59 protein-coding genes, 2 tRNA genes and 3 pseudogenes are annotated in these 55,203 nt (G+C 58.1%); 22 read left to right on the plus strand and 42 right to left on the minus strand.

The window, feature by feature from the left end:
- Nucleotides 1–128 precede the first annotated feature (128 nt).
- Together FQ182_RS04560 and FQ182_RS04565 are read left to right on the plus strand one after the other, a co-directional pair.
- A pseudogene (locus FQ182_RS04560) lies at nt 129–665 on the plus strand (recombinase family protein); the annotation flags it as partial.
- 187 nt (nt 666–852) lie between these two features.
- Nucleotides 853–1,424: pseudogene (locus FQ182_RS04565) on the plus strand (IS3 family transposase); the annotation flags it as partial.
- A 132-nt stretch (nt 1,425–1,556) separates the two neighbouring features.
- Here FQ182_RS04565 and FQ182_RS04570 read toward each other — a convergent pair.
- Nucleotides 1,557–1,874 (minus strand): DUF2623 family protein, encoded by a 318-nt coding sequence (locus FQ182_RS04570; protein WP_149411361.1) that lies wholly within the window; start codon nt 1,872–1,874, stop codon nt 1,557–1,559.
- A gap of 48 nt (nt 1,875–1,922) precedes the next feature.
- The gene (locus tag FQ182_RS04575; protein WP_149411360.1) at nt 1,923–2,333 is read right to left on the minus strand and encodes a sigma factor-like helix-turn-helix DNA-binding protein; all 411 of its coding nucleotides are present in this window, start codon (nt 2,331–2,333) and stop codon (nt 1,923–1,925) included.
- Nucleotides 2,334–2,447: 114 nt separating this feature from the next.
- Between FQ182_RS04575 and FQ182_RS04580 the strand changes: the two genes are divergently transcribed.
- The 9 genes and pseudogenes from FQ182_RS04580 to FQ182_RS30150 all read left to right on the plus strand — a co-directional run bounded on the left by FQ182_RS04580 (nt 2,448) and on the right by FQ182_RS30150 (nt 13,473).
- The gene (locus tag FQ182_RS04580) at nt 2,448–3,200 is read left to right on the plus strand and encodes a hypothetical protein (protein WP_149411359.1); all 753 of its coding nucleotides are present in this window, start codon (nt 2,448–2,450) and stop codon (nt 3,198–3,200) included.
- Nucleotides 3,201–3,241: 41 nt separating this feature from the next.
- Nucleotides 3,242–3,745, plus strand: a pseudogene (locus tag FQ182_RS04585) (recombinase family protein); the annotation flags it as partial.
- 25 nt (nt 3,746–3,770) lie between these two features.
- Complete coding sequence (locus FQ182_RS04590; protein WP_149411358.1) at nt 3,771–4,544, plus strand: hypothetical protein; 774 nt, start codon at nt 3,771–3,773, stop codon at nt 4,542–4,544.
- Between the two features lie 443 nt (nt 4,545–4,987).
- A complete protein-coding gene (locus tag FQ182_RS04595; protein ID WP_149411357.1) occupies nt 4,988–5,218 on the plus strand; it encodes a helix-turn-helix domain-containing protein in 231 nt (76 codons plus the stop codon).
- Between the two features lie 7 nt (nt 5,219–5,225).
- Nucleotides 5,226–7,919, plus strand: a complete 2,694-nt coding sequence (locus FQ182_RS04600; protein WP_149411356.1) for a type I restriction-modification system subunit M — start codon at nt 5,226–5,228, stop codon at nt 7,917–7,919.
- On the plus strand, nt 7,916–9,136 hold the full coding sequence (locus tag FQ182_RS04605; protein WP_149411355.1) for a restriction endonuclease subunit S: 1,221 nt from the start codon (nt 7,916–7,918) through the stop codon (nt 9,134–9,136). Before FQ182_RS04600 ends, FQ182_RS04605 begins: the two co-directional genes overlap by 4 nt.
- 13 nt (nt 9,137–9,149) lie before the next feature.
- Nucleotides 9,150–12,302 carry a type I restriction endonuclease subunit R gene (locus FQ182_RS04610; RefSeq protein ID WP_149411354.1) on the plus strand — a complete coding sequence of 1,051 codons (3,153 nt, stop codon included), beginning with the start codon at nt 9,150–9,152 and terminating at the stop codon, nt 12,300–12,302.
- A gap of 1 nt (nt 12,303) precedes the next feature.
- Nucleotides 12,304–12,978: a M48 family metallopeptidase gene (locus FQ182_RS04615; protein ID WP_149411353.1), complete on the plus strand. Its 675-nt coding sequence runs from the start codon at nt 12,304–12,306 to the stop codon at nt 12,976–12,978.
- A 276-nt stretch (nt 12,979–13,254) separates the two neighbouring features.
- A complete protein-coding gene (locus FQ182_RS30150; RefSeq protein WP_149411352.1) occupies nt 13,255–13,473 on the plus strand; it encodes a hypothetical protein in 219 nt (72 codons plus the stop codon).
- A gap of 14 nt (nt 13,474–13,487) precedes the next feature.
- On the opposite strand, the gene FQ182_RS04625 is transcribed toward FQ182_RS30150, so the two are convergent.
- Complete coding sequence (locus FQ182_RS04625; protein WP_149411351.1) at nt 13,488–13,805, minus strand: hypothetical protein; 318 nt, start codon at nt 13,803–13,805, stop codon at nt 13,488–13,490.
- A 279-nt stretch (nt 13,806–14,084) separates the two neighbouring features.
- Nucleotides 14,085–14,160: transfer RNA gene (locus tag FQ182_RS04630), tRNA-Thr, on the minus strand.
- A gap of 636 nt (nt 14,161–14,796) precedes the next feature.
- Between FQ182_RS04630 and bcsQ the strand changes: the two genes are divergently transcribed.
- Nucleotides 14,797–15,756 (plus strand): cellulose biosynthesis protein BcsQ, encoded by a 960-nt coding sequence (gene bcsQ, locus FQ182_RS04635; RefSeq protein ID WP_149411350.1) that lies wholly within the window; start codon nt 14,797–14,799, stop codon nt 15,754–15,756.
- Between the two features lie 208 nt (nt 15,757–15,964).
- Here the strand turns inward: bcsQ and FQ182_RS04640 are convergent, their stop codons facing one another.
- From FQ182_RS04640 to FQ182_RS04660, 5 genes are all read right to left on the minus strand, one after another.
- A complete protein-coding gene (locus FQ182_RS04640) occupies nt 15,965–17,221 on the minus strand; it encodes a methyltransferase (RefSeq protein WP_149411349.1) in 1,257 nt (418 codons plus the stop codon).
- Entirely contained in the window at nt 17,202–17,891 is a 690-nt protein-coding gene (locus tag FQ182_RS04645) for an ABC transporter permease (protein ID WP_149411370.1), read from the minus strand. The genes FQ182_RS04640 and FQ182_RS04645 overlap by 20 nt, the downstream gene beginning before the upstream one ends.
- Nucleotides 17,892–17,929: 38 nt before the next feature.
- Nucleotides 17,930–18,625, minus strand: a complete 696-nt coding sequence (locus tag FQ182_RS04650; protein WP_149411348.1) for an ABC transporter permease — start codon at nt 18,623–18,625, stop codon at nt 17,930–17,932.
- A 78-nt stretch (nt 18,626–18,703) separates the two neighbouring features.
- Nucleotides 18,704–19,459 carry an ABC transporter substrate-binding protein gene (locus FQ182_RS04655; protein WP_133103118.1) on the minus strand — a complete coding sequence of 252 codons (756 nt, stop codon included), beginning with the start codon at nt 19,457–19,459 and terminating at the stop codon, nt 18,704–18,706.
- A gap of 13 nt (nt 19,460–19,472) precedes the next feature.
- Complete coding sequence (locus tag FQ182_RS04660; protein ID WP_149411347.1) at nt 19,473–20,246, minus strand: ABC transporter ATP-binding protein; 774 nt, start codon at nt 20,244–20,246, stop codon at nt 19,473–19,475.
- Between the two features lie 554 nt (nt 20,247–20,800).
- Here FQ182_RS04660 and gabP point away from each other — a divergent pair.
- Nucleotides 20,801–22,192: a GABA permease gene (gene gabP, locus FQ182_RS04665; RefSeq protein ID WP_149411346.1), complete on the plus strand. Its 1,392-nt coding sequence runs from the start codon at nt 20,801–20,803 to the stop codon at nt 22,190–22,192.
- 78 nt (nt 22,193–22,270) lie between these two features.
- On the opposite strand, the gene FQ182_RS04670 is transcribed toward gabP, so the two are convergent.
- Both FQ182_RS04670 and FQ182_RS04675 read right to left on the minus strand, forming a co-directional pair.
- Nucleotides 22,271–22,681, minus strand: a complete 411-nt coding sequence (locus tag FQ182_RS04670; RefSeq protein WP_149411345.1) for a hypothetical protein — start codon at nt 22,679–22,681, stop codon at nt 22,271–22,273.
- Nucleotides 22,682–22,751: 70 nt separating this feature from the next.
- Nucleotides 22,752–23,672 carry an alpha/beta fold hydrolase gene (locus FQ182_RS04675; RefSeq protein WP_149411344.1) on the minus strand — a complete coding sequence of 307 codons (921 nt, stop codon included), beginning with the start codon at nt 23,670–23,672 and terminating at the stop codon, nt 22,752–22,754.
- Between the two features lie 171 nt (nt 23,673–23,843).
- Here FQ182_RS04675 and FQ182_RS04680 point away from each other — a divergent pair, with 171 nt between their 5' ends.
- Together FQ182_RS04680 and FQ182_RS04685 are read left to right on the plus strand one after the other, a co-directional pair.
- A complete protein-coding gene (locus FQ182_RS04680) occupies nt 23,844–24,809 on the plus strand; it encodes an arsenic resistance protein (RefSeq protein ID WP_149411343.1) in 966 nt (321 codons plus the stop codon).
- Between the two features lie 472 nt (nt 24,810–25,281).
- Nucleotides 25,282–25,518: a hypothetical protein gene (locus tag FQ182_RS04685; RefSeq protein ID WP_149411342.1), complete on the plus strand. Its 237-nt coding sequence runs from the start codon at nt 25,282–25,284 to the stop codon at nt 25,516–25,518.
- Nucleotides 25,519–25,587: 69 nt separating this feature from the next.
- On the opposite strand, the gene FQ182_RS04690 is transcribed toward FQ182_RS04685, so the two are convergent.
- The 28 genes from FQ182_RS04690 to FQ182_RS04820 form a co-directional block, all read right to left on the minus strand.
- Nucleotides 25,588–25,788, minus strand: a complete 201-nt coding sequence (locus FQ182_RS04690) for a hypothetical protein (RefSeq protein WP_149411341.1) — start codon at nt 25,786–25,788, stop codon at nt 25,588–25,590.
- 746 nt (nt 25,789–26,534) lie between these two features.
- Entirely contained in the window at nt 26,535–26,759 is a 225-nt protein-coding gene (locus tag FQ182_RS04695) for a hypothetical protein (RefSeq protein WP_149411340.1), read from the minus strand.
- A gap of 955 nt (nt 26,760–27,714) precedes the next feature.
- Nucleotides 27,715–27,915, minus strand: a complete 201-nt coding sequence (locus FQ182_RS04700) for a DNA-binding protein (RefSeq protein WP_088424333.1) — start codon at nt 27,913–27,915, stop codon at nt 27,715–27,717.
- Between the two features lie 392 nt (nt 27,916–28,307).
- Nucleotides 28,308–29,432, minus strand: coding sequence for a sensor histidine kinase (locus FQ182_RS04705; RefSeq protein ID WP_149411339.1), 1,125 nt, complete (start codon nt 29,430–29,432; stop codon nt 28,308–28,310).
- A gap of 408 nt (nt 29,433–29,840) precedes the next feature.
- Nucleotides 29,841–30,263 carry a hypothetical protein gene (locus FQ182_RS04710; protein ID WP_149411338.1) on the minus strand — a complete coding sequence of 141 codons (423 nt, stop codon included), beginning with the start codon at nt 30,261–30,263 and terminating at the stop codon, nt 29,841–29,843.
- A gap of 39 nt (nt 30,264–30,302) precedes the next feature.
- Nucleotides 30,303–30,905 (minus strand): tail assembly protein, encoded by a 603-nt coding sequence (locus tag FQ182_RS04715; protein ID WP_149411337.1) that lies wholly within the window; start codon nt 30,903–30,905, stop codon nt 30,303–30,305.
- A gap of 12 nt (nt 30,906–30,917) precedes the next feature.
- Nucleotides 30,918–31,298 (minus strand): hypothetical protein, encoded by a 381-nt coding sequence (locus FQ182_RS04720; RefSeq protein WP_149411336.1) that lies wholly within the window; start codon nt 31,296–31,298, stop codon nt 30,918–30,920.
- 106 nt (nt 31,299–31,404) lie between these two features.
- Nucleotides 31,405–32,013, minus strand: a complete 609-nt coding sequence (locus FQ182_RS04725; protein WP_149411335.1) for a hypothetical protein — start codon at nt 32,011–32,013, stop codon at nt 31,405–31,407.
- A complete protein-coding gene (locus FQ182_RS04730) occupies nt 32,010–32,318 on the minus strand; it encodes a hypothetical protein (RefSeq protein ID WP_149411334.1) in 309 nt (102 codons plus the stop codon). Before FQ182_RS04730 ends, FQ182_RS04725 begins: the two co-directional genes overlap by 4 nt.
- Before the next feature lie 336 nt (nt 32,319–32,654).
- Entirely contained in the window at nt 32,655–34,457 is a 1,803-nt protein-coding gene (locus tag FQ182_RS04735; protein ID WP_149411333.1) for a DUF927 domain-containing protein, read from the minus strand.
- Nucleotides 34,444–35,325, minus strand: a complete 882-nt coding sequence (locus FQ182_RS04740) for a toprim domain-containing protein (protein ID WP_149411332.1) — start codon at nt 35,323–35,325, stop codon at nt 34,444–34,446. The genes FQ182_RS04735 and FQ182_RS04740 overlap by 14 nt, the downstream gene beginning before the upstream one ends.
- Nucleotides 35,322–35,549: a hypothetical protein gene (locus FQ182_RS04745; protein ID WP_149411331.1), complete on the minus strand. Its 228-nt coding sequence runs from the start codon at nt 35,547–35,549 to the stop codon at nt 35,322–35,324. Before FQ182_RS04745 ends, FQ182_RS04740 begins: the two co-directional genes overlap by 4 nt.
- On the minus strand, nt 35,542–36,003 hold the full coding sequence (locus FQ182_RS04750) for a hypothetical protein (RefSeq protein ID WP_149411330.1): 462 nt from the start codon (nt 36,001–36,003) through the stop codon (nt 35,542–35,544). The genes FQ182_RS04745 and FQ182_RS04750 overlap by 8 nt, the downstream gene beginning before the upstream one ends.
- The gene (locus FQ182_RS04755; protein WP_149411329.1) at nt 36,000–36,284 is read right to left on the minus strand and encodes a hypothetical protein; all 285 of its coding nucleotides are present in this window, start codon (nt 36,282–36,284) and stop codon (nt 36,000–36,002) included. Before FQ182_RS04755 ends, FQ182_RS04750 begins: the two co-directional genes overlap by 4 nt.
- A 10-nt stretch (nt 36,285–36,294) precedes the next feature.
- Complete coding sequence (locus FQ182_RS30155) at nt 36,295–36,420, minus strand: hypothetical protein (protein WP_256666128.1); 126 nt, start codon at nt 36,418–36,420, stop codon at nt 36,295–36,297.
- Nucleotides 36,417–36,920, minus strand: coding sequence for a hypothetical protein (locus FQ182_RS04760; protein ID WP_149411328.1), 504 nt, complete (start codon nt 36,918–36,920; stop codon nt 36,417–36,419). Before FQ182_RS04760 ends, FQ182_RS30155 begins: the two co-directional genes overlap by 4 nt.
- The gene (locus FQ182_RS04765) at nt 36,917–37,153 is read right to left on the minus strand and encodes a hypothetical protein (RefSeq protein ID WP_149411327.1); all 237 of its coding nucleotides are present in this window, start codon (nt 37,151–37,153) and stop codon (nt 36,917–36,919) included. Before FQ182_RS04765 ends, FQ182_RS04760 begins: the two co-directional genes overlap by 4 nt.
- Nucleotides 37,150–37,440: a hypothetical protein gene (locus FQ182_RS04770; RefSeq protein ID WP_149411326.1), complete on the minus strand. Its 291-nt coding sequence runs from the start codon at nt 37,438–37,440 to the stop codon at nt 37,150–37,152. Before FQ182_RS04770 ends, FQ182_RS04765 begins: the two co-directional genes overlap by 4 nt.
- Entirely contained in the window at nt 37,437–37,652 is a 216-nt protein-coding gene (locus FQ182_RS04775; protein ID WP_149411325.1) for a hypothetical protein, read from the minus strand. The genes FQ182_RS04770 and FQ182_RS04775 overlap by 4 nt, the downstream gene beginning before the upstream one ends.
- Before the next feature lie 450 nt (nt 37,653–38,102).
- Complete coding sequence (locus FQ182_RS04780; protein WP_149411324.1) at nt 38,103–38,600, minus strand: Rha family transcriptional regulator; 498 nt, start codon at nt 38,598–38,600, stop codon at nt 38,103–38,105.
- On the minus strand, nt 38,597–38,962 hold the full coding sequence (locus FQ182_RS04785) for a hypothetical protein (RefSeq protein ID WP_069550819.1): 366 nt from the start codon (nt 38,960–38,962) through the stop codon (nt 38,597–38,599). The genes FQ182_RS04780 and FQ182_RS04785 overlap by 4 nt, the downstream gene beginning before the upstream one ends.
- Entirely contained in the window at nt 38,963–39,223 is a 261-nt protein-coding gene (locus FQ182_RS04790; protein ID WP_149411323.1) for an AlpA family transcriptional regulator, read from the minus strand. It lies immediately after the preceding gene.
- Between the two features lie 125 nt (nt 39,224–39,348).
- Nucleotides 39,349–40,305, minus strand: a complete 957-nt coding sequence (locus FQ182_RS04795; protein ID WP_149411322.1) for a hypothetical protein — start codon at nt 40,303–40,305, stop codon at nt 39,349–39,351.
- A 158-nt stretch (nt 40,306–40,463) separates the two neighbouring features.
- Nucleotides 40,464–41,669: an integrase arm-type DNA-binding domain-containing protein gene (locus FQ182_RS04800; protein WP_149411321.1), complete on the minus strand. Its 1,206-nt coding sequence runs from the start codon at nt 41,667–41,669 to the stop codon at nt 40,464–40,466.
- Nucleotides 41,670–41,877: 208 nt separating this feature from the next.
- A tRNA-Phe gene (locus tag FQ182_RS04805) sits at nt 41,878–41,953 on the minus strand.
- Between the two features lie 103 nt (nt 41,954–42,056).
- Nucleotides 42,057–42,329, minus strand: coding sequence for an oxidative damage protection protein (locus tag FQ182_RS04810; RefSeq protein WP_133101244.1), 273 nt, complete (start codon nt 42,327–42,329; stop codon nt 42,057–42,059).
- On the minus strand, nt 42,326–43,393 hold the full coding sequence (gene mutY / locus FQ182_RS04815; protein WP_149411320.1) for an A/G-specific adenine glycosylase: 1,068 nt from the start codon (nt 43,391–43,393) through the stop codon (nt 42,326–42,328). The genes FQ182_RS04810 and mutY overlap by 4 nt, the downstream gene beginning before the upstream one ends.
- On the minus strand, nt 43,390–45,600 hold the full coding sequence (locus tag FQ182_RS04820; RefSeq protein ID WP_149411319.1) for an AsmA family protein: 2,211 nt from the start codon (nt 45,598–45,600) through the stop codon (nt 43,390–43,392). The genes mutY and FQ182_RS04820 overlap by 4 nt, the downstream gene beginning before the upstream one ends.
- Before the next feature lie 346 nt (nt 45,601–45,946).
- Here FQ182_RS04820 and FQ182_RS04825 point away from each other — a divergent pair, with 346 nt between their 5' ends.
- From FQ182_RS04825 to FQ182_RS04855, 7 genes are all read left to right on the plus strand, one after another.
- Nucleotides 45,947–47,608 (plus strand): OFA family MFS transporter, encoded by a 1,662-nt coding sequence (locus FQ182_RS04825; protein WP_149411318.1) that lies wholly within the window; start codon nt 45,947–45,949, stop codon nt 47,606–47,608.
- 170 nt (nt 47,609–47,778) lie between these two features.
- Entirely contained in the window at nt 47,779–48,372 is a 594-nt protein-coding gene (hisB, locus tag FQ182_RS04830) for an imidazoleglycerol-phosphate dehydratase HisB (protein WP_133101248.1), read from the plus strand.
- Nucleotides 48,372–49,010 carry an imidazole glycerol phosphate synthase subunit HisH gene (gene hisH / locus FQ182_RS04835; RefSeq protein WP_133101249.1) on the plus strand — a complete coding sequence of 213 codons (639 nt, stop codon included), beginning with the start codon at nt 48,372–48,374 and terminating at the stop codon, nt 49,008–49,010. Before hisB ends, hisH begins: the two co-directional genes overlap by 1 nt.
- Nucleotides 49,010–49,267, plus strand: a complete 258-nt coding sequence (locus FQ182_RS04840) for a DUF2164 domain-containing protein (RefSeq protein WP_149411317.1) — start codon at nt 49,010–49,012, stop codon at nt 49,265–49,267. The genes hisH and FQ182_RS04840 overlap by 1 nt, the downstream gene beginning before the upstream one ends.
- Nucleotides 49,268–49,306: 39 nt before the next feature.
- Nucleotides 49,307–50,056 (plus strand): 1-(5-phosphoribosyl)-5-[(5-phosphoribosylamino)methylideneamino]imidazole-4-carboxamide isomerase, encoded by a 750-nt coding sequence (gene hisA, locus FQ182_RS04845; protein ID WP_149411316.1) that lies wholly within the window; start codon nt 49,307–49,309, stop codon nt 50,054–50,056.
- 83 nt (nt 50,057–50,139) lie between these two features.
- On the plus strand, nt 50,140–50,910 hold the full coding sequence (gene hisF, locus FQ182_RS04850) for an imidazole glycerol phosphate synthase subunit HisF (RefSeq protein ID WP_133101251.1): 771 nt from the start codon (nt 50,140–50,142) through the stop codon (nt 50,908–50,910).
- A gap of 66 nt (nt 50,911–50,976) precedes the next feature.
- Complete coding sequence (locus FQ182_RS04855; protein ID WP_149411315.1) at nt 50,977–51,732, plus strand: ABC transporter substrate-binding protein; 756 nt, start codon at nt 50,977–50,979, stop codon at nt 51,730–51,732.
- On the opposite strand, the gene FQ182_RS04860 is transcribed toward FQ182_RS04855, so the two are convergent.
- Genes FQ182_RS04860 through FQ182_RS04870 form a run of 3 tightly spaced genes read right to left on the minus strand, consistent with a single transcriptional unit; the run spans nt 51,729 to nt 55,135 of the window.
- On the minus strand, nt 51,729–52,508 hold the full coding sequence (locus tag FQ182_RS04860; RefSeq protein ID WP_149411314.1) for a divergent polysaccharide deacetylase family protein: 780 nt from the start codon (nt 52,506–52,508) through the stop codon (nt 51,729–51,731). The genes FQ182_RS04855 and FQ182_RS04860 overlap by 4 nt on opposite strands.
- Before the next feature lies 1 nt (nt 52,509).
- Complete coding sequence (locus FQ182_RS04865) at nt 52,510–53,817, minus strand: S41 family peptidase (RefSeq protein WP_149411313.1); 1,308 nt, start codon at nt 53,815–53,817, stop codon at nt 52,510–52,512.
- A 31-nt stretch (nt 53,818–53,848) separates the two neighbouring features.
- Nucleotides 53,849–55,135 carry a murein hydrolase activator EnvC gene (locus FQ182_RS04870; RefSeq protein ID WP_149411312.1) on the minus strand — a complete coding sequence of 429 codons (1,287 nt, stop codon included), beginning with the start codon at nt 55,133–55,135 and terminating at the stop codon, nt 53,849–53,851.
- Nucleotides 55,136–55,203 lie beyond the last annotated feature (68 nt).

Raw genomic sequence — 55,203 nt, forward strand, 5'->3', positions numbered from 1 at the left:
CAATTATATCCATCGATAACACCCCAGATTCTCCGGCCGAAAGACCGGATGGTTGCACACCCCGGGGTGGAAACTATTGGACGCTGTTTACCCCGGAAATCTGGAAAGTTTTGCACGCTGATTAACAGACCGACGACCAGAATCTGAATCTACAGCGCGATGCACTCAACCTGGCTGGGTGCAGCGTGATCTATGAAGAGACCATGAGCGGCAAGTCTGCGAATCGGCCAGAGCTGGGGCATTGCCTGAAAGCACTTCGCGCTGGCGATACCTTGATAGTCTGGCGGCTCGATAGGCTTGGACGATCTTTACCTGACCTCGTTGGGATCGTAGGTCAACTGGAGCGGGAAGCGGTGGGATTCGAGTCGATCAATGAGCACATCGAGACCACCAGCGCGGCAGGAAAATTAATCTTCCATGTGTTTGCCGCCCTGGCCGAGTTCGAGCGCAATTTAACTCGTGAACGCACGAAGGCTGGTTTAGACGCGGCACGTGCTCGCGGCCGAAAAGGGGGGCGCAAACCATCTCTGGATGAGCGCCAAACGCGTGAAATCAAAGCCCTACTCAGGGACCCGCAAATCCATGTGACAGACGTTGCACGCAGATATGGCATCTCTCGCAGCACTCTATACCGGTATGTCGGCAGCGTCAGACCAGACAGGTAAATTCCAGACGCTTCTCATACTTGAAAAAGAAACACTGCCTAAGCCAACGGGGTATTAACGAGGGGCCGCCGTATAGTCTGGAGACATTTGATGCCAACCAGGAGGGGCTCTCAGAGAAAATCTTTCCTTGGTTGGGAACGATTCGGTGGATAGCTGGATTGTCGAAGACTGCCGCTCACTGCTGAAAATGATGCTTCCGCCACTAAGTCTTTCAGCGGCTGAGGTCGCGCGCCGCGAGGGCTGTAGCGACATGTCTCTCTTTTATTGGCGCAAGCAAGCTGCGGCCAGGGGAACTCAATTGTCCGACGCCAAGCAACCAGCAGAGAATTGGTCAGCCGAATCGAAGCTGTCGATCATCATCGAAACGTCAGCGTTGTCAGAGCTGGAAATCGGTGAGTACTGCCGGCGCAAAGGTATTTTTCCTGAGCAGATCACTGATTGGCGCAACGCGTTTATCGCCAACAGCACCAAGCAATCGGCTGTTAAAAATGTAAATGCCGGACAATCACGAGACGATAAAAATCGCATCCGCGAACTGGAACGTGAGCTGCGCCGCAAGGACGCTGCGCTGGCTGAAACGGCGGCTTTGTTGGTACTGCGAAAAAAGCTCAATGCCTACTGGGGGAGCGACGGCGAGGACAACTGACCTTGTTGCCAGAACGGTATTTACTCGTTGGCTGGCTCAATGAAGCCATCCTGGCGGGCGCCCGCAGGGCGCCTGCTTGTTTGTCTTGGGCGCGGCAGTCCTCGTGGCCCCAGGTATTTTCTGGGGCTATATCTCGCGGTAGTGGTGAAGTCGACCGGAAATCCGGTCGGTTTTGAAGGGAAGTGCGTTTAGAGCACTAAATCAAAAGAATCGACGATCTCGGCAGCGTGAGAGGTGCTTACGGATTATTCCTCACCTTCCTCCTCGGCGAATGCTTCGGCCATCTCGTTACGCGTCGAGTTGTACTCCTCCACAAAAATGGAGTGATCTTCCTTTTTGACGTGAGCGTCGAAGTGCTGTGGTGCGATGTGATAGCGAGCAGCCAACTGCCCGGCAGTTATCGCAAAACCCTCAGAATAAGCCGCTCGAACGGATGCCACTTCTGCACACCCAATCACGTAGCCAACCTTGTAGTCGTCGTAGTACGTTGAAAGCGAATACGCTTCTTCAAACGGTTGATCGGCAGATAAACCGGTTTGCCTTCCAGCTTCAAAATTGCTCATTTACGTTCTCACGATGGCTGTGCGTTGAAGAAGTGATTTGGTGGGACCTTAGGTGTTGGGCTCATCATCCGTAACAATATTACTGACGGTCGCTTGGCTGACCTGAAACTGAGCAGCAAGCTGTTCCTGAGTGTAGTTTCCGGTCATGTAGTATCCCTGTATTTCTCTGCGCTCTCGGTCGGTCAATCGAGCGTTGCCCGCTTTGGGCGTGACGCCCTGCAACACTGGCGCGGCAGCTTGAAGCCTTCTCCGCAGATCGGAGGCCAACACCATCTTCTCTGCGATTTCCTGAACGTTAGCGGCAGTAAGATCCTCGTGGAGCAACTGGCGTTCGACTGCCAACAGGGAATCATTCATCTCTTGAAAGGATCGTTGAGCGGTCGCAACTTGCGACCTGGTCATAGCCTGGCTTTCGGTCTTGATGACATAGCCTGAAGGATCAATAGGTTCGTTTGCCATTTTTCAAATTCATGATAATTCTGATAATCAATATATTAGATTTATCAGAAATCGTCAAAACCATAAAAACTCACGATAAAATACGTTATCACCAGTTTTAGAAAAGGACCTCTGATGGGCGAATTCACTACGGCTTTCACAAAAACTTTCTTTGTGCAGAACACTTGGGCACGGTCTGGCACGTTGACGCGCGTTTTCGCCGAGATGGCTGAGGAGGCTTACGAGGCCTATCAGGTCGAAAAGACAAACCGCGTACGTGAGCCACCCGAAGATGGTTATTCTGAGAAAAGGGTTGAGCAGGATGACCTGATGACCAAGCTCGGTATCAAAAGCATCGTCTTCACGGCAATGGCATTGGAGGCTGGGGTATTCGAGCTGGCTGCGATCAACCTGGGAGATGCGACTACAACCGACTATCTGGAAAAACTCGATATCAATGCAAAATGGTTTGTCGTCCCCCGATTGATTTGCGGGCATTCACTCGCAGAGAAAGGACCGGCGCTAAACAATCTCAGTACGTTGATAAAGGCGAGAAATCAGCTCGTACATTGCAAGTCAAAGCCTTTTCCCGGCTATCAACCAGACCCAGAGTCACCCACAGGGTGGACCGAGCAATCAATGAAAGAGGTGGAGGAGCGGGCTTCAGAAATTGCCGCCGACTCAAGAAAATTTGCATCCTACGTCCAGGCCTCATTCCCTACATTAGTGCTGATTTCTTTGGAACTTGAAGCCCTCATCGGAAACTCGGGGCCTCTGCCCGGGTTCAGCAAAGGCGCAAAGCATACTCGCGCTAAACGGTCTTCTCTGCTCAGCAACCTCATAGGTGAGTGGCGAAAGAGCCATAGCAAATATCATGAGAAAGCATGACATGCTGCCGTCCACGAAGAATGGAATTCGGCTGACTGCCGCTGAATTTTGCTAGCGGGGCGACAGCCGACCGACCAGAGCTATTGCGCCTGCTCAAGGATGCGCGCAAGGGTGACGTGCTGCTGGTGGAATCGATCGACCGCCTCTCCCGCCTGCCGGTGGAAGACTGGCAGAAGCTCAAAGCCGCCATCGACTCCAAGGGTTTGCGCATCGTCGCGCTCGACCTGCCAACCAGCCATCAAGGGATGCAGGACACTAGGGGCGATGAGTTCACCAGCAGGATGTTGGGCGCCATCAACTCGATGCTGGTAGAGATGATGGCCGACATTGCACGCAAGGATTATGAGCAGCGGCGTGAGCGCCAGGCCCAAGGTATCGAAAAGGCCAAGGCGGCCGGCAAGTACCAGGGGCGCCCAATCGATGCAGATCTGCACAAACGCGTGGCGGAATTGCTCGCTGCGGGTCTGGGCATCCGCGCCACCGCACGGCACGCCAGCTGCTCAACTACTACAGTGCTACGCATCCGCGACCGGCTACCTAGCTAAATTGGGCCAATTCACAGAGGTCAATTTGAAGAATTATCTAACGTTGTTAAGCCATGGCAGCAAAATTGGCGGGGCCGCTGTTGGGGGGGCCGTTGGGTCTCTCACTGGGCCAGCCGGCACAGTTGCAGGCGCAGCCATTGGCGCCGCGGTTGGTGAAGCTTGCGTGGTCGTTTTGGACGATCTTGCCCAAAGGCTTCTTTCACCAAGAGAAGAACAGCGTGTTGCTGGGGTAGCAGCACTGGCAATCGACAATATTCGCGAGCAGCTACTGTGGCGTGAAAGAAGGGATGATGATTTTTTCGAAGCTAGCGTGGACTGCCCCTCGCCTGCCGAGGAGGTCTTTGAAGGAGTTCTCCTAGCCGCGAAGCAGGAGCATGAACAGCTCAAGCTTCCCTACCTCGCAAATTTTTACTCCAATCTCGTTTTCATGCCCTACATCAAAAAAGCCGAGGCCAACTTTCTTCTCAGCATTGCCGAAAGCCTGACCTATCGCCAATTCTGCCTCCTTAGCCTCATTGATCAAATCGCATCCTTTGAGACACGTGACAAACCTTGGTCTAAAGATAAACCGAGGCATCCGGAATCACACGAGACGACGTTAGAAGCGCTTTATCTGTACCAAAAACAGCTCGTGGTCAGCTTCAGCATTGAGGAGAGGCGCGGGGCGAATGTATATGAGCCAGGACTGGTCATTCCATCACAGGCGATGATTTCAGGCCCGGGGGTAAAACTTTCTGGGCTATTGGGGCTTCACGCTATCCCGAAGGTCGAGCTGGAGCGCTTAGCCTTAGTGTGGTGAGAGATATTTTTGAAGTCATAGTGCTGTCACGGAGCGATCGAGCAATACGTGCAATCGGCTAAATGCCTTGAAGTATCTGGTGTCCCAAGGCAGGTTCGAACTGCCAGCCCCCTTAGGAGGGCAAATGCACAGCTATTTTCTGTTTTCGACAATCTGGCGAGCATTCTCGCCTAAATGGGTGTCCGGTTTCATTAGACCACTACAAAATGTCCTTTAGCACTTCGTCGATACCCATGAGGTCTCAGATCCAACCCAAGGGAATGTCAGTCTGAGGCGGGCCGGGAGTGTTAAGCATCATCTCTGCGAATGTCTTTTTAATTTACCGGGCACAGCAGAGGCGGAGCACCGCCTAGGCATTTGTTCAATCCTGCTCAGGCTTGCCGTATCCTTGCCAAAATTACCATTTACGGCTGGTGCACACTGCCTCAGCGGGTCAACGCACGATGAAAGCCGATACCTGCGAAATACTCACCCTCGACGACGTGGCTGCGTACCTTAAGGTAGGTAAGCGAACGGTCTATCGCTTGGCTGCAGCAAAGAAAATCCCGGCCTTTAAGGTCGGAGGGACATGGCGCTTCTCGCGCGCCGATATCGACATGTGGATCAAACAGCAGTCGATGGAAGGTTTGAGTGCTCGCCAGACTGACGACATCGCCAAGAATCTAGGAAAGTGAATTGTTCATGAATCAAGAAAAAATAACCCTCTCCCAGCTTGAAGGTTTCCTCTTCAAAGCCGCCGACATCCTGCGCGGCAAGATGGACGCCAGTGAGTTCAAGGAGTTCATCTTTGGCATGCTGTTCATTAAACGCCTGTCTGACGAGTTCGACCGCAAACGCGTGGTGCTGCGTAATACCACCTACGCCCACCTAAAGGGCCAGCCTGAGCTACTGGAGGAACTGCTCAATGACAAGACCTCCTACGGCGACACCTTCTTTGTGCCGCCCCGCGCCCGCTGGCACGAGAGCTGGATGGATGAGAAGGGCAACGAGGTGCCGGCGCTAAAGCACCTCAAGCACGACATAGGCAGCATGCTTAACAAAGCCATTGCTGGCATCGAGGATGAGAACGACGCCCTGGACGGGGTACTGAAGAACAACATCGAATTCAACGCCGTCAAGGGTAAGACCAAGATCCCTGATCAGAAGTGGAAAGACCTGCTCGATCACTTCAACCAGCCCCAATTCGTGCTGGTCAATGACAACTTCGAGTTCCCCGACCTGCTTGGTGCAGCCTACGAATACCTGATTAAGTATTTCGCCGACAGCGCCGGTAAGAAAGGCGGTGAGTTCTATACCCCCGCCGAAGTGGTGCGCCTGCTGGTGCAGCTTACCAAGCCCCGGGCCGGCAATACCGTCTACGACCCAACCGCTGGCTCCGGCGGCTTTCTCATTCAGGCGCACCAGTATGTAGAAGAGCAGGGCCAGGACCCGAATGACCTCGCTCTCTACGGGCAGGACTCCAACGGTACGGTCTGGTCCATCTGCAACATGAACATGATTCTCCACAACATCACCCGCTTCACCATCGAACACGGGGATACTCTGGAAGACCCGCAGATTCTTGAAAATAGCCAGCCGCGCAAGTTCGACTGTGTGCTCGCTAACCCACCGTTCTCGCAGAACTACAGCCGCGCCACTATGAGCTTCACCAACCGCTTCCGCGAGTTCTGTCCGGAAACAGGCAAGAAGGCCGACCTCATGTTCGTGCAGCACATGATCGCCAGCCTCAAGCCGGACGGCCACATGGCTACCGTCATGCCCCACGGCGTGCTGTTTCGCGGAGGCAAAGAAAAACTCATCCGCGAGTTGCTCATTGATGACGACTATCTAGAGGCCATCATCAGCCTGCCGTCTGGCCTGTTCTACGGCACCGGCATCCCCGCCTGTGTGCTGGTGGTCAATAAAAGCAAGCCCGACGAGCTGCGCAACCAGGTGTTGTTCATCAATGCTGACCGTGAGTACGCCGAGGCCAAAAACCAGAACAAACTTCGCCCCGAAGACATCGAGAAGATCGACCACGTCTTCACTCACAAGCTGACCATCGATAAATACAGCCGCCTGGTGGATAAGGAGGTGATCGTCAAACAGCACGACTACAACCTCAACGTCCGCCGCTACGTGGACAACACCCCTGCCCCTGAACCGGAAGATGTTCAGGCTCACCTCATCGGCGGCATTCCCGAGAGCGAGGTCGCCGCCAAACGGTCCGAGTTCGACAAGTTTGGCGTACAACCCGACACCTTGTTCGAGCCTCTGCGTTCGGGCTACCTGGCCTTCCGTCCCGCATTGGACACCAAGCCTGCTATCAAGGCGATACTGGAGTCGGACCGAAACCTTCAAACCAGGGTCGCTGGGCATCACGCCGCACTCGAGCAATGGTGGCAGGTGGCGCGAGACGACTTCGCCCAACTGAGGGAAGGGCGCAAGCTGCCCGACGTGCGCAGCGAACTGCTCTCCACGCTCAAGCACAAGCTCCAGCCTCTAGGTGTGCTGGATGAATTCAAGAGCGCGGGCGTGTTCGTCAACTGGTGGCAGGCCATCCGCTATGACCTGAAAACCGTCGTCTCCACCGGCTGGCACCACACGCTGATCCCGGACAGCTACCTCATCTTCGAATACTTTCAGAAGGAGGCTGAAGAGATCGAGGCGCTGGAGTGCAAGCTCAACGAAGCCCAGGGAGAGTTTGCTGAGGCTGTTGAGGCCGCCACCGAAGCTGCCAACTACGAGCCGGAAGATGCTGAAGGCGACGAAGGCGAGGCCAAACTCACCGCCGCCGTAATCAAGAAATACCTGAAGACCCTGATCGACGACCTAGCTGATGCCAAAACCGACTCCGCTAGAAAGGAAAGCAAACAGTACGTCAACCTGCGCGACGGTATTAGCGCTATCGAAAAGCGCATCAAGGACTTAAAGAACCGACTCAAGATCAAGCAGGGCGAGCTGGAGCAGAAGCTGCAACTAAAACGTATTGGTGGAGAAGAAGCAAAGGCTGAAACCAAGACGATTATCGCGCATGCCCAGGGCGTCATACAGATTCTGAACCCGGCAGTGAAGGACCAGAAGAAAAAACTCACCGCCCTGCAAAAGGATCTGGCTGTACTGGAGAAGCGACTTGCCCATATCGACGACCTGCTGACCTCCATCGGTGGCCAGTTGGGTGAGCAGGATGCGAAGCGCCTGATCCTGAAAAAACTGCACGACAGTGCCAACAAGGAGCTGTTGCGCTATCTGAATGCCGAGAAACGTGCGCTATTCGCCATCGTCGAGAACCTGTGGGACAAATATGCAGTTTCTAGTCAAACGCTGGAAGTGGATCGGGATAGTTCTTTGAAGGTGCTCAAAGGTTTCCTCACTAGCTTGGGGTATATTGCGTGAACAGCACTCTTCCTGAATCGTGGCAATGGAAATCATTGTACGAGTTGGCAACGATCAATTACGGGAAATCAGCTAACAATATTCTTTCGGATGATGGGGAGATACCTGTTGTCGGTACTGGTGGAGTAGAAAGGTATGGTAGCGACTACTTGCATGACGGTGCATCAATTATTCTCGGCCGGAAGGGAACTATTGATAAGGTGTCTTTTATCAATGGCAGGTTTTGGCCCATTGATACGGCATATTTCCTAAGCGCTTTCAAAGACGGGGCTAGTGTACGGTGGCTATATTACTTCTTGCAGACTGTAGACCTTCGATCGCTGAGTGAGGCTACTGGGGTTCCGAGTTTGTCTCGTGAGCTTCTCTACAAAATTATGGTTCCAACACCATGCCCTCAAGAACAAGAAAAGATTGCTGAGATACTTATAGCGCTTGATCGCGCTATCGAGCAAACCGAGGCGCTGATCGCTAAGCAGCAGCGCATCAAGACCGGCTTGATGCAGGACTTGATCACTAAGGGAATCGACGAGCAAGGGAACATCCGCTCCGAGGCCACTCATGCGTTTAAGGGCTCCTCGATTGGGCGCGTTCCGCAGGAGTGGAAGGTCAAGTTGCTCGACGATTGTGTGAGGTCGGATGCACCAATTTGCTACGGGATTCTTATGCCTGGGTCAGGCGTTGACGATGGGGTTCCCGTTATCAAGGTGAAGGATATATTTGACGGCGCGATTTGCTTGGATGACATTCTCCTGACCGACCCAAGGATAGATGCCGCTTACAAGCGCTCGCGTCTACGCACGAATGACTTGCTCATCACTATTCGGGGAACAACAGGGAGAGTAGCTTTGCTGCCGCCAGTTCTCGATGGGGCAAATATTACACAGGACACAGCTCGAATTAGGCTGATGGATGGTCATCTCCCTGGTTATTTCTTTTATCTCTTTCAGTCAGAGGGTGTTCAAGCACAAGTTGATCTGCAGACGTTGGGGCAAGCAGTAAAAGGCATTAATATCGCCGAAGTGCGAAAGCTGAGAATTCCAGTTCCTCCCGAGGATGAACAGGAACGAATTTACCAATTGCTCGAACAAATTCACTCTGCTTGGCAGGCTAGTGCTCAATACAGAGACAAATTGCTTCTTCAGAAAGCTGGACTAATGCGCGACTTGCTCACCGGCGAACGTCTCGTTACGCCGCTTACCAAAGCCGCAATACGATAATCAGGACACCCGCATGGCCTATCAGGACAAGACGCCCGCCCATATCCGCATCGACGAACGCAATCACGTCGAGACGCCGCTACTTCATCAGTTGGCTGGGTTGGGCTGGGAAACTATGGACCTAGAGATGAAGCAGGCGCCGTGCCAGAGCTTTCGCGAGAGCTTTACCGAGGTGGTGCTAGGACCGGTGCTGCGAGAGCAGTTGAAGGTAATCAATCCCTGGTTAGAGGAAGACCAGGTGGAGGAAGTGGTCAGACGCCTTACCGTCAGCTTCCCCGGTAACAACTTGCTAGAAAACAACCGTTATGTGCTTAACCTGCTATTGGAAAACACAAGTGTGGCGGAGAACCGACAGACCGGCGAGAGCCGCCCCACGGTGCGCTACATCGACTTTACGACTCTGACGAACAACCGCTTTATTGCCATCTGCCAGTTCAAGGTGCGCATCCTCGGTACCGAGCACCATATCGTGCCTGACATCGTGCTTTTCCTGAACGGCCTGCCGGTGGTGGTGATCGAGTGCAAGTCGCCAAAAGTGAAGGAGCCGATACCTGAAGCTATCGACCAGATGTTGCGCTACAGCGAGCAGCGCGGCGCAAAGGGTGAGGGCAGCGCGCCACTTTTCTACTTCAACCAGTTCGTTGTGGCTACCTGCCGCAACCAGGCCAAGTTCGGCACAATTACCACCCACATCGAAAAGCACTTGTACCGCTGGTCCGACCCGTGGCCACGTACGGTGGAAGACCTCGCTCACAGCGGTAGCAGCCCTAACGACCAGCAGCGTCTAGTCGCGGGTATGCTAGACCGGCAGAACCTACTGGACATTATCCGCACCTTCACCATTTTCTCGGAGTCGGAAAAGGGCGAGCTGATCAAGGTCGTTGGGCGTTATCAGCAGTTCCGCGCCGTGAAACTGGCGGTGCAGCGCCTATTGAGTGGCAAGACTCCGAGGGCGCGCAGCGGCATTGTCTGGCACACCCAAGGGTCCGGAAAGTCGCTGACCATGATGTTTATGGTGCGTGAGATGTACCGACACTCCCAGCTCTCGAAATGGAAGGTAGTGTTTGTTACCGACCGCACGCAACTGGAGCAGCAACTCGGAGAGACTGGCGGCAGTATCGGCTTTACCGTAAAGGTGGCAGACAGTATCGCCGAACTGAAAGTATTGCTGCGCAGCGACTCTTCCGACCTGGTGATGGCGATGATCCACAAGTTCCGCGAGACGGATTTGTCGGATACCTTCCCGGAGTTGAACAGCAGCGCGAACATCCTGGTAATGACCGATGAGGCGCACCGCTCGCACTACTCTTTGCTCGGCGCGAATCTGGACAAGGCTATCCCTAACTCGGCGCGTATTGGCTACACCGGCACCCCCATCGACAAGACCGAAAGGGTGTTTGGCGACTATATTGACAAGTACACCATGCGCCAGGCCATTGAGGACGGTGTGACGCTGGAAATTGTTTACGAAGGCCGGACCAACAACGCCGAAGTGGTGAACCAACCTGGCATGGATACTTTGTTCGCGGACGTGTTCAGTGAATACAACCTAGAGCAGCGGATGGAGATCCTTGGTTACGGCTCCCGCGACGCCTATCTAGAAGCCAGATCCACCATCGAGGCCAAAGCTACGGATATGGTGACGCACTATCTGGAGCACGTGTTCCCCAACGGTTTCAAGTCCCAGGTAGTGGCGACATCGCGCGAGGCGGCAGTTCGCTACAAGGGGGCGCTCGACGCGGCGTTGGTGGCGGCCATCGAGAAGCTAGAGCATGTCAATCCGCTCATTCTCGACCTGGAGCGGTTAAAAAGTCTTAAGACTGATGTGGTGATCTCCGGCAGTCACAACGACCTGCCACACATCAAGGCATACACCGACAGCACCCGCCACAAACGGGCCATCAAGAGTTTCAAGTTGCCCTTCGGCGGCAGCGACGAAGGCGTGACTGGCGAAATCGGAATCGTGATCGTCAACAACATGCTGCTGACTGGTTTCGATGCGCCCATCGAGCAGGTGATGTACCTGGATAAGGTGATTGTTGCCCACAACCTGCTGCAAGCCATCGCCCGTGTAAACCGGGTAGGTGGAGCAGCCAAGGAAAAGGGTTTTATCGTTGATTACGTGGGTGTCGGCCACCACCTCAAGAAGGCAATCGATAACTATGACGAACGCGAGCAGAAGGAGTTGCTCGACTGCCTCAGCTTCCCTGAGGACGAATTGCGCGCCCTGCATGCCGACTATAAGGCCATCACGGATCTTCTAAAACAGTACGGCCTGACCGATCTCAACGATCATGATGCCTTCTTTGACCTGTTTTACGATGAGGATGTGCGCTTTGAATTCATGTTGGCATACAAGAAGTTGACCCGCAGCCTCGACTTGGTTTTCCCTGCTAAGGAGTCGCTGGGGTACCTGAGTTCTTACAACGCGCTTACCGAGATCAATGTGTTGGCCGGCCGTCACCTAAACGATCAGCGCCTGAGCATGAAGGGCATTCCGCCCAAGCTGCGGGCGATCACTGATGAATATCTGGCTTCAAAAGGAATTGATCAGAAGATAAAGCCGATTTCGATCCTCGACGAGGACTTCGAGACGCAGGTTGGCAAACGTAAGCGCGCCAAAACGAAGGCTGCCGAAGTTGAGCACGCCATTCGCCACCATCTGGACATAGAGCTGGACGACGATCCGGAGCTGCAGGCTTCTTTTTCTGTCGCACTTGAGGAGATCCTGCAAGAATTCGCCACCAACTGGCAGAAGATCTACGAAGAGCTGGAGATACTGCGTAAACGTATCATCGACGCTGCGAACGAGCCGACTTACGGCTTGCACAAAAAAAAGCAGATGCCGTTTTTTCGCATGTTTCAGGCGGAGCTGGCTACTGCCATGGAGCAGCACCCAAGATATGCAGGGAAACCGGACGAGCGTATCGCCGTGCTGATCGACCTAACCCAACAGATCTACCTGGTGATAGAACGTGAGTTGAAACTGGCAAGCTTTTGGGAAAGTGTGCCAGCACGTAACAGGTTAAAGGCGGAGATTCAGCAAATTCTGCTGTCAGAGACCTTTGCTTCGTTGCCAGGAGTAGTTACCTTGCGTCACCAGATTATTTCGCGTGTGATGGAAATCGCCGAGAAGAACAACGACCTGATTCTGTACGCGAGTTAACATGGAACTGGTCTATAAAGTTGTCTACTCGAAGCGCAAGAGCCTAACCATCTCGGTCGAGCGTGACCGTTCTATCGTGGTGAAGGCGCCGGAAGGCACATCGCTAGAAAAGATTCATCGGGTCGTGGAGTCGCGCAAACTTTGGCTTTACGAAAAGACCCGACATGCGCAGAAATACAGCTCTCCACCAAACCCGCCAGGAAAGGAACTGGTGTCCGGAGAATCCCTGCCCTATCTGGGGCGGCAATACCGCATTGAGCTGGTGGCAGGCGATGGAGGCATTCGCTTCGAGCAGCGATTTTTGGTGCCGCAAGCGCTGGCGGGAAAATCGGCGGCATTCCGCAACTGGTTCGTGGCGCGTGCCGAGGAAAAAATACTGCCACGCGTGAAGATATACGCCAACAATCTCGGTGTTACCTACAAGGAAGCCAAAATCGGGGACGGCAAATACCGATGGGGCTCATGTACACCGAACGACAACGTGATCTTCAACTGGCGCTTGATCAAAGCGCCCATGTTCGTTATTGACTATATAGTCGTACACGAGCTGGCCCACCTCATCGAACCTAACCACACGGCCCGTTTTTGGAACATCGTAAACGCACAGGCACCAACAATGGAAAAAGCCAAGGCGTGGCTACAGAAGCATGGCGCACTGCTTGAGCACGATATTTAATAGTGCCGCGGCGGTGGGGGGAGTGGCTATTACTGAACGATGTGAATTGCCCATGATTCTGTAGACACAAATGACTGGCAACTATGGGTCGTTCACTGCCGGTCATTTTTGCTAAAGGGGCCGGTCAAATCCGGCGCAGATGGCTGGTTAGGTCGAATGCAAATGGGTGGTCAAGTCAGTGTAATTGCCCAAGAGATCAGCGGATCTGGAGAAGTTGCTCGATCCAGCGGCGAGATCAGCTAGTCTTCCCGGACCAGTTACTCAAGGACGATACCAATGTCAGATGACTCTGAAGCCAACATAGCCACAGCAGACGCACTCACACTACTCCTGCACAACCAGCACGCCATATGTGCGGCCATTGAGGAGGTGACCAAGTGGCTTTCTGAGAATGGAGTGGGGAACGTTGCCGCTAACGCAATTGCGGCCATGGAAACGCTGGACCGGAATGCTCAAGACATTACAGGCGCCATCATGCGACTACGGCAGTTATAGGTATACCTATGCCCTTACACTCCAAGCTTTCCAGTGGCTCCAAGCGGCTGGGGCTTATTTGCCTCCTGCACCGCAAGCGCCAGCCGATAGAATTCTCCGGCGAACGCTTTACTGAGCACCGCCGCTGAAAATAGATATTCCTCATGAATCCCCCGATCGCTTTTTAAGCTCAGGCGACCATACGTGACCCATGGAATTTGCTTATTATCATTAAAGCGTCTGTCTCGTGAGCCATTCTTGTTTTCGTGCTTCCAGCCGTAGCCGGTAATTTTCGCATCGCTTGGAACTGCTTGGTCCTCTTGGAAACTGGTAACGTATTTGCCGTTGGACAAGTTCGAGGTTCTACATGGACGAACAGGGCGATTTGCCAAAATCGTCGATCTCTGCAAGTCATCACCGACAGATTAGAGCCGACTGCTGCCGGTCGCGAATTTCTGAACTTGGGATGCTGCTAACCCCGCGTACCGACCCAGGTGGAGGTTTTGTTGCCTCTTCTGGCATGGTTGCTTTTTGAGGCTACTGAACGCTGACCCATTCGGGAGTGTTGAGCAAAGTGTTGAGCAGAAACGAAAAAGGCCCACCTTGCGGTGAGCCTAAGTCGTTGATCTATATGGTGCCGGCACCAAGAGTCGAACTCGGGACCTACTGATTACAAGTCAGTTGCTCTACCAACTGAGCTATACCGGCGTGTTAGGGCGCTGATTATAGCGATTGGCAAGCGTCTGTAAACCCCTGAATTCTTACTATTTTTCAGATACCCAGCTTTTTCCCCATCCGCTTCGTAGCAACCCCTTGGATTCAACCTCACCGCACGCGCCGTCGACACCGCCCGAAGGTGGTTTCCCAATGCACCGCAGATTCCCCGCTATCCATTTTTTGGGTGGTCGCCAATTGCTATCACGCGAGAGTCTCCCAACCCCGCGCTGGCCTCCTGAACTCGGCCAGCGCAAGTCACTGGAGGACGCAAGGCCGTGGGGATGTCCCATGGAGTTTCGGTTTTCCTGACGGCCGCATGTATTGGGCGGATGTGCGGTTTGTCGGCACGGTCGAGCAGGTTGAAGGGGGTCGGGTGAAGGAGTTTGTCGAACGGGCGGTTTTCAGCAGTCGTATTTGTGGGATGTTTAAGTTTGCGATTGATGCGTCATTAAGTTGTCTTTTTACCGCTTGTCTAAAGTGTTAATTCGAAAACACCAAAATAATGACACCTACATCACCCTGTCACACAATGCCCAAATAAAGGCGCCCACAAAAAGACCTTCGGTAAGCGGCAGTACCAGCTGACCTTTCACGTCTTTGATGCGCCGTGACAAGGGAGTGTAGGTCGTGAGCCGAGCCGACGATATTTTTGTGTTGTTCGATAAGAACACTGCCAGTAATGATCATGAGACGACTTCGATGCGGCACTTTTTCGAAGATGTCCCGGTCGACGAGAGTACCGCCCCCGGCATGGGAGGGGGTCCGTCGTTTTCGCGTTATGCCCCCTCAGCCAATGAACAGCCGCAACCGGCCAATGCCACTGCGCGCCACGCCAGAGTGGTGGCGTTGGTGTCGGTCAATGGTGGTGTCGGCCGCAGTACCCTGGTGACGGCATTGAGCAGCGGTTTACAGCGTTTGGGGCAGTCGGTGCTGGCCCTGGACTTGGACCCGCAGAATGCCTTGAATCATCACTTTGGCTTGAATCACGCCTTGCCCGGTATCGGTCGCACCAGCTTGCGCAATGAGTGTTGGGATCAGCTTGTCCAGTCGGGTTTTTGCGGCTGTCGGGTGGTGTCTTTTGGCGAGACGGATATCCATCAACAAGACGACCTGCTGCGTTGGTTGAAACAGGAGCCGGGCTGGTTGGCGCAGCACCTGTCAGGCCTGGGCTTGGGCGAGCAAGACATCGTGATCATGGATACCCCCGCTGGCAATAATGTCTATTTGCACCAGGCATTGGAGGTCGCCGATGTGGTGTTGGTGATTGCCCAGGCGGATGCTGCGTCCTTGGGTACCCTGGAGCAGATGGACCTGTTGCTGGCGCCGCACCTTGAGCGCAATCCGCCGCTTCGTTGTCATTTTGTGATCAACCAACTGGATGAGACTTCAGCCTTCAGCCTGGACATGCTCGATGTGTTCAAGAGGCGTCTTGGGGACAATCTGCTGGAGGTAGTGCATCGCGACTCGGCTATCAGCGAGGCGCTGGCTTTTGGCGATGATCCGCTGGATAACGAGGCCGCCAGCATGGCCTGTGACGATATCCATGAGCTTTGCCGCCTGCTGATCAGCCCACGAATCTTGCCCTGAGTGGCCGGGTTATGCCGTTACCGCCAGATGCTTATGCACAATCTGGTGGTTGGAAATGGGCTGAAACAGCCACTTTGTAGCGCTGCACTCATTGGGCTGCAACTGCCTGTTTTGCGTGCGTTTTATTTGTTGAACAAAAAATGATCAGTCAGCATTTTGCTCTGTAGCGCTTGCTGCTACGGCCTTCGCCAGAATTTCATCAACAGAGTTATCCACAGGCTGCGGCTGGAAAATCTGCCCCTAAATCGCGCTCGGCCAGCACCATCAGGTTGCGCGGGGTCAGCGCCGTTTCGCAGAAGCGGCCCACCTGCACGCTGTAGCCGTTTTGCGCGAGAAACAGAGCCAGATCCAGCACCAGCCACATTTCCAGCGGGCGCCGAAACAGGCCGCGCACCAATTCCAGGTTTCGCACCTCGGCCAGGCGTTGCCAGCCCTGCGTTTCCAACGTCGTCCAGTCCTGTTCGCCTGTGGATAATCCCTTGAGCGCTGCCAGTTCCTGGCAGTAATCGGCGAAAGGCTTGCCCAGCCAACTGCTGGGCAGCGACGGTGTTGGTAGGTAGTCATCACGCCCGCGCAGTTGCCGTTGCAGCTGATCAAACCCCAGGCGCCTGGCCATTGAGATGTCCCGTTGCTGGCGGACCCTGGCGCCGGCGGTGACGGTTTCGCTCAACGGCAAGCCGAGCTCTTCCACCGACAGGCGCAAAGCCGAGCGTCGGGCGGGGTCGGACAGCGGCTGGTACTGCTCGGCGCTGATGCGGTTATAGCAGCAAGGAGCCACGGCCATTTGATTACAGCCAGCGGTGCTTGCCAGTTGCATCAAGCGTACATGCAGGTCGCCGCAAGCGTGCAGGGCGACGGGTGTGTGTTTGCGGTTGAGTTGCAGCGCGGCATCCTCGGCCATCACATCCTGCTGGCAATGGCTCGTGGGCAATCGATGATGCTTGCTCAGGGCCATGCCGGCAGCGATCAGGGCGGGGTCGTATTCCAGGCACGTCAGTTGTTGTCCTGGTTGCAGCAGCCTGCGGCCGAGATGGCCTTTGCCCGCGCACCAATCGAGCCAGTGTGTGGAGCTGTCGGCAAACTGCAGGGCGGCGCCGAAGGCCTCGATCTGCTGCCACTTGCGGCCGGGAACGTCTACGTTCAAGCGCGGTGGCGCAGGAGCAAGGGCAGCCGTCGGCAAGTTATCCACAGCACTAAGCGTCCGGGATTGGGCTGCCAACTGAGGAAACGGTGCGGGTGCTGGCAACGTATGTGGCTGGTTATGGCTGCTCTCGGCCTCGGCCAGGGAGCGTCGGCGCAGCCATTGGGCCAGCTCGGGATGCCTGGCTTCCCACGGCAATTGCAGATGGGTAAAGGGCCGTGGCTGCCACAGCCCTTGATGTTCGGTGAGGAAGGCATCCAGCGCCTGGAAGCGGGCGAGCAGGTACTCACCCGTCAACCGGGTTTCAGCGTCCCTGGCAGGCATCGACCCGCAACCAGCTTTCCAGCAGCTTGAAGCCGCGTACCAGGATGTAAGCCATGAACAGATAGAACAGCCCGGCGGCGAAGAAGATCTCCACCGGCAGGTAAGTGCGGGCAATGATGGTACGGGCCATGCCGGTCAGTTCCAGCAAGGTCACGGTACTGGCCAGGGCGCTGGCCTTGAGCATCAGGATCACTTCGTTGCTGTAGGCCGGCAGGCCGATGCGCGCCGCCCTAGGCAGGATGATGTAGAACAGCGCCTTGGGCTTGGACATGCCCAGGGCCCGCGCTGCCTCGATCTCACCCGGTGGAATGGCCTGGATTGCGCCGCGCAGGATCTCGGCGATATAGGCGGCGGTGTGCAGGGTCATGGTGGCGGTGGCACACCAGAACGGGTCGCGCAGATAGGGCCACAGGGCGCTCGCGCGCACGGCGTCGAACTGCGCCAGGCCGTAATAGACCAGGAACAACTGCACCAGCAGCGGCGTGCCACGGAAGAAGAAAATGTAGCCGTAGGGCAGGGCACGCACGTACCACAGGCGCGACGATCGAGCGATGCCCAGGGGGATCGCCAGCAGCAGGCCGACGACTACGGCAATGGCCACCAGCTCCATGGTCAGGGTTGCGCCCTGGGCCAGTTTGGGCAGCCATTTGATGATAACGGTCCAGTTCAGGCCCAGGTCGAAATGCGACAGCCAGCTGTAGTCCCCGTTCATTGCGTGCTCCTCGCAAAGCCGCGAGCGGCGCGTTTTTCCAGGAAGTACATGCCGGTCATGGCCAGGACGGTGAGGCCCAGGTACATGAAGGCGGCGACCATATAGAACGTGAAGGGCTGTTTGGAAACGCTCACGCCGATCTGCGCGTGGCGCATGATTTCTTCCAGGCCGATCACCGAGACCAGCGCGGTGTCCTTCATCAAAATCATGAACAGGTTACCCAGCCCCGGCAGAGCGATGCGCCACATTTGCGGCATGATCAAACGGGTGAAGATTCGGAGCTTCGACAGGCCCAATGCAACACCGGCTTCACGGTGGCCCTTGGGGATTGCCAGGATCGCGCCACGAAACACTTCAGTGGCGTAGGCGCCGAAGCACAGGCCCAGGGCGATCACCCCGGCGGCGAAGGCGCTGAGGGAAAGGTCGGGGTTGCCGAAAAACTCCCCCAGGGCCCGCATCATATTGACCGTGCCGAAATAAATCAGCAGTACCCACAGCAGTTCGGGAATGCCACGAACCAGCGTCGAGTAAGTGCCGCCAAGCCATTGCAGCGACTTGTACGGGGAAGTCTTGGCCAAGGCACCGGCCAGGCCGAGTACCAGCCCCAGGCACAGGGCCGTGAGTGCCAGTTTGACGGTCATCAGCGCGCCGGCTGCGAGCGCCGGGCCGAATCCGTAGAGATCGATAGTCATGGGTGTTTATTCATATCGCGGCAGGCATTGCGAAGGACCGACGCGCTCAAGCGAGCGCGCCGGGCAGGCAATTCAGGATCATTCGATACTGAAAGGGAAGTACTTGTCGTTGATTTTCTTGTAGGTACCGTCGGCCTTGATTTCCGCCAGAGCCTTGTTCAGTCGCTCGCGAAGCGGGTCGCCTTTACGCACGGCGATACCGACCTTGTCGCTTTCTACCACGGGCTCGCCCTTGAACTCGTAAGCCTTGCCGGCGTCGGTCTTGAGCCAATCGAATTGCACGTACTTGTCCGCCAGAATCGCGTCAACGCGACCGGAAGTCAGGTCGAGGTAGGCGTTTTCCTGGGTGTCGTAGAGCGTGGTCTTGATATCGTCGCCCAGGTTATCTTCCAGCCAGGTGCCGGCCAGGGTCGCACGCTGCGCACCGATGGTCTTGCCTTTGAGGTAGGCCTTGTCGGTCTTGAAGTCGGTCGTGGTTTTAGGCGCGATGAACTGCAGCTTGTTGGAGTAGTACGGGTCAGTGAAGTCGACGGCTTGCTTACGCTCGTCGGTGATCGACAGCGAAGAGATCAGGAAGTCGAACTTCTTGGCGTTCAGGGCCGGGATGATGCCGTCCCAATCGGAGACGTACACTTCGCATTTCTCGACTTTCATCTTGGCGCATAGGGCGTCGCCGATGTCTTTGTCGAAGCCGACAACCTGGCCGCTGGCGTCTTTATTATTGAAGGGCGGGTAGGCCGCTTCGATCCCCATTTTCAACGTCTCGGCTGCAGCTGTGGCGCTGAAGGCCATGGTGACGGCGGCGGCCAGGAGGAATTTTTTATAGTTCTGCATGCATGTTGCTCCGTTAGCGGTTGCTGGACATGAATTGTTTGCAGCGCGCCGAAAGCGGGTTGTCGAACACCTGCTGTGGCGATCCTTGCTCTTCGACCAGGCCCTGGTGGAGGAACACCACTTCGCTGGACACCTGGCGGGCGAAGCCCATTTCATGAGTGACCAGCAGCATGGTGCGGCCTTCTTCGGCCAGCGCGCGGATCACATTAAGTACTTCCTGGACCATTTCCGGGTCAAGGGCCGAGGTAGGCTCATCGAACAGAATGACTTTGGGCTGCATCGCCAAGGTACGGGCAATCGCGGCGCGTTGTTGCTGGCCGCCGGACAACTGCGCGGGGTAGGCGTGGCGCTTGTCGCTGATGCCGACCTTGGCCAGCAGGGCTTCGGCGACTTCGATGGCTTCGGCTTTGCTCTGGCCGAGCACCCGGCGCGGGGCCTCGATGATGTTGTCGAGGACGCTCATGTGCGGCCACAGGTTAAAGTTTTGAAACACAAAACCGATTTCGCTGCGCAGGCGGTTGATCTGTTTACCGTCGGCCGCCACCAGCTCACCGTTTTTCGCGGCCTTGAGCTTGAGCTCTTCGCCAGCCACCAGAATTTGCCCTTGATGGGGGTTTTCCAGCAGGTTGATGCAGCGCAGGAACGTGGACTTGCCGGAACCGGAGGAACCCAGGATCGAGATCACATCGCCGTCGCGAGCGGTCAGCGAGATGCCTTTAAGCACCTCCAGCTCACCGTAGCGTTTATGCAAGTTGCGGATTTCAAGCGCGGGCGTGGCCTCGGCCATGTGGGGTCCTCATTGTGTTCGTTGCGTTCCTGCTGTTGGGCCGCCTTCCTGGCGAGGCGCCAAGCTAGCATAGCGTCTGGATGACAGCCAACAGCGTTACCAGGGGTAAATCGGCGGTGTGCGGCAGGTTGTCGCATCGGCGCAGCAGTGTGTCGCGCCATCAACAACCGAACAGCCGTTTGAACCCGATTCGCCCAAGGCTTCGCGTAAAAAAAGGCGCGATGGTGCCAGCTTTGGCCGGGTGTTGGAAGGGTTAAACGGGCAAACGGTCCCTATCAGCCCTCTAATGGGGCGCCACGTACTTTTTATGTGTGTTCTTGGTGCGTTCATTCGTTCTTGAAGTGAGTCGCCGGGTAACGTTGTGGCGGATTGCCAGTAATCTCAATGACTTGCGGCGGATGACGAATTTCCTTACAGCCCGCGACAAACTTGGCTTTGTTACATTTTGGCGCAAATCTTGCGTAAAAAATAAAGAACGCTCTGTTTGTTTCTTTTCACGAGAAAGACGGCAGACCGAGTGGACCGTATTCGCAATTCCTCGCAAAGGTGTGTCAATGAGTCGTACGCAAAGCTCCAATGACCTCGAACAGGGGCTTAAACCACGGCATGTCACCATGCTGTCGATTGCCGGTGTGATCGGTGCCGGTTTGTTTGTCGGCTCCGGCCACGCGATTGCCGCAGCGGGCCCAGCGGTGCTGTTGGCCTATGCTGCTGCCGGGACGCTGGTGGTGTTGGTGATGCGCATGCTCGCCGAGATGGCCGTGGCCTCGCCAGACACCGGCTCGTTTTCCACGTACGCCGACCGGGCGATCGGTCACTGGGCGGGCTTCACCATTGGCTGGCTGTACTGGTGGTTCTGGGTCTTGGTGATTCCGCTGGAAGCCAACGCCGCCGCGACTATCTTGCATGCCTGGTTCCCGGACGTGGCGATTTGGGCATTCACCCTGATCATCACCTTGCTGCTGACCGCCACCAACCTGTTCAGCGTGAAGCACTATGGCGAGTTCGAGTTCTGGTTCGCCTTGATCAAAGTCGTGGCGATCATTGGTTTTGTAATCCTTGGGATTCTGGCGATTTTCGGCTTCTTGCCGGGCAGCCAGGTCAGCGGTGTCTCGCACCTGTTTGACACTCAAGGTTTCCTGCCTAACGGCATGGGCGCGGTATTGGCAGCGATCCTGACCACCATGTTCTCGTTCATGGGCACCGAGATCGTCACCATCGCGGCCGCCGAATCGAAGAACCCTGGCCAGCAAATCTCCAAGGCCACCAACTCGGTGATCTGGCGGATTGGCCTGTTCTACCTGGTGTCGATCTTCATCGTTGTCGCACTGGTGCCGTGGAATGATCCGGCGCTGGCGGCTGTCGGTTCCTACCAGACGGTGCTGGATCGCATGGGCATTGCGAATGCCAAGCTGATTGTCGACCTGGTGGTATTGGTCGCGGTAACCAGTTGCCTGAACTCGGCGCTGTATACCGCTTCGCGGATGCTGTTCTCGCTGAGTCGTCGCGGTGATGCTCCGGCTGTGGCCAAGCGCACCAACAAGAGCGGCACGCCTTATTGGGCGGTGTGGTTGTCCACTGGTGCGGCGTTCCTGGCGGTGTTTGCCAACTACGTGGCACCGGCTGCGGTATTTGAATTTCTGCTGGCCAGCTCTGGCGCCATCGCGCTGTTGGTGTATCTGGTGATCGCGGTGTCGCAACTGCGCATGCGTCAGAAGCGTATAGCGGCGGGCGAGAAAGTTGCCTTCAAGATGTGGCTGTTCCCGGGCCTGACCTATGCGGTGATCGTGTTTATCGTCGGCGTGCTGACAATCATGCTGTTCCAGGAAGCGCACCGCGTGGAGATCATGTCCACCGGTATCTTGAGCTTGCTGGTGGTTGCGGCGGGGCTGTTTGTGTCTCGTCGGCGCAGGGGCCAAAAGGTGGGGGCTGCAGTGCTCAACTGATGGGTTGAAATACCCTTTGCCGCGCAATGCGAAAACCTGTGGGAGCCGGGCAAGCCGGGCTCCCACATTTGTTTTGTGTTAACTCTCTGAGTTGGTCAGTGCCTGGGATGCCGCCAAGTAATCGACCTGAAACTCCGGCGATTCAACCCACGCCAACGCCGCCGCTTGATCATCGCTATCGGTCGCCCACTGCCGATACTCGATCAGCGCCGCGATGATAAAGTCGGTCGCTTCTTCTTCGCCTTCCTGCTCCAACACCAGTGCCAACAATGGATGTGCCAGGAACGCCGCGCACAGCGCCTGTTGACTGGTTTCGCCAGCGTTGCGCATTTCCACAAACAGCTCGGTCAAATCCACCGATTCAAGATCAATGCGGCTGTCGTCGCCGTCAAAGGCATCCTTGGGCGCGCCGGCTCGCTGGGTGCGGTTCTGCTTGGCCTTGGCTTTTGCCCGGTGGGCGCGTTTTTGCTGTTTGTTCGGCGAGGCCATGGGCTCACGTCCTTGGGTCAGGATCTGGGTGGGCTATTGAAGCGCAGCTCTGCGAAAATCCCAAGGGTTTCTAGGTACGATCCATCACTCGGCGCCCCGGTGTATCTGCGGCCAGTTCGCCTTGTCGCAGCCACGCCAACGCAATCGGCCACAACCGGTCCTGATATTGGCTGCGAAAAAACGCGAAATGCCCGACTGCCTCTTCGCCAATATCCTGCGGCGCAATCCGCAGATGCGTGCGCTCGCCCGCCTTGAAATAACCCAGCAGACGCTCGATGGCCGCCACCGTCCCAAACGGATCATCGGTAATGCTGATCGCCAGGATCTGCGCTTTCACCCGTGAGAATGGCAGCTCGCCCAAGGCACGCCCACTAGGCCGTCCTTCATAACCTGGCGTCGGCGTACTCCAGTCGCGCACTACGCCTGCAGGCGTGTCCTCAAGCCAACCCAGCCGCTTGCCAGGGAAGTATCCACAGAGCGCCGTCACCAGCGGCATCACCACATGCCACTTGCCAAACATCCACCAGCGCCCGCTCGCTTCATAGTCGCGCCAGTAAGCAAACTGCGCGCCTACCGTCACCAGTCGCCGAATCACCGCCCCTGAGGCCCCGAGCCCTGCCGCGCAGCCACCAAAACTATGGCCGACCACATCAATTGGTTGCCCTGGAAACTCCCGCTGCGCTCGCTGCAATATCGCCTCGAAATCCAGCACGCCCCAATCCGACCACGACGCCTTGAACCCGCGCAACGAGCCGCTGCGTGATTCGCCGATGCCACGGTAGTCGTAGGTGATCACGTCAAAACCGTGAGTGAACAGGTAATCGGCAAAGCGCGAATAGTGACGGCAACGTACCGACGTGGCGGCGTTGATGATCACTACGGGGCGTTCGATGTCGGTGCGAATATGGCGCCAGGTAAAGCCGCCGATAAGGTGACCGTCGGTGGCGGGCTCGCTGAATGTTTCGGGTTGCGGTCGGGTGGGCAGGTTCATGGCGGCTCGATCCCTTGCGCTTTCGTTGGGGCTACAGAAGCCCATGCGCAGTTTTATAGGAGATCGAAGCTAACAAATTTCGCACGCCAAAGGCGTAGAGATTTTACGACGCTCGACCTTGGTCCCGCAGATGCATAGGCTGACAGCCTTTCGCCCCATCCGAGACGCCCCATGACCCGCGACACCCTCGAACAAAACCAGATCCCGGTCTACTTCGTCGCCGTGCTGCTAGCCGCCGCCCTCGGCCTGCTGGTGCCTTCGATGGCTCAAGGCCTGGGCGCGCTGGTCACGCCGGCCATTGCGGTGCTGATGTACGCGATGTTCCTGCAAATCCCGTTTCTGGACCTGCGCGAGGGCTTGAGCAACAAGCGCTTCATGTCGGCGTTGCTTCTGGCTAATTTCATCTTGATTCCGCTGCTGGTGTGGGCGCTGACCCGTGGGCTGGTGGAGCACCCGGCGATGCTGGTGGGGGCGTTGCTGGTGTTGCTGACGCCGTGCATCGATTACGTGGTGGTGTTCACCCATATAGGCAAGGGCGATTCGCGCTTGATGCTGGCAGCGACGCCGATTCTGTTGCTGCTGCAACTGCTGCTGTTGCCGGTGTATTTGAGTTTGATGCTGGGGTCGCAGTCGGGCGTGGTGGTTTCAGCGGGGCCGTTTGTCGAGGCATTCCTGTTGCTGATCGCCGCGCCGATGCTGCTGGCGGTACTGACGACTTCCTTGGCCCGGGGATCAAAAGCCATCAGCGTCTGGAACGATGCCTGGGCCTGGTTGCCGGTGCCAGCAATGGCATTGGTGTTGCTGGTGGTGATCGGTTCGCAGATCACTTCGGTGGTGCGCGATATCGGCCTGCTGGCGCCGGTGATCCCGGTGTATATCGGCTTCGTGTTGCTGGCGCCGCTGATGGGCGCTCTGGCTTCGCGGTTGCTCGGGTTGCCTTCGGTGACGGCGCGGGCGGTGACGTTCAGTGCATCGACCCGCAACTCCCTGGTAGTGCTGCCCCTGGCGCTGGCGTTGCCTGAAGACATTCGCGGGTTGGCCGCCGCCGCGGTGATCATGCAAACGCTGGTGGAGCTGGTGGGGGAATTGATCTATATCCGCCTGATTCCGGCGCTGGTATGGCCCGCAGGTCGGTAAGCGGGTGAGTGTTCAGGATCGTTCAATGAGAGTCTGCCCCAGACCTGGTTATGCATAGGGCCTATCCAGTTGCTCTGGTATGAAGCCTTTTTCCCGAGACGAGGTTTTGTTCGCGCGATTGATGAAAACTTTATCCTTACCCAGCCCCGATCTATCAACGAATATGGGCTAGTGAATCGCAGACAACAAAAAACCCGCACTAGGCGGGTTTCTTGTGTGCTTTCAGGTGTGCTTGGCATCACCTGAAAACGAAAGGTGGTGCCCAGAGACGGAATCGAACAACTGTCTACAGGTCACGTATTTAAAGGGTTTGTCTTTGGTCGATATATAAATCTACTCACAAATCTACTCTCTTTTCAGAATGCTGCTCTGTTTTGAACCTGCCGGCGGCGACCGAAACCGTGCTGATTTCCTCTGTCGATGCCCGACGAGTGGTAACGCCATCTTGATAAGCCCGCCCAAGTGCAAAGGTATGGCCATCACCACCACTCCTTTGATGGATCAGTCAAAAAGTGGCCCGATTATCTCGTTCCTCACTTTTGAGGAGCCATCGCCACACTTTTGCGGCGATGGTGCTGGCGCCGTGTGGCAGTTCCACCACACAGAGGCGTTCTTGCCATTCCCCGCGCCAGCACCACCCCGGATCAGGGTAGTGGTCATTCATGGGGTGTTTCGCGAACGGGTGGTGTGCGGGATTATCCATAATTAACCTGACCTCCCATTCCGGTATGGCAGGTACTTGAAAAACTACCGAGGCTCCGGCGGCTCCCTTTTCCGGCTACAAGCGCATTTCCCTGATGACGCGCCTTGGCTCAGCTCCCCGTGAAAGGGCGCGCCGGGCGTCCTTGGTGAGCTGGTCGAGCGCTTGCTCCTCGAATGCTGCCGCCATTGCGCTGGCCTTCCTGACGATCAGCAGCGCCAGCTCCGGCGGAAACACCACCTTGTCGGCGGGTAGATAATCACAGTCAATAACGGACACGGCTCTATCCTCGGTACGCGGTGGGTGCTGGCGCCGGAATGAAGCGGGGCCAGCAGATGACCTGCAGATGTTACCAGCGGAACGTGAGCATCTACCTGGAATCCGGGGGTTGGCCAAGCTGGCAAGCTGAGCGGTTTCCGCTCCAGGGTGAACAACTCGTTCACCACCTGCTCCGGCCTGCTGTCAGGCCGCTGGAAGCCACGGCAAATACTTGACGAGCATCTAGCGACAGGACACCACATTTCACGCTGGCGGCGGCGCGCTGCGTGGGCTGCGGGCAGTTTGCCCGTGGTCTGTCGGCGAAAATTCGTCTAGGGTCTGTCTAGTATTGCCTGGCGCGCTAAGCATTTTTCTGGCCCGGTATTTCACCACCCCATCCCGCCAGCCCGGGCTTGATATTGATCGAGCAGTTACCTTGACGGCCGCCTCTAGAGTTTTAGACGAGGCTGGTGCTGGTCAGACAGCCCGAATGCTCGCAAAGCCTTGATCTGCGTGGCTTTCAGCGCTCCAGCCGCTGATGGCTCCGGGTAAATCCGTCAAGACCTGTCAAGAATTTCGTCAAGGCTGGTCAAGGATTCGGCTCTCGGAGCCGCCCGCCACGGGTATGCCCCAAATTCTGGACGTGGTGGGTATCTGGACTGTTACGCCGATCTGTCGGAGCCCTTGATCGCTGGGGCTCCCGGCCTGAATCAGGTTGCGTGCCGCGGCGCGATCCGTCCAGAGCCTGTCCAGAATCCTATCCAGCGTCAGGACTGCCCCAGGCTGCCGGCGACGGTAAGCTCAGCAATGCCCTGGCGAATGAACACCAGGTTCTCATCGAGCGTTTCCAACGCGCCGCGCACGTTGTTGGCAATGTCTGCCGATCCGCGCTGCTCGACCCAGCAGGAAAGCCCCTCCACTGCGGCGCCCAGTGCGAGCTGGTTTTGATTGAGGCGGTCGAACAGGCTGGCTATCAGTTTGGTATCCGTCATGGTGGCTCTCCGAGTTTCAATGAAGCGTAGCACCGGCGCCTGGAGAATCGTCTGGGGTCTGTCGGGGGTGTGAGACGGCCAGACAGCCTACTTTGACGCAGCCCCCACGGAATAAGCCTCAGACGCCCATCCAGCTTGGATTCCGTCTCATGCCTGTCTCACATTCCGTCAAAGTGTGGTCAAAGTAAAAGCCGGCCCAGGGTATAGGCATAACCCATCACCTTGTGCGCTCGAAACCGTGTTGATTCCTACACAGAGTGTCGTTTTCCACACGCTTGGACCTGACAAAACCTGACAGGGAGTCGACCGAGGTAAAGCGAGCGAATGGTGGTTTTGATGTGGTCATTCATGGGGTGTTTCGCGAAGGCGGGCAGGTTGCCAGTGGAAACCACTGCAAAACCCTGGAAACCACAGTGGAAACCAGCGCCTGGCAACCATAACTTTTGATAACAGGTTGGCGGCTTGGTTCGCACCTGGTTCGCGTAAGAGGGTGCGAACCAGGAGTGCGAACCTCAGTGCGAACCTGCTGCCGGTACGCACCCAGAATACGCATTAGCGGTGCGCAATTTGCGCAATCGCTGCGCAGAAACCGGTGGGCCATTGCTGGCGCTGGAGCCTCTGCATCATCGCGCTGACATAACTCGATCTGCTGTTACACCGGCTGTTACACGGCTCCAGTGCGTGAATATGCTGCGTGAAACTCTGCGTGAAATCTTGCCGGGGCGATGCTTCGCGCAGGCCAGGTGCGCGATGGGCGTGCGCGAAACACTGCGCAACACGCGCCGGCCGAAACTGGGCGCCAGCCTTACGTGGGGTTGTTTCGAGAATCGGGCGTCTTGATGGTTGTGCCCCGTCCATAGTGCGCACCTGGCCCGGCCAACGTCCTAGGTGTCCGCTCCGCACCAGCGCGATACCGTGGATACCAGAGTGGATACCGTGACTGTGATGCCGCTGCCTACTGGAGGTCTGGCTCGGCTTTTATGCCCAACGCTATTGCCGCACGGTGGGCCTTTCCGCGATACCCCTTTTTCGCTCCCGACAAAACCTGATACGTGGTGGCGGGGTCGAGGTCATGTTGGCGGGCGAACTCCTGGACACTGATGCCGTGGGCGCGCAGCCAGGTTTTAGCCTCACTTGGCGATCTGAGTGTTTTCATCGAGCAGTCCAAATTGGTATGAGTTTGCTCAATTCTAGCTCTTCGTTGGGCCTTTGTAGTCGGGTGAAATAGCCTGATCTGGTAAGCGCCAGCGACTTAACAAAACTTAACCTTTTTTCGCGGCCAGAACCCGCCGCTGGCCTGCCGAAGCTACTTGTCAAAACTTGACATCGGAGCGGCGCAGGAACCTGTCAAAACCTGTCATCGAGCAAGCACTAGAACCTTACAAAACCTTACATTGGATCGAGTGCGAGGCCCGGCGCGATGTTGACAAATGTTGACATCGGATCGGCTTGGAGCGGATGAGAGCGCTCGCGGCCTGTTAGCAAAAGTTAGTCCCTGGAAACGCCCCTTGGCCCACCGACTGTTAACGATTGCTGACGGAATCGAAATTAGGCGATGGGAAGTTTCACGACAAAAACTGTCCCTTGATCTGCGTTAGAGCTGACATCGATTGAGCCGTTATGTGATGCCACGATCTCTGAGGCGATGAACAGGCCCAGTCCGAGCCCCTCAGTCGGTCCGTGATCAATTGCAGCTCTCTGAGAGAAACGCCCTAGAGGATTAAATATAAACGGGAGTACGTCCTCTGGTATGGGCTCGCCATCGTTAAGGACGGTGAAAATAGCGCACCCCTCAAAGGTCTCTAACTCCACCTTGATAGGGAGTTGATTATTTCCATGATGTACAGCGTTGCTAATTATGTTAGAGAAGACTTGCTCCACTCTGGCACCGTCAAATTGCCCGTTAACTGGGGCTTTCGCTTCGAACAAGATCCTTGCCTCAGGATGAAACGCTCTGATCTCTTCGACGACTCGTTCGCAAAGGGGCGAAAGATCTATATTCGCCGGTTTGACAGGTATGCCTGGCCCCATCTGGCAACGTGTCAAATCAAGGAGATCTCCAACGATTTGGCTGGCTCGACGCACGCTTGTATATATCTGATTGGCAACTTTGGTTGCCCTGGCACCGGTCCCTTCTAAGCGCCTCAACACGTCGGCACCCAGCAAGATCGCCCCAAGGGGGGTACGCAGGTCGTGGCCCAGAATGCCTAAAAACACGTTTCGTGACGCCTCAACCGCTCGGGAGTAGCTGGCGACGGATTCTGCGAGAGCTTGATCGATGGCCTCATGGAAGCGGGTCATGTCGTCAACATTAATCGGCGTGCCGTCCTTAACTTGCCTCATCCACTGACTGACGACGCTCGTTCTCAGGGCTCGATATTCCGACACCATTTGATCAATCGTGAATCCAGCCATTAACCGCGTCATTGCATGAATTTCAGCTGCGGTTTCTTCATCATCTAAAGGGGCTTGGCCTTGAGACTTCGCAGCTTGCTCTCGCTTTGTCTGCTTTGTTCGCAAGTCACTGACTATTGCCAGCAACATCTGTTCAGCATGATCTCGCAAAGCCTCACTATCGAGGTCTGCGCCTGGCGTTTCAATGGTTCTGGCGAAATCTTCCCAGGCCTGCAGAATCGGCTCAAGGTTCTCTAGAATGAAATCGGGCAGGCGCATGTCGGTGATCCTAATTGGATACGAGGCAGGTGCCAGCAGGAAAGCGAGGCTGCGCAGGTACGGTGTGAGCGGTGCTGGGCAGTGTAGGAGGTTATTTATAGCTTTTAAAGCTCGGCCCGTACTAGGCCCGCTTTGTCTATACGCATGATCAAAGCGTCGCCAGCTTTAACGCTGACCCTGACCTCTTGCGTCCATTGCTTAGAGCACCCTTCCGAAGTACGCGCCGAGAGGGTGTGAGATCCGAATGTAAGCCCGAAGATAGATGGTAACCAGGCGTGGGTGGTTACTTTTGGTGGTTACCCGAGTGGTTGCCGGTGAAGCAGCGAAACAGACGACTTGGTCTGAATGAGCCCATATCGTCTGTCTCAGAGCGTGACAAAGCCGCCCGAAGGCGGCCCTGTCTTTTCGCTACAGCGTGGTTGGGAGGATGTCTAAAACGCCGTCCCCGCTCGTTGATATTCGGTAGCTTTTCACCTTCCCGCCGGTGACGATTGTTTCTCGCTCCTGCCTCTCGGCCCCCATCCCGCAGATGCCGCCTCCTTGGTAGGCCGCGCCGACAACAACAGACCCCGCTGGAACGTGGAGGGCAACCCTCTCTCCAGGCTTGAGTAATGCCGCCACTTTCCCGTCTACGAAAAGGCCTACCGAGCAAAGACTTCCCGTATGGCCAGAGTCTCGGGTCACCGATAGCGTACCTGTACCTGGCGCATCTTTCTGGTATGCAAGAACCCTTTCAGGCGGCACCGCAACAGCGTTTTTGATTGGCACCGGGGAAGTAGCACAGCCCGCCAGCAGGGCGGCAAATAGTGCTGTTGTGGCTATCCTGCGCATACATCGTCCTCCGTTGAAAAAGGCAATTTACCATCGTCGCTACATCTGGTCTTCGGCGTAGATAGCGGCGCTGATAATCGCGCCTCCTACCCGCCGCTTGCCGTAGCAGAGCGGTACCGGGTTACCGGATGCCGTGGTGTTGCGTGCTGAGCCAAATGCATAACCGGGAGTATTCTCTGGTGCGGCACTGGTTTTGAGGCCGCCGGCCTGGGGGCTAAGCATTTGGATAATGCCACCGATCGCCATGGCCGCGCCAACTTGGTAGAGGAACGGGGAGGCTGCCGCGAACGGGGTGAATGAAAGCACAAAGGCAGCAGCGATCAAGACAGACCCAATGATGGTTTGCAATGAGCCTCCGCGCTTGCTGCCGGTAATTACCGGCGCAATCGTGATGTCGCCGGTACCACTGAAGTTCAGTTCGCTCTCCCCGATGTTTCGCTTGTCTCGGAACACGGCGAACTCCAAGCCTCTGGACTTTGCGTTCGAGAGGTAGCGTTCAAAGCCAGGGATCTGCACACACAAGGCTTTTACGGCTTCCGCCGGTGTGCGCACGGCCAATGGATAGGATTTGCCGAACTGGCGGAGGGCACCGCGAAGTTTGAAGTTGATGACTGGCGTGTATTCGATCACTGATGCGGCCATAGTTTATTTCTCCTACTTGTCGTTGGTGGCGTGGGTTGGTACTTCGGCGCCGATCTGCATGGCGAGCATCATTCGGGATGCCATGGCGTCGTCACGGATAGCCTTTTCGCGGCGTGGGTCAGGGTTCCACGCCCAGCAATGGATCGCCTGGTAGGCGCGAGCCCCACGGAATGTCCCGCGCAATAGGTCGGCCGAGATCCCTCCCTCGTCCTCTGTGAAAAATGGCCCGTCGATGGTCACCTTCTGCCCATCACGGACGTGTTGCACTTCCCAGACGAGGTAGCCGCCATTCATGTTTGGGGCGACGGCAAAATCCATGATTTTGCACGCCTCCGCGAAGCGCTCCCGGTACGTAGGCGCCTGGCCCGTTGTGTTGCTATCTTGGTCAGTCATGTTTTCCCCTTTGCGCCGTTGGCGCTGGTCATGGGCTGGTGCCCGGTGGTGTTACTCGGTGTCGCGCCACGTTTTCGTGATTCGCAAAACGTGGCGCGGAAAATGGTCAGTTGCCGACGATGCTCAGGGCGGGCGGTAGCTTTGGGCCGAACGGCGCACCCGGGGCGAATGGGTCGGGTAGTTGGTCTTCCGGGCATTCCCTGATGAACCTGATCATGGCGGCGTGGCAGGCGCGATACAGCGGGCCACCGGCGCCCCATTCGTCGCCCTTGCGGTCGGCGCTGTCCTCCAGTTGGGATAGGTAGGCCACTCCGCGAAGGCTGGTGTCACCGTCTGCGATAGCCCGATGACGATGTACTGGGTTGACGCTGAGCAGGTCGCACATCTGGTCGAAGCCCAACGCCTGCGCCAGCCCCTCACGGTCGAACATCAGTGATTGGCCAAACCCAGCAAGTGCGCTCCACGCTCCGCTGCGGGTGGCCTCTTGGTGTTCTTGGGCTCGCTCCTCCAATTCAGCAATGGTTTGCCGGGTGAAGGGGAGGAATGCTTTCAACTTGCCCGCCTGCCGGCGTAGGGCTCGCCGTTCACCGCGGATAACGTCGAGCTGGTCAGCAATGGCGCGGCAGATCCGCCGGGTGGTGATGAGCTGCGTTGCGGCGCTGATGCCGGGTTTCATACCGATGTTGCACAGGCGTGTGATAAGGCTGGGCGTCATTGGTGCGCCTCCATAGGTGTGGCGTCGTAGCAGGCGCGCAGGTCGGCGCCAACCATGCAATGGCGGCCGGTGGGTGCGTAGCAGCTCCGACAAACCATAATGTGGGTGAGGTACTGGTCACGGGTTTGCCGCCATTCGGGCGTGGCGGTGGCTGCGCTTGCGTGTGGGCTTGTGAGGAGCCGGGGAGTGCGCTCGACAGGGTTGGCCAGCACCAGGCGTGGGCGAGGCCGACTATCCATTTTTGGCGTGTCGGTACTGGCAATGGCTGGCGGCATGTGATCAAGCAAGCCGGAAAGCAGACTCATGGCGTTACCTCGGCCTGATTGCTCCATTGCCCATATGTGTCTCTAGAAAAAAATCGGGGGAACGGGGGAACAGTGGGAACAGCCAGTGTTTTCGGGGCTTTCAGAGGGGGGTTCTGTTCCCCACGTTTTTTTGTGGGGAACAGTGATAACCAAATACTCGGAAACGCGGACACGCTTATATTCAAAAACATGTTTGTGTTCCCCCTGTTCCCCATACATTCAATAAGGGGGAACGGCCACAGCCCACGGTTTTACTGGCTGTTCCCCCGTTCCCCCTGTTCCCCACGTTTATAGGTTCCTGTGAACTCGGGCATTCATACTTGGTGGATATGGTGGTCATGCGCCGCCCCCTTCGCTGTCCATGGCTTCTGGATCGATCACGTACAGGCGCGCCGAACCGCCGGCGGGGATGCGGTACTTTTTGGTTTTGCGGCTATCGCGGTCGGTGTCGCGTTTGGCCAGGGCACCGCCAACCTCCAGTGCCTTGACCACGCGGGTGAGGCCGAACCCATGGGCGGCCTCGATCAGTGCGGACTTGTTGAACAGATAGAGCCGCTTGCCGGCCACCAGCTCCCAGTAACCGGCGCGGTTGAATACCTTGGCATCCACCTCTGCTGCGTCGACATCGGAGAATCGGCTGCTGCCGTGCTTGTCGATAAAATCGATGATGCCGGCCAGGATCTGGCGGTCTTCTGCGTTGCCCCCGCCGACACGGGAGAGCCATTCCCCGTAGAGCAAGCGGCAGTCGGAGAGGGCGGTGCCCGGCTCCCATGGCAACAGGCCGTAGGCGATGGCCATCTCGCCCGCCAGCGCGATCACGGCGAACCGGTCGGCCACGCGCCCGGCCTGGGCGTTGTCCTCGACGAACTGGGCGCGGATGCCGTCAAAGTCACTGAGCAGCCCGGGCTTATCGTCGGCGGCGACTAGGCGCTCCACAAACGCTGGTCCAAGGTGGCCGTGGTGGGCGCCGACCGCTACGGTGAGCTGCCGGTGAAAGTCCGCTCCCTCAAGTCCGTGCAACTCGTCAAAGGCCCGGTGTGTGCGGGTACCGGCGTTCACGTCGACCATGCGTAACTCAGCGCCAGCGTGGGCGGCATTGCCGGATATGGCCGCGTGTTCAGAGAGTGAGCGCTCTCCGCTGGAGAGTGTCAGCAGGCGCCAGCTCAATTTGGCGCGGCCTTCGCGCTCACGGGTCATGGTGCCTTTGCCCTGGCCGTTGGCGAGGGAGTAGGCCATTTCCTGTACGCGCTTGGGGTCGGCGCGCTTTATCTCATCCAAGGGCAGGATGGTGTCATTGCGGCTCGACGCTTCGATCTCCAGGCCGCCCTTGGTCATGTCCCAACTGGCGGCGAACACGCCCGGGTCACCCCATACCGACGATCCGATCAGTTGCGCCAGCGACTTACCGCTCGAGCTATCGCCCACCAGGTGAACGCCACCGCCCAGCACGCCGACCAAACTCAGCAATGGGCCAGCCAGTGAGCAGCCGATCGCCAGTGTCAGCACTGGGTTACCCGCACACTTGGCGGCCACCTCCGATTGCCACAGCGTCAGCTCGCCGCGCCGACTGAAAAGTACCTGAGCCTTGTTGCTGGCCTGGTACCGCACATTGGCGCTGCCGATGGTTCGCCCAGGCAGCACGAACGCGCCCGACTCATGCCAGCCTGGCCGGCTGGTGGTGGCAAACACTTCTGCAGGATGCTGGTCGAGCAGGTACTCCATGAACGTGCCGCGTTTCTTGAGGGCGATAATGACGCCCATCCCGAACAAGGCTCGCCGGGCGTCCTCGCCGCTGCCGCCGAACACTTCCATGGCGATGATCCATTCCTTGATGCCGCCCTCTGTGACTAGGCGTAGCAGCCGGCCCTCGCTGCCATCGTCGCTGTTGGTGGTGCGGGCGACGACGGTGACGGGGCTGGAGATCCACTCATCAGTGATAGGCCGGTCGCCGGTATCGCCCTCGGCGTCGTCCTGGTCAGCGGCGGCGCGCTTGAAGCTATGCCAGTAAACGCCCGGGCGCAGCTTGCGGCCCTTCTCATTGATTACCCAATGCTCGTACACCGCCCAGCAGGGGCGATCTGGAGCAATGATCGCGGCGTCCGGCCGAAGGTTGATCACGTTGGTGTCAGGCTTGGACATGGGCGAGTTTCCAGTTGGCGAGGTCGTTGAAGTCGGTGAGGTCATCGGGAGCGCCTTCCGGCCACTCAGGGAAAGCCACTTGGCCACCCACCGCCGCCGCCGCTGCGTTTGCCGCTGCGCGCCCCGGGTTGCCATCGGTGAGCCGGTCGTCGTCGCCGGCGATGACGATTGGCTGGCCCGGGTAGCGAGCGCGTAGGCTCATCGCCGCCGGGATCAGGTTGCCCGCGTTCATGGCAGCGGCAACGACATAGCCGCCGTGCTGGTGGAGGCTGGCGGCTGTCGCCCACCCTTCGCAGATGCAAAGCACAGAACCTGGCTCGATGATGCCCAGCGGCGAATAGGCGCCCTTGATCCGTCCGCCGAACAGGAAGCGCTTGTCGCCGTCCGGGGCAATTCGTTGCAGGTTGACCAAGCGCCCATCCAGGTAGAGCGGGATCAGCAGGTCAGTGCCACGCTGGCGCAGGCCGTAGGAGCGAACTGCCTTGGCTACCAGATACGGGTGGTCGGGTGAGGCGCGGCGCGCATTGCGCCACCAGTGGTTAGCCTTCTCGGCGGCCTGCTGCTGGCGCCGGTGTTGCTCGGCTTCGCGCTGGCGCCGGGCCTGGTCAACTCGCTCGCGGATCTGGGCCGCTTCGCGGGCGTCCACCGGTTCGCGACTACACCAAGTACTGGTGCCACCGGCCTTCCAGCTACCGAACGCGCCGGACGCGATACCGTCAGCAAACAACGTGTACCAGCCATTGAACGAGCCGGCCTTGTCGCCAGGGACGTGGAAGCGGTGAATGATTCCGTCTTCCACGGGTAGCCAGTCGAGCGGGCCATAGACGGCCTGGAGCGCATCACGGAATAGGATCGTCACGTCTGTCATGCGGCCCCCTTCGGCGGGGTAAACCGCTTGGCCAAGTTCTCCAGTTTCTGAGTCAGGCGCTCCAGCTCATCGCAGTGGCGGCCTTGGTCGCCTTCCGAGATACGCAGCTCCAGGAAGCCGACCAGGGTTTCCACCAGCAACACATAGCTGGCGCTGTCGATGTGGGCGCCAGCAGTGGGTGGGCCGCCACTGCCCTTGGGTTTGATTGGGGTCACGTTACCCATGAGTCACCCCCTCGGCGCTCGAATAACCGACCCAGGCGGCGCCGTCGAAGCGTTGCAGGCGCACGTCGGCCAGCGGCACGTCGCCAGCAATGGCAAACCAGTTGATGGGTGAGGCACCACGCTTGCGTCCCACAGATTCCAGCTTGCGGCGGGTGGTGCTGGTGATACCTGCGTACTTGCAGGCATCCACCCAACTCATCAGGCGCGCGTCGTCGGCAGGAAGGGAAAACCGGGCACAGCCAAACTCGGCCAGTTGCTCTGCAAAGGTCAGCAAGCGCGGACCATCCGCCCCCATGACCATCTTGGTCGCGGTGCCCTCCCAGCGTTGTGCCTTGGAAAACCACACTAGCGGAGGCTCATGCTCGGCACCGGCGTTGTTTGGGCGAAGCGATCCAGACGTGAGGATCAGCGGCAGATGATGATGTTCGGTCGTGTAGTGGTGAACCATGATCACTGGCCACCTCCTTGGCGATCAGCGCCAGCAAAGGCCCGACAAACTTGACCGTTGTTCACTCCGTGCCAGTGGGTAATGTCGTCAATTGCTTCAACCAGGCAGGCCGTCACCTGAGCATCCGCGCTTCGCATAACGACACGCCCGCACTCGGCGTCAGCCTCTGTTAAGAACGGCCCCAGCAGTGCCTTTGGCACTTTTGGATGAGTCACGTAAAACAGCTCGGCGGCTTTCTTCAGGCAAGCCGATCCCGTCGACGCAGATGCGCCGTTTTGAATTTTCATAATTAACCTCTTAGGTCAGGGCGCCGGTACGATGCTTGGGTGACTTGGCCGTCGTTTCGGGCTCATCAATATCAAGGTGGACGATCCCTTGCTCCGACATGAGGGCACCGCCGTCTTGGAATTTGGCGATGGTCATGGTTTCACCTTCGATTCAATCGAGGCCATAAAGGCCGCGTCAGTTCTTACCAGGCCTTCATTCGCCTGTTGGACGAAGGACCGCTCAGGGATAGCGTCGAGAGTCGAGCCGAGGCGCTCAGCGGCAGCCTTAATCCAACTGCAAATTTCATTCATGAAGCCGGTGCGCTGGCCTTGTAACGACGCAGCCTCGTCTTCGGTTGAGGGCTTCTTCGCGTCCATCGCCACGAGTATCGAACTGAGAATTCCCGATGCGTTGTGGATTTCGTCGCTGCGGTGATCCCTGACGTACTTGAGATACACCAAAGCCATTGCGCGACCGGCGTCAATACCGCCGAAGTGGCCGCCCAACATTGGCACATCCCAGAAGGATTGCCGCCCATGGTCCTTACCAACGAAAGGCAGCCGATCCCATGCCCACTTACCTTCCGGCTTCGACCGAAGGCCGATCTGCTTACTTTTGGGCAGTGGGCGCCTTGATTTCGGGATAGAGGTCTTCATGCTGGTGTGCCTCCCAACAAGTCAACCAACTCAATCAGCTCGTGCTGGGCCTGGTCAGAAAGGAGGTGGACCGCCTCATGGATGCTCATCTCGTTTTCAGCATCAAGCTGGGCTGGCGCATGACCTGTTGCCTCGGTCTTAAAGCAGTCGTTATCCATGAGGATGACTGCAAGGCCGCGAATGACGCGCAGGTGGGCATCGATGTTGTTGTAGAGCTCGCGAGAACGAGTCATGGCTTCACCTCCGAATCCCGCGCCACGTTTTCGGATTGCGCGTTCTGTGACGCGCACCCACTGAGAGCCTTGCCGATCGCCTCAAAATCTCCGCTGGCGGTGTTGGCACCATCAGCAGCCAGGTTCCACGCAATGTCCACCAGGTTGCGGACGTGCTGGCTCGTGCCATTGTCTGCCAGTGCGGCATACGGCAGGGATTCAAGCTTGCCCAGAACGACCTGTGCGCTGCCTAGATCCTCAAGAGCGTCGTGGGCGATTTCTTGGATGGTGCGGACGGGATTGTTCATTGCGCACCACCAAGCAATATTGCGCACAGTTTGATCTCGGACCGCAGAGAGTGAACGCGGCCGGTGAGTGGATGGCCCGCAGACTTCATCAGTGGAACAACTTCATGGATCAAGATGCTTTCCAGTTGGACGGCAAGACCTACCAGGTCGCGAAACAGTTGTTCACGGCTGGTGCCGACTTCTGGCTGGATCAAATCAGTGGACGTATTCATTGCGTACCCCCGACAGACTCAAGGGAGCGGGCAATGGTCATGTGGTGCGAATAACGCTTGAGGCGGGTTGCGAGGCTGGAGTTTGCGCGGAGGGCGCTCAGGGCCATGCGGCGGTGAGCAAATGCGCGGAGCGCGGACGGATTTAGGGCTGGCATGGGTGTAGCTCCTTTTGCTGAGGAGCTGCCACGGTTCGCCGTCAAACGAATTAGGGTGGCAGCTGTGCGTGGGTTGACGGACCGGGGCAAAAGGAACCCGGCAGACCCGAAGGTCTCCCACGCACAGCCACCATAAACTTGATGTGCGGGCACAAAAAAAGCGCCTGCAATCGTGATGGGGGCGCCTGTGCGCCTTTTGCTAATCGGGCCGTCAAACCCAGCCACGGATTTTGCCATGACTTGGGGCGAACCATACCGATCACTTCCGGCGCGTGCAACCAAAGTTATCGACCGTTCATCGCCGATCATGAGCATAGCCGTCATGGCGTGCGTCCTCCATACCGAGCGGCAGCTTCAGTTGCTCCCTCAAATGGGCGACGTGTGCGTACACGCCCGGCTTGTCATAGCGCCAGTGAGCCAGCCGGCGACCACTGTTGCTGGCTTCCATCTTGCGAGCCTCCAGCGTCTGGCAGGCGTGCCCATAACGCGCTTCGCGGAAGGCCATGATTAGATCGGCCTTAAGCTCCACGACGCGATCAGTGTTGCGAGATAGGGACAGTAGGAAATAGCACTGATCCTCGTTGAGCAGCGCAAACCGTTCCGGCCTGCCGCCAGCAGTACCGGCACCCGGTTTCTCCGTTTCAAACGGAACAACCCCAAACCGCTCAAACTTGCCGATGTATCGCTCGATCAGACCAAGCGTGTTCTTGGCTTTAACGCCCAGTTGTTCGGCCAGTACGCGGCTGTCGGCGCGGGCCTCGCCTTTGGATCGGATCAGGACGATAGCGTTCATGCCGCCACCTTCTGGCGTTGCTTCAAGGGCTTGCACAGCATCAGCAGCACGTTGCGGGCGCGGCGACGTTCGCTGGCTGGCAGGGTGTAGCGCGTCACGGTGCAAGGTTCGCCCCAGTGGTTCGGCACACGCTCGAGCTGGCGCTGAAATTTCAGTCCGTAACCGTTCGCCAAGCTGCTGATGGTCGAATGTAGGCAGTGGTCGCCGAGGCGCTCGGCTTCAAACCGGATCAGGCTGCCGTCATACAGCATGTGCTCCAGCACGCGAGCGATCTTGCTTGGCGCCTTGCTGGCGGGAGCGGGGGTGGTAATATCGCCTTGCGATGGGCTGGTCTGCTGGTAAAGAGGCTGGCTCTTTTTCATTTAGGCCACCTCGCGGCTTTCGGCGATGCGGTCGTTCATCCAACTGTAAATTTCAGCCTCAACCCACACAACGCACTTCGGCCCCAGCATTACTTGCTTCGGGAAGTTGTCGGCGGCGATACGGCGGTAGATCTCGGTACAGGAAAGGCCGGTGATGCCCTCCACGGCCTGGCGCTTGATAAAACGAATTGGCGGATTATCGCCGTGGGCAAGTACGGCTTGCTTGGCTGGTGTAGGGATGTGATGGGTAATGGCTGTCATCGTCTAATCGCTCCAGGGCGGTTTGGGTAATCGACGATGAAAAGGTTGGCAGGGAGTGTGCGCAGTTAAAATTGCTGAGCGGCGCCGGATATTCTGTTAACCGGTCGGATGTGTGATTTATTCTTTTATTTTTCTTTACGAGGACGACCAGGCCGCTTTGCAAACTCCGGGGCAGAACTTGAAATCCACCTGGCTAGCGCCGCATCATTCTTTGGCAAATTCCAATCGGGTTCCGAGTCAGCGAGTCGCCTAATAACGTTAACCATATCCGTGGTTCTATGCTTGGCGTAGTCGGCATGCCGCCATAGTGATGTAGCTCGCTCCTTTACCTGTGCCTGGCACGCCCTGGCTTTTTCGTTTCGCATCTCCACATTGGATAGCTTTCTGGGCTTACTGTCTGGCTTCCTGGTCGCGATCGACGCTGTAGGTAGCTGCGTGCTGGACCGCTCTTTGCGTAGCTGGTCGTTCTCGCGTGTGAGCATTTTTATCGCTTTTTCGGACGCGTCGACTGTAGCCGCAATGGATTTTTCCCTCGCAGTAGACGCCTCCAATTGGATTCGTAGGCGCTCAATTTCGGCGTCTCGCTCGTCGTCTGGACGTATTACCAAGCTCCGCTCTATGCGGATATTTAGTTTGCGAAGTTCGGCGCGTGCGGCTTTCGGGTCTTGGTCCACCAGCGGTTGAATGATCGGGGTTACAGTTGCGCCATGTGAGGCATAGGACCGTAGCTCTATCTCTCGCACCACCTCAGGCTGGCGTGCGGCGTGCTCGCGCTGTTTAAGTAGCCATTCGCGATTGACAGCGACGTGCGACGACTCAATAACCCCAACCTCGGTCTCGATAAGAACCGAAACGAGCCTAGTCACAGCTGTATTCAGATATGAGCCAAGCTGCCCATAAGTGATGGCGAAGCCTGGAATGCTATCTCCGTATTTTGATCCAGTGATGGTTTCGCGGTTGAACTCGGCGTGCGGGTCTACCGAGTTAATGGCCTTCGCGATGGCCTTTAACACTTCTGGGTGGTCGCGCTTTAGCGAGACTATGGCGCGTTCAAGCGGTATGTACTCTCCGGGTTGAAGCATTCACTTGCCCTGTCCGCGCACTTTTGGGTTTGGCCAGACGATTGGCCGCCTGTACTTGAGCAGTGGCTAGATACTCATTGCTGTATGAATATCCAGCGACTGCCATATGTTACCAGCAGGAACCAGATTTACCCAAGTCCGTCTTGTGTGGATAAGTTTTAAGCGGGCCGCCTGATGCTCACCACGTTAGCTCCTGCGCATAGCGCATCTATCGAGTCAGCCCAGGCTTGCATCATTTCCCGGCGCTGCTCGACATAAGCTGCGTGGTTGTAGGTGCCGCGAATTTCGTCGGTATCACCGTGGGCGAGCTGGCGCTCTATCCAATCCTTGTTGTATCCCCGCCCGTTGAGTTCAGTACTCAGCAAGTGGCGGAACCCGTGGCCGGTCTGACGTCCTTCGTAGCCCATGTGGCGAAGCGCTTTGTTAACGGTGTTTTCGCTCATGGGGCGCTGAGGGTTGGCGCCAGCGAAAACGAGCTCATACCGCCCAGTGATCTCTTGGAGCTGGCGCAGGATTGCAACAGCCTGACGGGGCAGCGGGACAACGTGAGGGCGGCGGGCTTTCATGCGTTCGGCTGGAATTGTCCAGGTTGCGCGCTCCAAGTCGAACTCTGCCCAGGGGGCTTGGCGAAGCTCGCCCGGTCGAACGGCCGTTAGCGTCAGCAGGCGGATGGCGTGCCGGGTAAGCGAATGGATATTCGCAGCTTCGCTCTTGGCCAACATTTCAGGGAGCTCAGCAAAGGTGACGTGCGGATGATGGCGGGCAGCTTTCGGTGGTGCTGCTACCACGCTCAGATCCGTAGCTGGGTTGGCGTCAACGACGCCCTTGGCCAGCCCGTACCGAAATATCTGGTGTAGCCATTGACGGATCTTGCCAGCGGCATTGAGCGTGCCTCTTGCCTCTACCTTACGCACCAGCTCTACCAGATCGGGCCGGGTGATCGCTTTTACAGGGCGAGAACCAATACCTGGAACCAAATCATTCTCCAGGTACAGCTTGGCCTTGTAGGTGGTGCTGTCGGCCCAGCGAGGCGCGTTGTAGGCGAACCACTCCCGCGCCAGCGTTTCGAAGGTCAGTCCATCGACCTTCTGTGCTTGTTTGGCGGTTTTCTTCTGCTCTCCGGGGTCGGTGCCTTCAATCAGTAGCTGGCGTGCCCCATCGCGAAGTTGACGAGCTTTCAGCAGGGTGACCGATGGGTATGCGCCAAGCGCCAGCATCTTTGCGCCGCCGTTGAAGCGGTACCGATAGCGCCACAGCTTGGAGCCGGTCGGGGTCACTTCTAGGCATAGGCCGTTGGCGTCGGTCAGCCGATACAGCTTGTCCCTCGGCTTGGCAGTACGGATGGTGGTATCTGAGAGTGGCACGCAGCCTCCTTGCAGGCCGCACCAGGCGGGCGTATTGCCGTCCTAGTGTGAGTAGATTTCTAGACCGAACTGGATCTACTCACGAATCTACTCACATATGTTTGGGCTTACAAGGGAACGGTTGGGAACCGTAGAAAGCAAAAAACCCGCACTAGGCGGGTTTCTTGGGTGCTTTCAGGTGTGCTTGGCATCACCTGAAAACTAAAGGTGGTGCCCAGAGACGGAATCGAACCGCCGACACGGGGATTTTCAATCCCCTGCTCTACCGACTGAGCTATCTGGGCAACGGGGCGCATTAAACTGGTTTTTCAGGGGGTCGTCAAGCAAGTTTTCAAAAAATATTTAATTATTACCGTCGCTTACGGGCCAACCCCCCATTTTGATCACTTATTCAGCAGGTGGTACGTAGCCGTCGGCCTTGGCGTAATCCTCGCCGGAAAAGAACTTGTCCATCTCGCCCTGAAGGTATTTGCGGTCTTCGGCGTTCATCATGTTCAGGCGTTTTTCGTTGATCAGCAGGGTCTGGTGCTTTTGCCAGTCGGCCCAGGCTTTGGCGGAGACGTGATCGTAGATGTCCTGGCCCTTGGCGCCGGGGAACGGGGCGCGTTCCAGGGCGGGCAGTTCTTCGTGGTACTTGCGGCAGATGATGGTGCGGGTCATGACGAAACTCCTGCGTTCAATACTTCAGCCGCGCGCTTCAGCAGTTTTTTCACCGGGGCGGCAAGGCCCAGGCGCGGCGGGGTGGCGAGGTTATACCAGAGCCAGTCGGCCTCGGCCACGTGATGAGCGGATTCCTCGACCTGGACCAGCCAGGGTTCGATAGCCAGTTGGAAGTGGCTGAAGGTGTGGATCAAGCTCGGCAGCTCCTGGTGCCTGCCCAGTGCCAGCGAGTGCTGGTTGGCCAGGTGTTCCAGGTCGCTCAGGTCATCGAGCTCCGGCAAGCTCCAGAGGCCGCCCCACAAGCCCGTGGAAGGGCGGCGGTAAAGCAGGATCGCGCCTTCGCCGTTGGCCAGCAGCGGCATCAGTGTGCGCTTTTGTGGCACGGTCTTGCGCGGCTTGGGGATCGGGTAGCGTGTCTCTAGGCCCAGCATGTGGGCTTCGCAGCCTTTTTCCAGCGGGCACAGTAGGCAACTGGGTTTACTGCGGGTGCAGAGGGTGGCACCCATGTCCATCATCGCCTGGGTGTAGGCGTTGACGCGGTCGTGAGGGGTGAAGCGCTCGGCGGTGGCCCACAGCTGCTTGGCGACCTTGGGCTCGCCTGGGTAGCCCTCCTGGGCAGTAAAGCGCGCCAGCACCCGCTTGACGTTGCCATCCAGGATTGGCGCCCGCAGGCCCATGCTCAGGCTGGCAATGGCACCTGCGGTGGACAGGCCGATACCTGGCAGCTCGATGAGTTTCTCGACATTCTTGGGAAACTCGCCGCCGTATTCGGCAACCACGATTTTCGCGGTCTTTTGCAGGTTACGGGCCCGGGTGTAGTAACCCAGCCCTGTCCACAGGTGCAGTACTTCGTCTTCCGGCGCGGCGGCCAGGGCTTCGACCGTTGGCAGCGATGCCATGAACCGGTCGAAGTAGTTCAGTACGGTGCTGACCTGGGTCTGCTGCAGCATGATTTCCGAGACCCACACCCGGTAAGGGGTGATGCCCTGTTGCCAGGGCAAGTCATGGCGACCGTGGCGGTCGTACCAATCCAGCACCGCGGTGGAAAATTGCTCGGTTCTCATCGATTGAACAGGCCTTTCAGAGCGTCTTTGAGCTTCGGGTTGACCTTGTCGAGCTTCTCTTCAAGCTTTTCGCTGAGCTTGTTGCCCGCCGCCTTGACGGCGACCTGGCCCAGGCCGTCCTTGTCCAGACGGCAGGCCTTGGCGCCCAGTTCCAGCGGGCCACGGCAGCGCAACGGAACTTCGATGCCTTGGAAGTTGGAACCCACCTGGCAGGCCGGGTCCGGCATGTCGCGCTTGTCGCCTTCGACGATGATGCCGACGCGGTAATCCATGCCCAGCACCCGCAGGTCGACGTCACCGTTGCCGTTGACGGTCATGCCAGGGATGCGCACTTTCAGGTCCGGGTTGCTGGCGACGCCGTTACGGAATGTCAGGTTGCCCTTGAGCTCCTGGAATGGCGTGTCCTTGCCCCGTGGCTCGCTGGTGAGGGTTTTGCGGTTGAGCAGGGCAATGCCGGTGCACAGCTGTTGCTCAAGGTTTGCGTTAAGCAGCACGCCATTGTTGATCACAAAGCTGGCGGTGCCGTTGAGGCTGTCGATCAGCGCTTTCTGGCTGTTGCCGCGACCGCTGAGATTGCTGTCGAGGGTGATCTGGCCCTTGACCGGCGGGTTCTGCCCCTGGCTTTGCAGGATGCGCTCAACCGGTACTTGCTTGATGTGGGTTTGCAGCGCCAGTACCGGCACATCCTCACGCACATCGAGGTTGCCGTTGGCCTGGAAGGTGCCGTTATAGAGGCCACCGCTCAAGGTATCAAGCTTGAGCTGGCCGCCTTGGCCGGAGGCTTTCAGGGCGGCGTTCTGGATCGGCAGTTTGCTCAGGGTCAGTTGGCCGAACGACAGGTCGGCATCCACGTCCAGGGTGCGCAGGCGGGTCAGCGGCAGCAGCTTGTCTGTGCTCCAGGCGCCCTTGGTCGGGGCGTCCGGCAGCGGCGTGGTGCCGCCGGCGGCCATGGCGCCCGCTTCACTGCTCTGCACTTCAGCCTGGCGAGCGACCGCTGCGCTGTTGGCAGCCTCGGACTTGGCCGGTAGATAGTTGTCGGCGTTGAAGGTGTCGGCCTTGAGTTGTACCCGCAGGGATTGCTTGGTGAAATCGTCCACGGCTACGCGACCGGTGAAGGTGCTGGCGTCGAGTTTCAGGTTCAGGTCTTCCAGGGCCATGCTGGTAGGCGTGCCCTTGAGGCGGCTGACCAGCTCGACCTTGCTCAGGCTGCCCTCGGCCATGGCTGGCAGGGGTTGGCCGACGCTGTCGAGGAACTTCGCCAGGTCAAACTGGGCAACCGACAGGGCGCCGCTGATCTGTGGGGTCTTGTCCAGGTCGTTGACCTTCAGTTCGCCAAGGGCGCGCAGTTGGTTAACCGAGAACTTGAGGTTGGTCCATTCGGCAATGTTGGCCGACATGTCCACCAGCAACTGGCCCTGGGTGGCGAAGGTTATGGTCTTGCCTTGCAGCGGCTCGCCGGTGGCTTCGCCTGCGACTTTCATGTCTTCGAACTGATAGCGCTTGAGGGCGCGATCAAAGCGCAGTGCGCCGCTGAGTTCGCTCTTGACCCGCATGACCGGCTGGTTGCTGCCGAAAAACGCGGTGAGCTTGACCGGGATGCTGGTGCCTTCATGCACTGCGCCGGTGCTCAGCTGGATACTTTCGGCGCTGTACTGCCTGCCGGTTTGTTCGTCGTTGTATTCGATGCGGGCGTTGTTGACCGTCAGGCTGTCGATGTCCAGGCGGACCGGTTGCGCCGGTTTTTCCGGGGTTGGCGCAGTAGCCGGCACCGCAGCAGTTGGCGCTTCGGTGCTGGCGGCAGGTGCGGCCTTGCCGATGTCTTCCCAGTTGCCGTGGCCCTGCTTGTCGCGGTTGAGGCGCAGGTTCAGGCCTTCGACACGCACATCGCTCATCTGCACTTCGCGGCGCAGCAGCGGCAGCACCCGCACCGACAGGCCGAGCATCTGCAGGTCGGCGAACGGTTGGGTCGGGTTGCTCAGGGTCGCAACGCTGGCCTCGTGCAATTCAAGGCCCAGCCATGGGAACAGGCTCCAGCCGATATCGCCATTGAGCGTCAGCTCGATGTGGGCCTTGTCGCGGGCAATCTGGCGAATCTCGTCTTTGTAGTCGTTGGGATCGAAGAGATGGGTCAGGGCAAAGCCTAGAGCCACAATGATCAGCAACAGCCCGAGAAGTACCAGACCCAGGATTTTGCCGAACGCTTTCATGGGCGAGTCCTTGTATGTCGATTTCAAAATTTAGCCGCAGAGTATAACGCCCGCAGGCCCGCGACTGTGCACGGATCGTTACATTGTATCTAGAGGCCCCTGCTGATCCCCGTGGGCACGGTAAAACGGAATCCTGGCGTCAGAAAAAACAGATAGACCAAAAAAGGTGATGTCAGTTTGGTTTTTCTGTCATCCACAGATGCTAATCTGCGCGCGTTCGTCCGCCTTCTGCGACTTAACGTCGCGCTTCAATGGAGCTTCACTCAACAAAACGGCCACGCTTTGCGTGCAAGGCCGAGGGAGAGAGCGCCTGACGGACACATACTAATAACTGGGGGAAACACCAATGAGCACTAGCACTGCGGCAGGTCATATTGCCGTACAGCCTGCTTTCCTGTCCAAGGAACGCATTATCGCCAAGCCGGGGTTCAACCGCTGGCTGGTACCACCGGCCGCCCTGGCCATCCATTTGTGCATCGGTATGGCCTATGGCTTCTCGGTGTTTTGGTTGCCGCTGTCCAAAGCCCTGGGCGTCACCGCGCCGGTCGCTTGTACGCCGGACATGAGTTTTATCGCGCAAATTTTCTCTTCCCAGTGTGACTGGCCCATCTCCATGTTGGGCTGGATCTACACCCTGTTCTTCATCTTCCTGGGCTGCTCGGCAGCGATCTGGGGCGGCTGGCTGGAACATGCCGGGCCGCGCAAGGCTGGCGTCGTGTCGGCGCTGTGCTGGTGTGGCGGTCTGCTGATCTCAGCGTTGGGGATCTATACCCACCAGATATGGCTGATGTGGATCGGCTCCGGGGTCATTGGCGGTATCGGCCTGGGCCTGGGCTACATCTCGCCCGTTTCGACCCTGATCAAGTGGTTCCCGGACAAGCGCGGCATGGCCACCGGGATGGCGATCATGGGCTTCGGCGGCGGCGCGATGGTGGGTGCTCCGTTGGCGGCAGCCCTGATGGGCCACTTCGGTTCGCCGACCGGCGTTGGCGTTTGGCAGAGCTTTCTGGTGATGGCTGCGATCTATTTCGTGTTCATGATCGGTGGCGCCTTGTCCTACCGCGTTCCGCCCACCGGCTGGAAGCCTGAAGGCTGGACGGCACCTGCGAAAAAAGCCAGCAATTCGATGATCACCCACCGTCACGTGCACGTGAACGTGGCCTGGAAAACTCCGCAATTTCGTCTGGTGTGGCTGGTGCTGTGCCTGAACGTGTCCGCTGGCATCGGCATCCTTGGCATGGCTTCGCCGCTGCTGCAGGAAGTGTTTGGTGGCAAGTTGCTGGGTAATGACCTGGCGTTCGGCCAACTGGATGCAGGGCAACTGGCTTCCATTGCTGCCATCGCTGCCGGTTTCACGGGTCTGCTGAGCCTGTTCAACATCGGTGGCCGGTTCTTCTGGGCGTCGTTCTCCGACTACCTGGGCCGTAAAAATACCTACTTCGTGTTCTTCGCCCTGGGCTTTGCCCTGTATGCATTGATCCCGAACCTGGGCCATCTGGGCAACGTGGCACTGTTCGTCGCGGCGTTCTGCATCATCCTGTCGATGTACGGCGGCGGTTTCGCTACCGTCCCGGCCTACCTGGCGGACCTGTTCGGTACGCAAATGGTCGGCGCGATCCATGGCCGTCTGCTGACGGCGTGGGCGGCGGCGGGCGTGTTGGGCCCGGTGCTGGTCAACTACCTGCGTGAGTATCAGTTGAGCATCGGCGTGGAGCGCGCTGCAGCCTATGACATCACCTTGTACATCCTCGCCGGCCTGCTGGTGTTGGGCTTTGTCTGCAACATGCTGGTACGTCCGGTGGCAGACAAGTACTTCATGACCGACGCTGAACTGACCGCCGAACAGGCACTGGGCCATGACAAGGGCGCCGATTCCAGCACAGTGCTGGAATGGAAAGCCTCTTCAGGCAGCGTGCCGTTGGCTGTGGCTGCCTGGCTCGCGGTAGGTATTCCGTTGGCGTGGGGTGTTTGGGTGACCCTGCAGAAGACGGCGGTACTGTTCCACTAAGCAGAACGTCAAGCGGGCGCACCATCCTGGAGCGCCCGCTTGTACTGACATGTCTATCCCCGACACCCTTCGCTTCAACTCGTCAGTCTTATCCCCTCCGATGTTTCTGTTTAGCGCTCGCGCCCCTATAATGGCTGCCTTTTTCGCCCAATGATTTTGCGGAGCTGGTGATGGCCGAACGTAAGGCGTCAGTCGAGCGCGACACTCTGGAAACCCAGATCAAAGCCTCGATCAACCTGGATGGCACCGGAAAGGCCCGATTTGATATCGGTGTTCCTTTTCTTGAGCACATGCTGGACCAGATCGCCCGTCACGGGCTGATCGACCTGGATATCGTAAGCAAGGGCGACCTGCATATCGACGACCACCACACCGTGGAGGATGTCGGTATCACCCTGGGTCAGGCCTTCAGCAAAGCCATCGGCGACAAGAAAGGCATCCGTCGCTACGGTCACGCCTATGTGCCGCTGGATGAAGCGCTGTCGCGGGTGGTTATCGACTTCTCCGGCCGCCCAGGCCTGCAGATGCACGTACCGTATACCCGCGCCACCGTCGGCGGTTTTGACGTTGACCTGTTCCAGGAATTTTTCCAGGGCTTCGTCAACCACGCCAACGTCAGCCTGCACATCGATAACCTGCGTGGCACCAACACCCACCACCAGATCGAGACCGTGTTCAAGGCCTTCGGTCGTGCCCTGCGCATGGCTGTGGAACTGGATGAGCGCATGGCTGGGCAAATGCCGTCGACCAAGGGCGTCCTGTAATGCAGACGGTCGCGGTTATCGATTACGGCATGGGTAACCTGCACTCGGTGGCCAAGGCTCTTGAGCACGTAGGCGCTGGCAAGGTGTTGATCACCAGCGATGCCGAGGTGATTCGCGAAGCCGACCGGGTGGTGTTTCCCGGTGTCGGCGCAATTCGCGACTGCATGGCCGAGATTCGCCGCCTGGGCTTCGACGCCCTGGTGCGCGAAGTCAGCCAGGACCGTCCGTTCCTTGGCATCTGCGTGGGCATGCAAGCCTTGCTCGACAGCAGTGAAGAGAACAACGGCGTCGACTGCATCGGCCTGTTCCCTGGGCAGGTGAAGTTCTTCGGCAAAGACCTGCATGAAGACGGCGAGCATCTGAAAGTCCCGCACATGGGCTGGAATGAAGTTCGCCAGACCGTGGATCACCCGCTGTGGCACAACGTCCCTGACCTTGCGCGCTTCTACTTCGTCCACAGCTACTACATCGCCGCCGGTAACCCGCGCCAGGTGGTAGGTGGCGGACACTACGGCGTCGACTTCGCCGCGGCCCTGGCCGATGGGTCGCGCTTTGCGGTGCAGTTCCACCCGGAGAAGAGCCATACCCATGGCCTGCAGTTGCTGCAGAACTTCGCTGCCTGGGACGGGCGCTGGTAATGGCCAAGAAGGCCAAGCCGCCGATCCTCAACCTCACTCCCCAGCAGGAGAGTGAGGCCACGGACAAGATCAAACGTTTCATGGAGGAGCGCTTCGAGCTCAAGCTCGGCTCGTTCGAGGTGGCGGAAGTCCTCGAACTGTTCACCACTGAAATTGCTCCGCACTATTACAACAGGGCGATTTTCGATGTGCAGACGCACCTTAAAGAAAGGTTCGAAAGCATCGAAAGCGACTTGTGGGCGCTCGAAAAACCCTGATTTTCCGAGCAATGCTGAATATCGAATAAGGTTTGCCAGATGCTGATTATTCCCGCTATCGATCTCAAGGACGGCGCCTGCGTACGTCTGCGCCAGGGCCGCATGGAAGATTCCACGGTGTTCTCCGATGACCCGGTGAGCATGGCTGCCAAGTGGGTGGAAGGTGGTTGCCGCCGTCTGCACCTGGTGGACTTGAACGGCGCCTTCGAAGGCCGCCCGGTCAACGGCGAAGTGGTCACTGCCATCGCCAAGCGCTACCCGAACCTGCCGATCCAGATCGGTGGCGGTATCCGCTCCCTGGAAACCATCGAGCATTATGTGAAAGCGGGCGTCAGCTACGTGATCATCGGCACCAAGGCCGTGAAAGACCCGGCGTTTGTCGCTGAGGCTTGCCGCGCGTTCCCGGGCAAGATCATTGTCGGCCTGGACGCCAAGGACGGCTTTGTCGCCACCGACGGCTGGGCTGAAATCAGCACTGTACAGGTCATTGACCTGGCCAAGCGCTTTGAAGCCGACGGCGTGTCTGCCATCGTTTATACCGACATCGCCAAAGACGGCATGATGCAGGGCTGCAACGTGCCGTTTACCGCCGCGTTGGCCGCAGCAACGAAGATCCCGGTGATCGCTTCCGGCGGTATCCACAACCTGGGCGATATCAAGTCGCTGCTGGACGCCAAAGCGCCAGGAATTATCGGCGCTATCACGGGCCGCGCGATTTATGAGGGCACGCTGGATGTGGCCGAAGCCCAAGCCTTTTGTGATGGCTACGCGGTCAGCTCCAAGTCGTAAGCTGCAAGCTGCAAGTAAAAGAAAATCTGCTTCTACTTGCAGCTTGTAGTTTGAAGCTTGCAACTCTTATCGGAGATAAGCCCATGGCGCTGGCCAAACGCATCATCCCTTGCCTGGACGTCGACAACGGTCGAGTGGTCAAGGGCGTCAAGTTCGAGAACATCCGTGACGCCGGCGACCCGGTGGAAATCGCCCGTCGCTACGACGAACAGGGCGCCGACGAGATTACCTTTCTCGACATCACCGCCAGCGTCGATGGTCGCGACACTACGCTGCATACCGTCGAGCGCATGGCCAGCCAGGTGTTTATCCCGCTGACTGTCGGCGGCGGTGTGCGCACCGTGCAGGACATCCGCAACTTGCTCAACGCGGGTGCCGACAAGGTCTCGATCAACACTGCAGCGGTGTTCAATCCGGAGTTTGTCGGCGAAGCGGCGCAGCACTTTGGCTCGCAATGTATCGTCGTTGCTATCGACGCCAAAAAAGTCTCAGGCCCTGGCGAACCCCCGCGCTGGGAAATCTTCACACACGGCGGTCGCAAACCTACCGGGCTGGACGCGGTGGAGTGGGCGATGAAGATGGAAGCCCTGGGCGCCGGTGAAATCCTGCTGACCAGCATGGACCAGGACGGCATGAAAAACGGCTTCGACCTGGGTGTGACCCGCGCCATCAGTGATGCCCTGGGCATTCCGGTGATCGCGTCGGGCGGTGTCGGTAACCTGCAGCACCTGGCCGACGGCGTTATCGAAGGCCACGCCAGTGCGGTACTGGCGGCGAGTATTTTCCACTTTGGCGAATACACGGTGCCCGAGGCCAAGGCCTACATGGCCGCACGCGGCATCGTCGTTCGCTAAACGTCACTGGACACCATGGCAGGCTCGCGGCACTCTTGGGCTTGCCATGGATTTCGGTAACTCTTCATGTTCAAAGACCTTCTTCTTGCCCTTGCCAGCATCTCGATTTTGTTGGCAGGTTCGGCCCAAGCCGCAGAGCGGCCTGACGCCTCCCTGGTGCTGCTGACGGAAAATTTCCCGCCCTACAACATGGCGAAAAACGGCAAGAACTTCGCCAAGGACGAGAACATCGAAGGTATTGCCGTGGACATCGTCCGCGAGACCTTCAAGCGTGCCGGTATTCCCTACAACCTGACCCTGCGCTTCCCTTGGGAGCGAATCTACAAGCTCGCCCTGGAAAAACCGGGTTACGGTGTGTTTGTGATGGCGCGCCTGCCGGATCGCGAAGCGTTGTTCAAGTGGGTTGGCCCCATCGGCCCAGACGATTGGGTGCTGCTGGCCAAGGCCGACAGCAAGATTCAGCTGACAGACCTTGAGCAGGCCCGGCGCTACAGAATCGGCGCTTACAAGGGCGATGCCATTGCCCAGACCTTGGAAAAACAGGGGCTCAAACCGGTGATTGTGCTGCGTGACCAGGACAACGCGCAAAAACTGCGCGATGGCCAGATCGACCTGTGGGCCACCGGCGACCCGGCCGGACGTTACCTGGCGCGGCAGGTCGGCATTACCGGGCTCAAGACCGTGCTGCGCTTCAACAGTGCCGAGCTATTTCTGGCACTGAATAAGGACGTGTCTGATGAGGTGGTGGCCAAGTTGCAGGTAGCGCTTGATCAGCTCCGCAAGGACGGCGTGGTGGACGAGATCATGGCGCGGTATCTCTAGCGGTAAGCCCCATTCTTCCCGTGCCCGGCCATGGCCTTATTACTGCGCACACTGATCATCAATTTTATATCAATCCACTCGATGCCCTGGGCCTTGAGCTTGGGCAGTTCGCGCTCAAGCACCGCCAGGGTTTGCGGGTAGGGGTGGCCGATCATTACCGCCGAGCCCTGTTTATGAGCCAGCTTGATGGCGGTCTGCAGTTGCGTAGTAATCGCCGCTTCGGTGCGCTCGTCATCAAGGAATACGTCCCGCGAAACGCTGGCCAGGCCGATCTTCTGCGCCTCGGCGGCGGCCACGGTCTTGGCACTGGTGCGGCTGTCGACGAAAAATTTTTGACGGCGCTGCAACTCACCCATTAGCCAGGCCATGGCTTCAGGTTGCGCGGTCATGCGGCTGCCCATGTGGTTGTTGATGCCGGCGGTGTAGGGCACGGCCTTGAAGGCAGCGTCCAGGCGCTTGCCCAGTTCTTCGATGGGCAACTCCGGATGCCAGGCGAAGGGACCGGTGGCGGGGTCCATGGGCATGTGCAGGATGACGATCTTGCCGGCACGGTGGGCTTCGCGGGCGAATTCGGCGGCATGGGGTGTATCGGGCATGATCGCCGTGGTAACCGGGCCGGGCAGCGCCAGCACGCGCCTATCCCGCGGCAGGTTCTGGCCCAGGTCGTCGATGATCAAGGTCAGGTAGGCTTTGTGGGGGGAGGGTGTAACGCTGGCAGGGTTGCCTTGGGCAACCCCCACACAGCACAGCAGAGCGATGATCAGTCCACAGCGCATATCAACGGCTGCGGGTGATGCTCAAGCCCTTGAGCAGGCTCAAGGCCTGGGCCAACTGGTAGTCATCGTCCTGTGGCATCGGCTTGGCTTTGGTACCGCTGCCGGTTGGCTGGTCGGCACCGCCGTTGCCATTGCCCAGGTGACCCTGCAAGTCGGCTTCCTTGAAGTACTCGCTGTCCTGCTCGTTGGTGATCTTGGCCCTGCGCACTTCGATGTCCGGCACGATGCCCTGGGCCTGGATCGAGCGCCCGTTCGGCGTGTAGTACAGCGCCGTGGTGATCTTTAGTGCGCGCTCGTTGTTCAGCGGCAGCACGGTTTGTACCGAACCCTTGCCAAAGCTGGTGGTGCCCATCAGTACGCCGCGTTTCTGGTCTTGCAGGGCGCCGGCGACGATTTCCGAAGCCGAGGCACTGCCGCCGTTGATCAGCACCACCATTGGCACGCCTTCGCTCAGGTCGTTGCCGGTGGCCGAGAAGCGCAGTTCGGAGTTGGCGATACGGCCCTTGGTGTAGACGATCAGGCCCTTGGTGATGAAGTGGTCGACCACTTCCACTGCCGACTGCAGCACGCCGCCTGGATTGTTGCGCAGGTCGAGGACGATGCCGCTGAGTTTCTTGCCGTTGTCCTTGCGCATCTTCGCCAGGGCCGTGGCCACTTCGTCGCCGGTCTTGACTTGGAACTGGGTGATGCGGATGTAACCGTAACCCGATTCCAGCAACTGGCTCTTCACGCTCTTGACCGTGATGGTCGCCCGCGCCAGGGTCACGTCAAACGGGGTGCCGCCGTCGCGCACCAGGGTCAGGGTGATTTTCTGGCCGATCTTGCCACGCATTTTGTCGACGGCTTCGGTCATGGTCTGGCCACGGGTCGGCTGGCCGTTGATCTTGACGATCAGGTCGCCGGCCTGGATTCCGGCCTTGGAAGCGGGAGTATCGTCGATGGGCGAGACCACCTTGATGACGCCGTCCTCGGCGCCCACTTCAATCCCCAGGCCACCGAATTCGCCGCTGGTGCTTTCCTGCAACTCGGCAAAGTCTTCCGGGCCCAGGTAGGCGGAGTGCGGGTCGAGGTTGCTGAGCATGCCCTTGATGGCATTTTCCAGCAGGGTCTTGTCGTCCACGGGTTCGACGTAGGCTGCCTTGATCCGGTCCATGACCTCGGCAAAGGTGCGCAATTCGTCCAGCGGCAACGGTGCCTTGGTGGTCGCGGCCGTGGCTGTCTGAGCGGTCTGGTCGGCGAATGCCAAAGGCGCGCCGATCACCAGAGCGATCGTCAGGGCCAGCGAAGTGAGGCGGGACAAATGCAGCATGTCGAACGAACTCCTAATGTAGGTACGGCCCTTATCCTTGGGCGCGACACCATTGTGCAGGGTCGCTCGGGCGACCCTGCTGACGAATAGCGAAGTACAGCGCCGGGGTATCCTGGCCACCACTGTTACCGACAGTGGAGATGGATTCACCGGCTTTTACAACATCACCTGCCGCTTTGAGCAAAGTCTGATTGTGGCCGTAAAGGCTCAAATAGCCATTGCCGTGGTCAAGAATCACCAGCAAACCGGCGCCGCGCAGCCAATCGGCAAACACCACGCGGCCACCGTGAACGGCGTGCACCTGGCTGCCGGCGGAGGCACTGATCATCACGCCATCCCACTTGGTGCGGGTGTCATCGCCACGGGTTTGACCAAAGCGTGCAAGCAATCGACCATCAACTGGCCATGGAAGTTTGCCGCGAGCTGAAGCAAAAGGTCCGCCAAAGGATTCGCCTGCGCTGGAAACCAGTGGGCCAGGGGCTGCGCGCGCCGGTTTACGCGGGGCGTCGGTGGCGACCGCCTCGGCCTCACGCTGGCGCTTTTTTTCTGCTTCCTGCTGGGCGATCAGCGCTTTTTGCCGCGCCTCTTCAGCCTCACGAGCCTGGCGTGCCAGGGTTTCCTCGATGGTTTTCAGTACTTTACCCAGGTCGGCCTGGTCTTGCTGACGGGCCTGTAGCTTGGCATCGCGGGCCTTCACGTCATTGTTGAGCTTGGCCAGCGCCTGCTGGCGCTCCTTGCGGACCTTGTCCAGCTCATCGCGCTGGGTGTCGAGGCTGCTTTTCTGCTCCAGCAATTGCGTCTGTTGCTGGGCGATTTCCTGCTCGACATTGGCCAGCTGGCGCAGGGTCTCGTTGAAGCTTTGCAACTGCTCCAGGCGGGCCTTGCTCAGATAGTCATAGTAAGTGAGGGTGCGGGCGAATTTTTCCGGGTTTTGCTGGTTGAGCAGCATCTTGAGGTATTCCTGGCGGCCGTTCTGGTAGGCGGCGCGGGCCTGGATCGCGATCAGGTGTTGCTGTTCAACGCGGGCGCTCTGGAGTTTTTTTTTCTCACCGTCGAGCCGCTCCAGTTCCGACTCGCTCTTCTTTAGTTCTTTTTGCAACTCCTGGACCTGCTTCTCCAGGTTGCCCATCTCTGTTTCCGTACCGCGCAGGTCTTTCTGCACGCCGGATTTTTCTTCCTGGAGTTTGCCGAGGAGTTTCTTCAGCTCAGTAATGTCCTGACGCGTGGCGTCCAACTGTTGTTGGGTTTGCGCGCGCTCGTCGGCAAAGGCCGGTTGGAGCAGGCAGGCAAGAGCAAGGGTAATCAAGGCGCGAAGCATAGAGGCGGGCGACACCAGGGAAAGGGACGGCCTAGTATGCCCGCCAAGCGCTGCAAAAAAAACGCCTC

Source organism: Pseudomonas sp. ANT_H4 (genome assembly GCF_008369295.1).
Lineage (GTDB): Bacteria > Pseudomonadota > Gammaproteobacteria > Pseudomonadales > Pseudomonadaceae > Aquipseudomonas.

Coding starts and splice junctions, on each gene's coding strand:
- FQ182_RS04570 (WP_149411361.1), bottom strand. CDS start 1,874: ATGAGCAATTTTGAAGCTGGAAGGCAAACCGGTTTATCTGCCGATCAA.
- FQ182_RS04575 (WP_149411360.1), bottom strand. CDS start 2,333: ATGGCAAACGAACCTATTGATCCTTCAGGCTATGTCATCAAGACCGAA.
- FQ182_RS04580 (WP_149411359.1), top strand. CDS start 2,448: ATGGGCGAATTCACTACGGCTTTCACAAAAACTTTCTTTGTGCAGAAC.
- FQ182_RS04595 (WP_149411357.1), top strand. CDS start 4,988: ATGAAAGCCGATACCTGCGAAATACTCACCCTCGACGACGTGGCTGCG.
- FQ182_RS04600 (WP_149411356.1), top strand. CDS start 5,226: ATGAATCAAGAAAAAATAACCCTCTCCCAGCTTGAAGGTTTCCTCTTC.
- FQ182_RS04610 (WP_149411354.1), top strand. CDS start 9,150: ATGGCCTATCAGGACAAGACGCCCGCCCATATCCGCATCGACGAACGC.
- FQ182_RS04615 (WP_149411353.1), top strand. CDS start 12,304: ATGGAACTGGTCTATAAAGTTGTCTACTCGAAGCGCAAGAGCCTAACC.
- FQ182_RS30150 (WP_149411352.1), top strand. CDS start 13,255: ATGTCAGATGACTCTGAAGCCAACATAGCCACAGCAGACGCACTCACA.
- FQ182_RS04640 (WP_149411349.1), bottom strand. CDS start 17,221: ATGCCTGCCAGGGACGCTGAAACCCGGTTGACGGGTGAGTACCTGCTC.
- FQ182_RS04650 (WP_149411348.1), bottom strand. CDS start 18,625: ATGACTATCGATCTCTACGGATTCGGCCCGGCGCTCGCAGCCGGCGCG.
- FQ182_RS04655 (WP_133103118.1), bottom strand. CDS start 19,459: ATGCAGAACTATAAAAAATTCCTCCTGGCCGCCGCCGTCACCATGGCC.
- FQ182_RS04660 (WP_149411347.1), bottom strand. CDS start 20,246: ATGGCCGAGGCCACGCCCGCGCTTGAAATCCGCAACTTGCATAAACGC.
- gabP (WP_149411346.1), top strand. CDS start 20,801: ATGAGTCGTACGCAAAGCTCCAATGACCTCGAACAGGGGCTTAAACCA.
- FQ182_RS04670 (WP_149411345.1), bottom strand. CDS start 22,681: ATGGCCTCGCCGAACAAACAGCAAAAACGCGCCCACCGGGCAAAAGCC.
- FQ182_RS04675 (WP_149411344.1), bottom strand. CDS start 23,672: ATGAACCTGCCCACCCGACCGCAACCCGAAACATTCAGCGAGCCCGCC.
- FQ182_RS04680 (WP_149411343.1), top strand. CDS start 23,844: ATGACCCGCGACACCCTCGAACAAAACCAGATCCCGGTCTACTTCGTC.
- FQ182_RS04685 (WP_149411342.1), top strand. CDS start 25,282: ATGGCCATCACCACCACTCCTTTGATGGATCAGTCAAAAAGTGGCCCG.
- FQ182_RS04695 (WP_149411340.1), bottom strand. CDS start 26,759: ATGACGGATACCAAACTGATAGCCAGCCTGTTCGACCGCCTCAATCAA.
- FQ182_RS04700 (WP_088424333.1), bottom strand. CDS start 27,915: ATGAAAACACTCAGATCGCCAAGTGAGGCTAAAACCTGGCTGCGCGCC.
- FQ182_RS04705 (WP_149411339.1), bottom strand. CDS start 29,432: ATGCGCCTGCCCGATTTCATTCTAGAGAACCTTGAGCCGATTCTGCAG.
- FQ182_RS04710 (WP_149411338.1), bottom strand. CDS start 30,263: ATGCGCAGGATAGCCACAACAGCACTATTTGCCGCCCTGCTGGCGGGC.
- FQ182_RS04715 (WP_149411337.1), bottom strand. CDS start 30,905: ATGGCCGCATCAGTGATCGAATACACGCCAGTCATCAACTTCAAACTT.
- FQ182_RS04720 (WP_149411336.1), bottom strand. CDS start 31,298: ATGACTGACCAAGATAGCAACACAACGGGCCAGGCGCCTACGTACCGG.
- FQ182_RS04725 (WP_149411335.1), bottom strand. CDS start 32,013: ATGACGCCCAGCCTTATCACACGCCTGTGCAACATCGGTATGAAACCC.
- FQ182_RS04730 (WP_149411334.1), bottom strand. CDS start 32,318: ATGAGTCTGCTTTCCGGCTTGCTTGATCACATGCCGCCAGCCATTGCC.
- FQ182_RS04735 (WP_149411333.1), bottom strand. CDS start 34,457: ATGTCCAAGCCTGACACCAACGTGATCAACCTTCGGCCGGACGCCGCG.
- FQ182_RS04740 (WP_149411332.1), bottom strand. CDS start 35,325: ATGACAGACGTGACGATCCTATTCCGTGATGCGCTCCAGGCCGTCTAT.
- FQ182_RS04745 (WP_149411331.1), bottom strand. CDS start 35,549: ATGGGTAACGTGACCCCAATCAAACCCAAGGGCAGTGGCGGCCCACCC.
- FQ182_RS04755 (WP_149411329.1), bottom strand. CDS start 36,284: ATGAAAATTCAAAACGGCGCATCTGCGTCGACGGGATCGGCTTGCCTG.
- FQ182_RS30155 (WP_256666128.1), bottom strand. CDS start 36,420: ATGACCATCGCCAAATTCCAAGACGGCGGTGCCCTCATGTCGGAGCAA.
- FQ182_RS04760 (WP_149411328.1), bottom strand. CDS start 36,920: ATGAAGACCTCTATCCCGAAATCAAGGCGCCCACTGCCCAAAAGTAAG.
- FQ182_RS04765 (WP_149411327.1), bottom strand. CDS start 37,153: ATGACTCGTTCTCGCGAGCTCTACAACAACATCGATGCCCACCTGCGC.
- FQ182_RS04770 (WP_149411326.1), bottom strand. CDS start 37,440: ATGAACAATCCCGTCCGCACCATCCAAGAAATCGCCCACGACGCTCTT.
- FQ182_RS04775 (WP_149411325.1), bottom strand. CDS start 37,652: ATGAATACGTCCACTGATTTGATCCAGCCAGAAGTCGGCACCAGCCGT.
- FQ182_RS04780 (WP_149411324.1), bottom strand. CDS start 38,600: ATGAACGCTATCGTCCTGATCCGATCCAAAGGCGAGGCCCGCGCCGAC.
- FQ182_RS04785 (WP_069550819.1), bottom strand. CDS start 38,962: ATGAAAAAGAGCCAGCCTCTTTACCAGCAGACCAGCCCATCGCAAGGC.
- FQ182_RS04790 (WP_149411323.1), bottom strand. CDS start 39,223: ATGACAGCCATTACCCATCACATCCCTACACCAGCCAAGCAAGCCGTA.
- FQ182_RS04795 (WP_149411322.1), bottom strand. CDS start 40,305: ATGCTTCAACCCGGAGAGTACATACCGCTTGAACGCGCCATAGTCTCG.
- FQ182_RS04810 (WP_133101244.1), bottom strand. CDS start 42,329: ATGACCCGCACCATCATCTGCCGCAAGTACCACGAAGAACTGCCCGCC.
- mutY (WP_149411320.1), bottom strand. CDS start 43,393: ATGAGAACCGAGCAATTTTCCACCGCGGTGCTGGATTGGTACGACCGC.
- FQ182_RS04820 (WP_149411319.1), bottom strand. CDS start 45,600: ATGAAAGCGTTCGGCAAAATCCTGGGTCTGGTACTTCTCGGGCTGTTG.
- FQ182_RS04825 (WP_149411318.1), top strand. CDS start 45,947: ATGAGCACTAGCACTGCGGCAGGTCATATTGCCGTACAGCCTGCTTTC.
- hisB (WP_133101248.1), top strand. CDS start 47,779: ATGGCCGAACGTAAGGCGTCAGTCGAGCGCGACACTCTGGAAACCCAG.
- hisH (WP_133101249.1), top strand. CDS start 48,372: ATGCAGACGGTCGCGGTTATCGATTACGGCATGGGTAACCTGCACTCG.
- FQ182_RS04840 (WP_149411317.1), top strand. CDS start 49,010: ATGGCCAAGAAGGCCAAGCCGCCGATCCTCAACCTCACTCCCCAGCAG.
- hisA (WP_149411316.1), top strand. CDS start 49,307: ATGCTGATTATTCCCGCTATCGATCTCAAGGACGGCGCCTGCGTACGT.
- hisF (WP_133101251.1), top strand. CDS start 50,140: ATGGCGCTGGCCAAACGCATCATCCCTTGCCTGGACGTCGACAACGGT.
- FQ182_RS04855 (WP_149411315.1), top strand. CDS start 50,977: ATGTTCAAAGACCTTCTTCTTGCCCTTGCCAGCATCTCGATTTTGTTG.
- FQ182_RS04860 (WP_149411314.1), bottom strand. CDS start 52,508: ATGCGCTGTGGACTGATCATCGCTCTGCTGTGCTGTGTGGGGGTTGCC.
- FQ182_RS04865 (WP_149411313.1), bottom strand. CDS start 53,817: ATGCTGCATTTGTCCCGCCTCACTTCGCTGGCCCTGACGATCGCTCTG.
- FQ182_RS04870 (WP_149411312.1), bottom strand. CDS start 55,135: ATGCTTCGCGCCTTGATTACCCTTGCTCTTGCCTGCCTGCTCCAACCG.